This is a genomic window from Pseudoalteromonas sp. SR41-7 (genome assembly GCF_014163935.1).
GTDB classification, from domain to species: domain Bacteria; phylum Pseudomonadota; class Gammaproteobacteria; order Enterobacterales; family Alteromonadaceae; genus Pseudoalteromonas; species Pseudoalteromonas distincta.
Genome location: NZ_JACJEF010000002.1, coordinates 266,902 through 324,572 on the forward strand (window position 1 = coordinate 266,902; position 57,671 = coordinate 324,572).

55 protein-coding genes, 5 tRNA genes and 1 riboswitch (1 of these 61 running past the window's edge) are annotated in these 57,671 nt (G+C 39.7%); of the genes, 44 read left to right on the forward strand and 16 right to left on the reverse strand.

Going from position 1 to position 57,671, the window contains the following annotated elements:
* Positions 1–142: 142 nt before the first annotated feature.
* From H5092_RS03915 to H5092_RS03925, 3 genes are all read left to right on the forward strand, one after another.
* Positions 143–856: a 1-acylglycerol-3-phosphate O-acyltransferase gene (locus H5092_RS03915; RefSeq protein WP_149603218.1), complete on the forward strand. Its 714-nt coding sequence runs from the start codon at positions 143–145 to the stop codon at positions 854–856.
* Positions 856–1,191 carry a ribonuclease E inhibitor RraB gene (rraB, locus tag H5092_RS03920; RefSeq protein WP_002961968.1) on the forward strand — a complete coding sequence of 112 codons (336 nt, stop codon included), beginning with the start codon at positions 856–858 and terminating at the stop codon, positions 1,189–1,191. Before H5092_RS03915 ends, rraB begins: the two co-directional genes overlap by 1 nt.
* A 610-nt stretch (positions 1,192–1,801) precedes the next feature.
* Complete coding sequence (locus tag H5092_RS03925) at positions 1,802–2,974, forward strand: polysaccharide lyase family 7 protein (RefSeq protein WP_024605063.1); 1,173 nt, start codon at positions 1,802–1,804, stop codon at positions 2,972–2,974.
* Between the two features lie 57 nt (positions 2,975–3,031).
* On the opposite strand, the gene H5092_RS03930 is transcribed toward H5092_RS03925, so the two are convergent.
* Positions 3,032–4,003 (reverse strand): zinc transporter ZntB, encoded by a 972-nt coding sequence (locus tag H5092_RS03930; RefSeq protein ID WP_182732934.1) that lies wholly within the window; start codon positions 4,001–4,003, stop codon positions 3,032–3,034.
* A gap of 287 nt (positions 4,004–4,290) precedes the next feature.
* On the opposite strand from H5092_RS03930, the gene H5092_RS03935 reads away from it, so the two are divergent.
* From H5092_RS03935 to H5092_RS03945, 3 genes are read left to right on the forward strand one after another with little or no spacing between them, the layout of a single operon-like run.
* On the forward strand, positions 4,291–4,725 hold the full coding sequence (locus H5092_RS03935) for an ATP-dependent zinc protease (RefSeq protein WP_002961974.1): 435 nt from the start codon (positions 4,291–4,293) through the stop codon (positions 4,723–4,725).
* A 2-nt stretch (positions 4,726–4,727) separates the two neighbouring features.
* A complete protein-coding gene (gene rimK / locus H5092_RS03940; RefSeq protein ID WP_002961977.1) occupies positions 4,728–5,633 on the forward strand; it encodes a 30S ribosomal protein S6--L-glutamate ligase in 906 nt (301 codons plus the stop codon).
* Positions 5,620–6,678 (forward strand): succinylglutamate desuccinylase/aspartoacylase family protein, encoded by a 1,059-nt coding sequence (locus H5092_RS03945; protein WP_002961978.1) that lies wholly within the window; start codon positions 5,620–5,622, stop codon positions 6,676–6,678. Before rimK ends, H5092_RS03945 begins: the two co-directional genes overlap by 14 nt.
* Positions 6,679–6,782: 104 nt before the next feature.
* Here H5092_RS03945 and H5092_RS03950 read toward each other — a convergent pair whose 3' ends face one another.
* From H5092_RS03950 to recQ, 4 genes are all read right to left on the reverse strand, one after another.
* The gene (locus H5092_RS03950) at positions 6,783–7,355 is read right to left on the reverse strand and encodes a mechanosensitive ion channel domain-containing protein (protein ID WP_138489650.1); all 573 of its coding nucleotides are present in this window, start codon (positions 7,353–7,355) and stop codon (positions 6,783–6,785) included.
* A 64-nt stretch (positions 7,356–7,419) separates the two neighbouring features.
* Complete coding sequence (locus H5092_RS03955; RefSeq protein WP_182671485.1) at positions 7,420–9,129, reverse strand: BamA/TamA family outer membrane protein; 1,710 nt, start codon at positions 9,127–9,129, stop codon at positions 7,420–7,422.
* Between the two features lie 169 nt (positions 9,130–9,298).
* Entirely contained in the window at positions 9,299–9,583 is a 285-nt protein-coding gene (locus H5092_RS03960; RefSeq protein ID WP_002961372.1) for a DUF3630 family protein, read from the reverse strand.
* Positions 9,584–9,590: 7 nt separating this feature from the next.
* Positions 9,591–11,414, reverse strand: coding sequence for a DNA helicase RecQ (gene recQ, locus H5092_RS03965; protein ID WP_024605058.1), 1,824 nt, complete (start codon positions 11,412–11,414; stop codon positions 9,591–9,593).
* A gap of 133 nt (positions 11,415–11,547) precedes the next feature.
* On the opposite strand from recQ, the gene H5092_RS03970 reads away from it, so the two are divergent.
* Together H5092_RS03970 and rarD are read left to right on the forward strand one after the other, a co-directional pair.
* Entirely contained in the window at positions 11,548–12,003 is a 456-nt protein-coding gene (locus H5092_RS03970; RefSeq protein ID WP_024596241.1) for a thioesterase family protein, read from the forward strand.
* Between the two features lie 51 nt (positions 12,004–12,054).
* Positions 12,055–12,972: an EamA family transporter RarD gene (gene rarD, locus H5092_RS03975; protein WP_039488332.1), complete on the forward strand. Its 918-nt coding sequence runs from the start codon at positions 12,055–12,057 to the stop codon at positions 12,970–12,972.
* A 16-nt stretch (positions 12,973–12,988) separates the two neighbouring features.
* Here rarD and H5092_RS03980 read toward each other — a convergent pair whose 3' ends face one another.
* Both H5092_RS03980 and H5092_RS03985 read right to left on the reverse strand, forming a co-directional pair.
* Positions 12,989–14,224: a response regulator gene (locus tag H5092_RS03980; RefSeq protein WP_024605056.1), complete on the reverse strand. Its 1,236-nt coding sequence runs from the start codon at positions 14,222–14,224 to the stop codon at positions 12,989–12,991.
* Between the two features lie 86 nt (positions 14,225–14,310).
* Positions 14,311–14,685 carry a DUF413 domain-containing protein gene (locus H5092_RS03985; protein ID WP_182732935.1) on the reverse strand — a complete coding sequence of 125 codons (375 nt, stop codon included), beginning with the start codon at positions 14,683–14,685 and terminating at the stop codon, positions 14,311–14,313.
* Between the two features lie 91 nt (positions 14,686–14,776).
* Here H5092_RS03985 and H5092_RS03990 point away from each other — a divergent pair, with 91 nt between their 5' ends.
* The 8 genes from H5092_RS03990 to ung all read left to right on the forward strand — a co-directional run bounded on the left by H5092_RS03990 (position 14,777) and on the right by ung (position 22,608).
* Complete coding sequence (locus H5092_RS03990; RefSeq protein WP_024596245.1) at positions 14,777–15,649, forward strand: LysR family transcriptional regulator; 873 nt, start codon at positions 14,777–14,779, stop codon at positions 15,647–15,649.
* 166 nt (positions 15,650–15,815) lie between these two features.
* Positions 15,816–16,748 carry a porin gene (locus H5092_RS03995; protein WP_182694193.1) on the forward strand — a complete coding sequence of 311 codons (933 nt, stop codon included), beginning with the start codon at positions 15,816–15,818 and terminating at the stop codon, positions 16,746–16,748.
* A 61-nt stretch (positions 16,749–16,809) separates the two neighbouring features.
* Positions 16,810–16,944, forward strand: a riboswitch (cobalamin riboswitch).
* 245 nt (positions 16,945–17,189) lie between these two features.
* Positions 17,190–18,002: an ABC transporter ATP-binding protein gene (locus H5092_RS04000; protein ID WP_182732936.1), complete on the forward strand. Its 813-nt coding sequence runs from the start codon at positions 17,190–17,192 to the stop codon at positions 18,000–18,002.
* A gap of 1 nt (position 18,003) precedes the next feature.
* Complete coding sequence (locus tag H5092_RS04005; RefSeq protein WP_165724264.1) at positions 18,004–19,008, forward strand: iron ABC transporter permease; 1,005 nt, start codon at positions 18,004–18,006, stop codon at positions 19,006–19,008.
* Positions 19,009–19,012: 4 nt separating this feature from the next.
* Positions 19,013–20,497, forward strand: coding sequence for a cobyric acid synthase (locus tag H5092_RS04010; protein WP_182732937.1), 1,485 nt, complete (start codon positions 19,013–19,015; stop codon positions 20,495–20,497).
* On the forward strand, positions 20,490–21,089 hold the full coding sequence (gene cobO / locus H5092_RS04015) for a cob(I)yrinic acid a,c-diamide adenosyltransferase (RefSeq protein ID WP_007376484.1): 600 nt from the start codon (positions 20,490–20,492) through the stop codon (positions 21,087–21,089). The genes H5092_RS04010 and cobO overlap by 8 nt, the downstream gene beginning before the upstream one ends.
* Positions 21,089–21,949: a cobalamin-binding protein gene (locus H5092_RS04020; protein ID WP_182732938.1), complete on the forward strand. Its 861-nt coding sequence runs from the start codon at positions 21,089–21,091 to the stop codon at positions 21,947–21,949. Before cobO ends, H5092_RS04020 begins: the two co-directional genes overlap by 1 nt.
* Positions 21,946–22,608 (forward strand): uracil-DNA glycosylase, encoded by a 663-nt coding sequence (ung, locus tag H5092_RS04025; protein WP_024604200.1) that lies wholly within the window; start codon positions 21,946–21,948, stop codon positions 22,606–22,608. The genes H5092_RS04020 and ung overlap by 4 nt, the downstream gene beginning before the upstream one ends.
* A gap of 87 nt (positions 22,609–22,695) precedes the next feature.
* Here ung and H5092_RS04030 read toward each other — a convergent pair whose 3' ends face one another.
* Positions 22,696–22,884 carry a DUF3545 family protein gene (locus tag H5092_RS04030; protein WP_002961395.1) on the reverse strand — a complete coding sequence of 63 codons (189 nt, stop codon included), beginning with the start codon at positions 22,882–22,884 and terminating at the stop codon, positions 22,696–22,698.
* Between the two features lie 213 nt (positions 22,885–23,097).
* A complete protein-coding gene (gene tal / locus H5092_RS04035; RefSeq protein ID WP_002961397.1) occupies positions 23,098–24,048 on the reverse strand; it encodes a transaldolase in 951 nt (316 codons plus the stop codon).
* 225 nt (positions 24,049–24,273) lie between these two features.
* On the opposite strand from tal, the gene yaaA reads away from it, so the two are divergent.
* Both yaaA and H5092_RS04045 read left to right on the forward strand, forming a co-directional pair.
* Positions 24,274–25,053 (forward strand): peroxide stress protein YaaA, encoded by a 780-nt coding sequence (gene yaaA / locus H5092_RS04040; RefSeq protein ID WP_002961399.1) that lies wholly within the window; start codon positions 24,274–24,276, stop codon positions 25,051–25,053.
* Positions 25,054–25,173: 120 nt separating this feature from the next.
* Positions 25,174–26,130: a mechanosensitive ion channel family protein gene (locus H5092_RS04045; RefSeq protein ID WP_024596180.1), complete on the forward strand. Its 957-nt coding sequence runs from the start codon at positions 25,174–25,176 to the stop codon at positions 26,128–26,130.
* A gap of 575 nt (positions 26,131–26,705) precedes the next feature.
* On the opposite strand, the gene H5092_RS04050 is transcribed toward H5092_RS04045, so the two are convergent.
* Complete coding sequence (locus H5092_RS04050; RefSeq protein WP_002961403.1) at positions 26,706–27,026, reverse strand: BON domain-containing protein; 321 nt, start codon at positions 27,024–27,026, stop codon at positions 26,706–26,708.
* Between the two features lie 273 nt (positions 27,027–27,299).
* Complete coding sequence (gene srmB / locus H5092_RS04055; RefSeq protein ID WP_002961405.1) at positions 27,300–28,526, reverse strand: ATP-dependent RNA helicase SrmB; 1,227 nt, start codon at positions 28,524–28,526, stop codon at positions 27,300–27,302.
* 75 nt (positions 28,527–28,601) lie between these two features.
* On the opposite strand from srmB, the gene H5092_RS04060 reads away from it, so the two are divergent.
* The 4 genes from H5092_RS04060 (at position 28,602) to H5092_RS04075 (ending at position 32,286) form a co-directional block, all read left to right on the forward strand.
* The gene (locus tag H5092_RS04060) at positions 28,602–29,300 is read left to right on the forward strand and encodes a tRNA1(Val) (adenine(37)-N6)-methyltransferase (RefSeq protein WP_165724259.1); all 699 of its coding nucleotides are present in this window, start codon (positions 28,602–28,604) and stop codon (positions 29,298–29,300) included.
* A 60-nt stretch (positions 29,301–29,360) separates the two neighbouring features.
* Complete coding sequence (locus H5092_RS04065) at positions 29,361–31,070, forward strand: DUF4153 domain-containing protein (RefSeq protein WP_007583759.1); 1,710 nt, start codon at positions 29,361–29,363, stop codon at positions 31,068–31,070.
* Positions 31,071–31,234: 164 nt separating this feature from the next.
* Positions 31,235–31,681, forward strand: coding sequence for a DUF2147 domain-containing protein (locus H5092_RS04070; protein ID WP_182732939.1), 447 nt, complete (start codon positions 31,235–31,237; stop codon positions 31,679–31,681).
* A gap of 137 nt (positions 31,682–31,818) precedes the next feature.
* Positions 31,819–32,286, forward strand: a complete 468-nt coding sequence (locus tag H5092_RS04075) for a YHS domain-containing (seleno)protein (RefSeq protein ID WP_086993855.1) — start codon at positions 31,819–31,821, stop codon at positions 32,284–32,286.
* A 384-nt stretch (positions 32,287–32,670) separates the two neighbouring features.
* Here H5092_RS04075 and fldB read toward each other — a convergent pair whose 3' ends face one another.
* Positions 32,671–33,192, reverse strand: a complete 522-nt coding sequence (fldB, locus tag H5092_RS04080; RefSeq protein ID WP_024605911.1) for a flavodoxin FldB — start codon at positions 33,190–33,192, stop codon at positions 32,671–32,673.
* A 94-nt stretch (positions 33,193–33,286) separates the two neighbouring features.
* Here fldB and xerD point away from each other — a divergent pair, with 94 nt between their 5' ends.
* From xerD to H5092_RS04155, 15 genes are all read left to right on the forward strand, one after another.
* A complete protein-coding gene (gene xerD, locus H5092_RS04085) occupies positions 33,287–34,213 on the forward strand; it encodes a site-specific tyrosine recombinase XerD (protein ID WP_002961416.1) in 927 nt (308 codons plus the stop codon).
* Between the two features lie 63 nt (positions 34,214–34,276).
* A complete protein-coding gene (gene dsbC / locus H5092_RS04090; protein ID WP_002961417.1) occupies positions 34,277–35,005 on the forward strand; it encodes a bifunctional protein-disulfide isomerase/oxidoreductase DsbC in 729 nt (242 codons plus the stop codon).
* Positions 35,006–35,083: 78 nt separating this feature from the next.
* Positions 35,084–36,805 (forward strand): single-stranded-DNA-specific exonuclease RecJ, encoded by a 1,722-nt coding sequence (gene recJ / locus H5092_RS04095; RefSeq protein ID WP_182732940.1) that lies wholly within the window; start codon positions 35,084–35,086, stop codon positions 36,803–36,805.
* A gap of 144 nt (positions 36,806–36,949) precedes the next feature.
* Positions 36,950–38,048, forward strand: a protein-coding gene (gene prfB / locus H5092_RS04100; RefSeq protein WP_100218355.1) for a peptide chain release factor 2 whose coding sequence is annotated in 2 segments (ribosomal slippage) — positions 36,950–37,024 and positions 37,026–38,048 — 1,098 coding nt in all. Because the reading frame shifts where the segments join, the coding sequence is not laid out codon by codon here.
* A gap of 26 nt (positions 38,049–38,074) precedes the next feature.
* On the forward strand, positions 38,075–39,610 hold the full coding sequence (gene lysS / locus H5092_RS04105; RefSeq protein ID WP_002961420.1) for a lysine--tRNA ligase: 1,536 nt from the start codon (positions 38,075–38,077) through the stop codon (positions 39,608–39,610).
* A 322-nt stretch (positions 39,611–39,932) separates the two neighbouring features.
* On the forward strand, positions 39,933–40,115 hold the full coding sequence (locus H5092_RS04110; RefSeq protein WP_010553261.1) for a hypothetical protein: 183 nt from the start codon (positions 39,933–39,935) through the stop codon (positions 40,113–40,115).
* Positions 40,116–40,243: 128 nt separating this feature from the next.
* Positions 40,244–40,336, forward strand: a tRNA-Ser gene (locus H5092_RS04115).
* A gap of 38 nt (positions 40,337–40,374) precedes the next feature.
* Positions 40,375–40,451 (forward strand) — tRNA-Arg (locus H5092_RS04120).
* 73 nt (positions 40,452–40,524) lie between these two features.
* Positions 40,525–40,601, forward strand: a tRNA-Arg gene (locus H5092_RS04125).
* Positions 40,602–40,652: 51 nt separating this feature from the next.
* Positions 40,653–40,729 (forward strand) — tRNA-Arg (locus tag H5092_RS04130).
* A gap of 115 nt (positions 40,730–40,844) precedes the next feature.
* Positions 40,845–40,921 (forward strand) — tRNA-Arg (locus tag H5092_RS04135).
* A gap of 1,652 nt (positions 40,922–42,573) precedes the next feature.
* On the forward strand, positions 42,574–43,749 hold the full coding sequence (locus H5092_RS04140) for an exo-beta-N-acetylmuramidase NamZ domain-containing protein (RefSeq protein WP_182732941.1): 1,176 nt from the start codon (positions 42,574–42,576) through the stop codon (positions 43,747–43,749).
* 9 nt (positions 43,750–43,758) lie between these two features.
* Positions 43,759–45,417 carry a penicillin binding protein PBP4B gene (gene pbp4b, locus H5092_RS04145; RefSeq protein WP_182732942.1) on the forward strand — a complete coding sequence of 553 codons (1,659 nt, stop codon included), beginning with the start codon at positions 43,759–43,761 and terminating at the stop codon, positions 45,415–45,417.
* 191 nt (positions 45,418–45,608) lie between these two features.
* Positions 45,609–46,985 carry a Na+/H+ antiporter NhaC family protein gene (locus H5092_RS04150; RefSeq protein ID WP_149606911.1) on the forward strand — a complete coding sequence of 459 codons (1,377 nt, stop codon included), beginning with the start codon at positions 45,609–45,611 and terminating at the stop codon, positions 46,983–46,985.
* Positions 46,986–47,384: 399 nt separating this feature from the next.
* Positions 47,385–49,127 carry a potassium/proton antiporter gene (locus tag H5092_RS04155; RefSeq protein ID WP_182732943.1) on the forward strand — a complete coding sequence of 581 codons (1,743 nt, stop codon included), beginning with the start codon at positions 47,385–47,387 and terminating at the stop codon, positions 49,125–49,127.
* Positions 49,128–49,409: 282 nt separating this feature from the next.
* On the opposite strand, the gene H5092_RS04160 is transcribed toward H5092_RS04155, so the two are convergent.
* From H5092_RS04160 to H5092_RS04170, 3 genes are read right to left on the reverse strand one after another with little or no spacing between them, the layout of a single operon-like run.
* On the reverse strand, positions 49,410–50,042 hold the full coding sequence (locus H5092_RS04160; RefSeq protein ID WP_182732944.1) for a hypothetical protein: 633 nt from the start codon (positions 50,040–50,042) through the stop codon (positions 49,410–49,412).
* Positions 50,029–50,607: a sigma-70 family RNA polymerase sigma factor gene (locus H5092_RS04165; RefSeq protein ID WP_259398363.1), complete on the reverse strand. Its 579-nt coding sequence runs from the start codon at positions 50,605–50,607 to the stop codon at positions 50,029–50,031. The genes H5092_RS04160 and H5092_RS04165 overlap by 14 nt, the downstream gene beginning before the upstream one ends.
* 14 nt (positions 50,608–50,621) lie before the next feature.
* Positions 50,622–51,257 (reverse strand): energy transducer TonB, encoded by a 636-nt coding sequence (locus tag H5092_RS04170; protein WP_182732945.1) that lies wholly within the window; start codon positions 51,255–51,257, stop codon positions 50,622–50,624.
* Positions 51,258–51,413: 156 nt separating this feature from the next.
* On the opposite strand from H5092_RS04170, the gene H5092_RS04175 reads away from it, so the two are divergent.
* The 3 genes from H5092_RS04175 (at position 51,414) to H5092_RS04185 (ending at position 53,013) form a co-directional block, all read left to right on the forward strand.
* Complete coding sequence (locus H5092_RS04175) at positions 51,414–51,920, forward strand: DUF3087 domain-containing protein (RefSeq protein WP_024606258.1); 507 nt, start codon at positions 51,414–51,416, stop codon at positions 51,918–51,920.
* A gap of 34 nt (positions 51,921–51,954) precedes the next feature.
* On the forward strand, positions 51,955–52,404 hold the full coding sequence (locus tag H5092_RS04180; RefSeq protein ID WP_002961928.1) for a low molecular weight protein-tyrosine-phosphatase: 450 nt from the start codon (positions 51,955–51,957) through the stop codon (positions 52,402–52,404).
* Positions 52,405–52,503: 99 nt separating this feature from the next.
* On the forward strand, positions 52,504–53,013 hold the full coding sequence (locus tag H5092_RS04185) for a hypothetical protein (protein WP_002961929.1): 510 nt from the start codon (positions 52,504–52,506) through the stop codon (positions 53,011–53,013).
* A 67-nt stretch (positions 53,014–53,080) separates the two neighbouring features.
* Here H5092_RS04185 and H5092_RS04190 read toward each other — a convergent pair whose 3' ends face one another.
* Positions 53,081–54,211 carry an energy transducer TonB gene (locus H5092_RS04190; protein ID WP_182732946.1) on the reverse strand — a complete coding sequence of 377 codons (1,131 nt, stop codon included), beginning with the start codon at positions 54,209–54,211 and terminating at the stop codon, positions 53,081–53,083.
* A 249-nt stretch (positions 54,212–54,460) separates the two neighbouring features.
* On the opposite strand from H5092_RS04190, the gene ribA reads away from it, so the two are divergent.
* The 4 genes from ribA to alaS form a co-directional block, all read left to right on the forward strand.
* Positions 54,461–55,084 (forward strand): GTP cyclohydrolase II, encoded by a 624-nt coding sequence (gene ribA, locus H5092_RS04195; protein ID WP_002961931.1) that lies wholly within the window; start codon positions 54,461–54,463, stop codon positions 55,082–55,084.
* An 81-nt stretch (positions 55,085–55,165) separates the two neighbouring features.
* The gene (locus H5092_RS04200; protein WP_024595741.1) at positions 55,166–55,954 is read left to right on the forward strand and encodes a BPSS1780 family membrane protein; all 789 of its coding nucleotides are present in this window, start codon (positions 55,166–55,168) and stop codon (positions 55,952–55,954) included.
* Positions 55,954–56,406 carry a regulatory protein RecX gene (locus tag H5092_RS04205; RefSeq protein WP_002961933.1) on the forward strand — a complete coding sequence of 151 codons (453 nt, stop codon included), beginning with the start codon at positions 55,954–55,956 and terminating at the stop codon, positions 56,404–56,406. Before H5092_RS04200 ends, H5092_RS04205 begins: the two co-directional genes overlap by 1 nt.
* Positions 56,407–56,425: 19 nt before the next feature.
* Positions 56,426–57,671, forward strand: partial view of an alanine--tRNA ligase gene (alaS, locus tag H5092_RS04210; RefSeq protein ID WP_182732947.1) — the start only. The gene runs 1,355 nt beyond the window's last position; 1,246 of the gene's 2,601 nt are visible here — the first part of the coding sequence; its start codon is at positions 56,426–56,428; its stop codon lies off the right edge, out of view.

Sequence of the window (57,671 nt, forward strand, 5' to 3'; positions counted from 1 at the left end):
ATAAAAACGGTCTGCATTTGCAGGCCGTTTTTGTTTTAAAGTAAAGAGCTTGCATATTTCAGCGTACACTTGTGCGCTATTGACTCGTCTGTGTCACAAAATAACGCTATAATAATCATAATTGATCTTTGGAGAAACTCATTTGCTAGCTGTTATACGCGTTTTTATTATGCTGATGTTTATATTATTCAGTTGTATTTTTGGTTTATTACTTTCGATTGTAAGACCATTTCATCCCAATAATGTACATATTATAGCGGGCTGGTTTGGCTCAATGGCTAAAATGATTGGCGTTAAATTAGTTTTAACACGTCATAAAGATGCAATTGATGCAGGCCCTGCAGTTTATGTTGCTAATCATCAAAATAGCTACGACTTATTTACAGTGCCTGCAATGGTGCCTAAAAACTGCGTAAGTTTGGGGAAAAAGAGCTTAAAGTGGATCCCATTTTTCGGTCAGCTTTATTGGTTGTCGGGTAATATATTAATAGACAGATCGAATCGCTCCAAAGCAGCGGGAACTATCTCCAAAGCAGCCGAAAAAATTAAAAATAATGGCTTATCTGTATGGATGTTTCCAGAAGGCACACGAAGCTATGGAAGAGGGTTGCTACCGTTCAAAACAGGTGCTTTTCACACCGCAATGAGCGCAGATGTACCCATAATTCCGGTATGTATGAATACAACACATAAAACCATTAAGCTAAATCGTTGGGATAATGGTACAATTTACATCGAAATGTTAGCGCCTATACCGCTTGATAAAGAAATTAGCGCGCGTGAGCATGCTAAAAGCGTGCATAGCATTATGGCTGCTAAAATAACTGAATTAGATGCTCAAGTGAGAGAAAAATAATGGAAAACTGGCGTGAAATAAGTGAAGACATCGTAAGTTCACTACTAGAAGATGGATCAGATCCTGAAATACTTTATGAAGTAGAACACCATTTTGTGTGTGAAGACTTCCCTAAACTAGAGCAAGCTGCATTGGCTGCTTTTAAATTAGGCTACGATGTTGAAGAGCCAGCAGAGCTTGAGCTTGAAGATGGCAGTAAAATTTGGAGCTTTGACATTGTAGTTGAAGCTGAGCTAGACGTAGACGTTATTATGGAAGACGTTGATAAGCTAGCGCAACTAGCCGTTGAGTGCGATGTTGAATACGACGGTTGGGGCACTTACTTTCAAGAGTAATTAATTACCCAGCATTAGAAAAATAGTAAAGGCGAGCATTTAACAATGCTCGCCTTTTTTTAGTTTTACTCCCTGTTTAAGCTTTAAATACACTCATTAGCCTCTATATAAATCAAAAATGTACATTACCAATTTAAATCTGGTTATTACCAATTTGAAATTAGTCTTTAATTTATCTCTATTTTTATTTTTTATTCATACTAAATTAATATTGTCCATAATTATTGGTAAGCAGTGTTATTTATTTTTTAGTACTTATGTCTGAAATTAAAATTTATTTTTAAAAATTAATTCGTTACTTAATAAAATCTAATGTATTGATTAAATTGAAAATTAAATTTGTTTTTAAGTGGTAATAAAGATGTAAGTAATACTTATTTGCTGTACCACACTGTGTTGACATATTGGTAACAATAAATATAACCTTTACCCCGCCTTCGGGCATGCTTTTTGGTAATGTTAATTGGTAAGTTTTATTTGCCATTTAAATTACCATTACTATTCATACACAATTAAAAACCTGTATAGCGGTAAGATCTAAGTGTTAGTGAATTTCACTAACCTAAGTAGTTAGGTTGTTTTTATGTTCAGGTTTAAAGGAATAAAGATAATGATTAACCACAAGAAATTGTTTATTTGCACTGCAATTACTGCAACCTCAGCGTTATCTCACGCTGCAACTATTAATAACCCTGGCTTTGAAAGCGGTTTTAGTAGTTGGAACGAAACTGAGCCAGCGGCTATTTCATCTGATGCATATAGCGGATCTAAATCGTTAAAAATTCAGGGTAGTCCTGCACGTGTTTATCAATTAGTAAATATTCAGCCAAACACTGAATATACGTTAAGTGCTTATGTACTTGGTAAAGGGCAGATTGGGGTTAACGACTTAAACGGTTTATTTAAAAACAAAACCTTTGATGTATCGTCTTGGACTAAGGTAACTAAAACGTTTACTTCAGCGAATACCAATTCACTGCAAGTATTTGCTAAGCATTACAATAGCTCAAGTGATGTACGCTTTGATAATTTTACATTAGTTGAGGGCAGTAATAATGGCGGTGGCACTGATGATGGTGCAGGATCTGGAGACGGTACAACGATTCCAAGCAGCATTACAAGTGGTAGTGTTTTTGATTTAGAAGGGGATAGTCCTAACCCGTTAGTTAACGATAGTACGTTAGTGTTTGTACCTTTGGAGGCACAGCATATTACGCCTAACGGGAATGGCTGGCGTCATGAGTACAAGGTAAAAGAAAGCTTGCGTGTTGCCATGACACAGTCTTACGAAGTATTTGAAGCAACTGTAAAAGTTGAAATGTCTGATGGCGGTAAAACAATTATTTCACAGCACCACGCCAGCGATACTGGGACTATTTCTAAAGTGTATGTTTCAGATACTGATGAATCAGGTTTTAACGACAGCGTAGCGGGTAATGGCATTTTTGATGTCTATGTTCGTTTGCGTAATACCAGTGGCAATGAAGAAAAATTTGCGCTAGGTACTATTACAAGCGGTGAGTCATTTAACTTGCGAGTGGTAAATAATTACGGCGATGTAGATGTAAGTGCACTAGGTAATTCGTTTGGTATTCCTGTAGAAGATGATTCTGAATCTTACTTTAAGTTTGGTAACTACTTACAGTCTCAAGATCCAAATACTCTAGATAAATGCGGTGAAGCAGGTAACTCTAATTCATTCAAAAATTGCTTTGAAGATTTAGGCATTACCCAATCAAAAGTAACAATGACTAATGTTACTTATACCCGTCAAACAAACTAAGTAGCCACTTAATTATGGCCACTCAATTGAGTGGCCATATTAAATATGCGTTTTAATTTACAGCCATTTTTTATTTTTAAAATACACACCAATACCGCCAGTGAGCACAATTAAAAATATGACAAAAGCACTAAACGCATAAGGGCTCTCTGTACCAGGAATGCCTCCTACGTTTACACCTAAAAGCCCCGTTAAAAAGCCCAGTGGTAAAAAAAGTGCTGCCACTACAGACATAACATACATTCGCTGGTTTAACTGCTCAGAAACTTGGTTAGTGATTGTTTGCTGAATAATTTGCGCACGCTCAATTGAACTATCTAGCTCTTCAAGATAACGAATTAATAAGTTGGTGGTTTCATTAAGTTTTGCTTTATCGTCATCTAATAACCATAGGTAGTGGTTATTTACCATTGAGCTAAGGGCTTCTTTTTGCGGTTTTAAATAACGTTTTAAGGCAATAGTTTGGCGTCGCAATTGTGATAAGCCTTGGTTGTCAAACCTTTTACTTGGTTCATCTATTTCTTCTTCAAACTCGTCGAGTGTTTCATCTAGTGAGTCAATAACGCTTTGCATACGTGAGGTTAATTTTTGTGTAATAGAGCACACTAATTCAGAAATGTTGCATGGGCCTTTATTTTCATTTAAACAGGCGAGCGTATCTTGCACCGATAATAAACGGCGCTTACGGGTAGTAATAAGAATGTCTTCGCTAATAAATAAACGAATTGAAACCATGTCTTCAGGGCTTTGTGCTGGATTTAAATTTACACCACGTAAAAATAACATGTGCCCGTTAGTTGTAGCCGTAATACGTGGGCGTGTTTCGTCAGCAATTAAAGACTCTAGTTCGTAATCGTTTAAATGAGGCTGTGCCTTGAGCCATTCAACTGCCTCACTTTGGCTATAATCCATGTGCACCCAAAGTTTACCTTGGCTTGGTTGCCAGCTATTTAGCTCATTAGTGCTTCCAATAGGACGAGCGCCGCCTTGTCCATCAAGTACAAGTGCATGTAGTAAACCATTAATCATAATTAGTTCTCATAATAGTGTATTTTTAATACTGTTAACTATAGTGTATCTACTTAGTTGCTTACAGGCTTACCTTTACTTTTAATAAGTTAAGCTTAAATAGCAAAATATATGCAGAGCCTCTGTGTTGAGCAAAGTGGCATTAAAGTACGGCTTAGCAAGGCGTGCATTGTGTGACCAGTTGCTTAAAAAGATCAATTTAATTTACTAATCGACTAGATAAATTTATTTCGTTGGTGTTTTTTGGTCTGTAGCGTATAAGTCACTTTTTTATTAAGGGCACATTTATGACAGCAAAGATCACAGTTGGTTGGCGTGAGTGGTTAAGTTTACCTGAGCTTGGTATTAACGAGATAAAAGCAAAAATTGATACTGGCGCTCGCACTTCATGTATTCATGCAATTAACATTGAAGAATACGAAGTTGACTCAGAAAAATGGGTTAAATTTACGGCCCAACCACTGCAAGATGATGAGCAAACGCAAGTCACTTGCAATGCAAAAGTTAAGAAAATGAAGTACGTAACCAGCTCAAGTGGGCAAAAAGAGCTACGCTACTTTATAGAAACTACATTACATGCAGGCGAGCATAGCTGGCCTATCGAGCTTACTTTAACAAGCCGTGCAACAATGAAGTTTAGAATGTTATTAGGGCGTACAGCCATGGAAAATCGTATAGTCGTTGACCCGGCTTTATCTCAACTATTAGGTCGTAAGGTTTAACTATGAAAATCGGTATTTTATCTCGTAACAGAAAGCTATATTCAACACGTCGCTTAATTGAGGCAGCAGAAGCACGCGGCCACGAAGTTAAAGTGATTGATGCATTGCGTTGTTATATGAATATCAACTCTGAGCAACCAGAAATTCACTATCGCGGTGAAAACTTAAAAGAATTTGACGCAATTGTCCCGCGTATTGGTGCATCGGTTACATTTTATGGCTGTTCGGTACTTCGTCAGTTTGAAATGATGGGTGTTTATCCTGTAAACGAATCAGTCGCTATTTCTCGTTCGCGCGATAAATTACGTTCACTTCAGTTACTTTCGCGCAAAGGCGTTGGTATGCCAGTAACAGGTTTTGCCAGCAAACCCGATGACGTAAAAGACTTACTAGAAATGGTAGGCGGTGCACCTGTTGTAATTAAATTACTTGAAGGCACACAAGGCATTGGTGTCGTACTTGCTGAAACACGCAAAGCAGCTGAAAGTGTTATTGAAGCGTTTATGGGCTTAAAAGCCAATATTATGGTTCAAGAATATATTAAAGAAGCGGGTGGTGCAGACATACGTTGTTTTGTACTAGGCGACAAAGTAATCGCAGCAATGAAGCGCCAAGCACAAGAAGGTGAGTTCCGCTCTAACCTTCACCGTGGTGGTAGCGCTACATTAGTTCGCATTACTCCAGAGGAACGTAAAACGGCAGTAGCAGCGGCTAAATCAATGGGCTTAAATGTAGCGGGAGTTGATTTACTTCGCTCATCTCGTGGGCCACTTGTGATGGAAGTTAACTCATCACCAGGTTTAGAGGGCATTGAAATAGCAACAGGTAAAGATATTGCAGGTATGGTAATTGATTTCATCGAAAAAAATGCCTCAAGTAAAGGAACAGCAACACGTGGCAAAGGTTAAAATTAACCGTCCTTTTTCCTTATTAGGAGAAAATGTAGGCGTAGGCGAGCGTAAAACGCTTGCCTTAGAAGCAGCTAAGCTTTACACCCATTCACCACTTAATATTCCTATTGAAGTGGTTAATGGTGTAATGGAAGGCCCTGTGCTTATGGTGTGTGCGGCTATTCATGGTGATGAGCTAAATGGTGTAGAAGTTGTGCGTCAGTTACTTGCTAAAATAGATCCAAGCCAATTGCGCGGAACAATAATCGCTGTGCCTATTGTGAATGTGTTTGGCTTTATTCACAAATCGCGTTATTTACCAGATAGACGCGATATGAATCGCAGCTTCCCAGGTTCTGAACGTGGTTCATTAGCTGGGCGTATGGCTTATATGTTTTTTAATCAAGTGGCAGTACATTGTACTCACATTATTGATTTGCATACTGGCGCTATTCATCGTACTAATTTGCCGCAAATTCGCGCTAATTTAGAAGATGAAGCAACCGCTGAAATGGCTAAAGCATTTGGTACGCCGGCGGTTATAAATGCATCCCTTCGTAATGGTTCATTACGCAGTGAAGCCGCAAATTTAGGTATACCTGTTATTACTTATGAAGCAGGCGAAGCGCTACGCTTTGATCCTATCGCTATTGCGGCAGGTGTGCAGGGCGTTGATTATGTTATGCGCCATTTAAAAATGATCCGTGGCAAGCGCCCTAAAAAGTTACCAGATCCTATTATTGCAGGTTCGACTAGTTGGATACGTGCAGAGGTTGATGGCATTGTGCGTGCACAAGTATCACTAGGGGAGCATGTAACTAAAGGGCAAGTGCTTGCATATATAAGTAGCCCTCTAGGGGATTCTGAGCTTGAGCTTTTAGCGCCTAAAGGCGGTATTGTTATTGGTCAGCAAACGATGCCATTGGTAAATGAAGGTGATGCGGTATTCCACCTTGCTTACTTTGCAAACGACAATAGTTTAGTAGAGCAGCAACTAGAGAACTTTATTGATGAGATAAATGATTTAGATGACGAGCTTAAAACAGCTGAACTAAATAACTAATAGCTAAACTAAATTCTGTTTAGCTAAGCATTAAAAAGCCGCAGTAGGTAATTACTTACTGCGGCTTTTTTGTGGACATTGCTTTATCAACGATGCTTTTTAAACTATGTTTTTTTAGGACCAATAATACGCTTTATAACAGGGGTTTTAGTTGGCTTTGGTTCTTTATTTAAAACCATGACAGGACGGGTCACAAATAAATTGTTAGGGTAAATTACACGGTGCCCATCAATATGTTCAAGTACTACATTCATTAAGCCCATTTCAACAATGCGCCCTTCAACATGATTCGCACCATCAATAATTCGTACCCAATAACCAACGCGGCAATCGTTTTGAATAAACATCAGTAAAAATGCGGTGAGATTACTCAATAATGACCAAGCGGCAAAAAGCGCTACCCCTAACATGGCAAATAAAGAAGAGCCTAAAACCAATAAACCACGCAGCTCTATCCCCCAAAATACTAAAACCAAACACAGTACTACAAAGGCGAGTATAATTTTTAGTAAAAGCTCTGCACGGTATTTTCGGTGTAAATCTACTTTGCCTTTAATCGCTTTTTCGAGTAGTTTTTTGGTTATTTTTAATAGAAGAGGGAAAACCAAAATAGCGATTATAGTTACAACTAACTTATATTGTGATGCAAACAATTCTAAAACTTCTATTATTTCCACATTAGGTCCTGAACTTTCATAACAATTTAATGCAATTGGTATTAGTTTAACGTGTTTGTATTATTTAAAAAGTGTTTTTAACGCTTACTAGCCACTGGACTGAGTCTACATCGTCGTAGCTATCAACAGGGGCGGCAATATCAATGTGGATCATGGTTCCTGAGTTTGCGCGACTCGGTGCCAAACGCAGACCAACGCCTACATTTTTCAATACATGTGCATTTTCACCGTTATCTTCATCGTTAAACCATGCTCTGCCTACATCTACAAAAGCTGCGCCACCCACTTTAAATAGTTGCAGTAAATCGTACTCCCAGTAATAGCGCTTTTCTAAATTAACTAAAAAGCTGCGGTCGCCATGTTGATAATCCATCGGGTAACCACGCAGGCCTGTTTCGCCACCTAAAGTAAGCTGTTGATCAGCAGTCAGGTTTTTGGCGTATTGCACGCGGGCTTTAACATACCAAGATTGGTCTTCACTGGTATTTAAATAATATTGTACTTGGCTGGTGGCCATAAAGTTTTCGAGTTTTTTCTGTTCTTTATTCCAATAGCCATCAATATCAGCACTAAAACGCCATAAAGTATTATCGTTAGTAAAGTGGGCTTTTTTAAAGTTAAAAGAATACACCGCGCGGCTGTCGTCATTACTTAAGGACTCATCTGAATAGCCAATTAAGCTTTTAATATTCCAACCTAAATTTAAATCCTCAGTGCGAGATATACTGTCGAAGTTGCGTACTTTTATGTAGTTATCTTCAAACCAATGGCCGCTTATAAAGGGATAACTTAAGCTTCTGTCATCGGCAAGTGGTGCAAATGTAGTGTCTATAGCTTCAAAGGTATGTTGCTCATCGGTATAGCCTAACGTTAGTCGCTGGGTCCAATTATTATTAAGCGCTTTAGAGTGTCCTATAAATACACGGTTTAAATCAGTAGTTTGATCAAATTCGCTAAACTCTTCGCCGCGTTTATATAGTGACTCTTCGCGCTGCTCAGAATAGCTTAAAATACCGTAACTAAAGGGGGTGTCAATTGCGTAAAATGGATAGGTTAGCTCAAGCAAATGGCGCTTGCCGTCGCTGTTATCGGCGTATTCTAAACGGCCTCGGTAGCGAGTAGATAAAATATTCGGATCGTCGTAAACAAATAAGTAACCGCTGCGATCGCTGTCAGTGGTGCGCGAAAAAGAAAGGCGCTTACCCCACCCAAGCAGGTTAGATTCTCTAAAACCTATACTCGATTTGTTTTCTCCACCGCTTCGACTAAAGTTCACTTCAGGTAAAAGTGTCCATAAATCACGGGTAACCACTTCTACATTAACGTCGCCGTCGCAGTTTTCGGTAGCACTAATTTGTGCATCATATAAGTAGCTTTCTTTGCGAAGTAAACGCTCAGATTCTGCGAGCTTTTTAGCGTCGTACTTGTCACCTGGGGAGAATAATAAAAGGTTATTAATGACATCGGGCTCTGTTTGAATGTGAGCGCGATTAGCAAAACGGAATAAAGCATTATTTTCCTCTTCAAGCTCAGTATTAAATACATTAAGTTGCTTGAGCTTTATTGAGGCTATTTTAGCGTTACTATTACTGTGCGTGAGGGTTGTTTTGTCTTGAACTTCTCGGCGTAGGTTTTTATTTGTGCTTAAATCTGTCTGTTCTACAAGGCAGTTATCAGTTTTCATTGAAGATTGTTGTGCGAACGTTTTAGGCACATAAAAGCTTAAAACCGTTAAACTAATACAACATTGTGCTATCCATTTCTTGCTCACCATTAAACCTCTTACTGCTACGTAGCAAATGACTATCGTAATATCAGCTTACATCATTGTTATTATAATGTAAGTAAAAGGTATGGATTTTGAAATTAATTAATTGTTACCCATATTCACTTTTGTTAATAGCCAGCTGGTTTGCAGCGACCTATGCGCTAGGCATTAAAAGCTAGCTTAAATAAAATGCTAAAGCGGCGAGTAAGTGTTCAGCTTCATGACCTTCGGCATTAATCCAGATGCTTTGGCTGTAATGCTCATAGTTTAAATTAAAGGTTTGATGATTATAGGTAAAGCGAACTTGATGGCGATCGGCGCCAGCAGAGTACTCATTGAGTGTTACTTCGTCTGAGTGTAAAAATAATGTACTCCACAGCTCAAAGTCTTCATCGTTTGGTAGCTCAATGGGATTAATCAAAATACATTTGTGTGTATGGTCATATTCTATTTGGGTCATGATGCTCTTAATTAGTAGCTAGGTAGTGTCGAATTGCCGTTAAAAATTCGCCGCCGTACTTATTTAACTTAGTAAAACCAACACCTGAGACCTTTAAAAATTCACTGTCGTTTGTTGGCATAAGCTGCGCCATTTCGGCTAACGTTTTATCATTAAATACCACATAAGGTGGCACATCGTCGGCATCAGCAAGTTCTTTACGAAGTGCGCGCAGGCGAGCAAAGAGTTTTTTGTCGTAATTAAATTGCGCTAACTTATCTTGATAAACGTGTTTGGCTTGTAGGCGTGGCTCGGCTAATTGCAGTGCGTATTCACCTTTTAAAATTACACGCGCGGCTTCTGTTAATCTAAGTGACGCACCTTGTGTTATATCTTGGCTAAGTAAGCCTTGATGAATAAGTTGACGTAAAATACTGAGCCAAAACTCACTGCTTTTATCTTTACCTATGCCGTAAGTACTTAACTCATGATGATTATTATCGCGGATGCGGCTCGTGTTTGCACCGCGAAGTAATTCAACAATATAACCAAGTCCAAAACGTTGTCCCGCTCTGTATACACACGAAAGTGCTTGCTGAGCGACTAACGTACCATCAAAGCTTTTTGGCGGATTTAAGCAAATATCGCAGTTGCCACAAGGTTCGCGTTGATATTCACTAAAATAGTTAAGTAATATTTGACGACGACATGTTTGCGCTTCGGCAAAGCTTGCCATTGCGTTAAAGCGTTGTTCTTCTACGCGGCGGCGTTGTTCGTCGTCTATGTCTTCAAAAAAGCGCCTTACGCGACCTATATCAGCTGGGTCAAAATACATTATAGCTTCTGCGGCAAGTCCATCTCGCCCAGCTCGACCAGTTTCTTGATAGTACGACTCTATACTTTTTGGAATATCGTAATGCAGTACAAAACGCACATTAGGCTTGTTTATGCCCATACCAAAAGCAACGGTTGCGACCACTATCTGTATATCGTCACGGGCAAACCCGGTTTGTACAAATTGTCGTTGCTCGTTACTCATACCAGCATGATAAGCGGCAGCGTTTAGTCCTGCATCTGCAAGCTTTTCAGCAATGTCGTCTACGCGTTTACGGCTGGTGCAATAAATGATACCGCTTTGGCTTTTTTGCTCCTTTAGGTAGCGAAGCAATTGCACCATAGGTTTAAATTTTTCTTCTATGGTGTAACGAATATTGGGGCGATCAAAGCTGCCAGTATGAATATAAGGCTGTTGTAGTTTTAATTGCTCAACTATATCAAACCGTGTGGCTTTATCGGCGGTGGCGGTTAATGCCATCATTGGGACATGTGCAAAACGTTGCTTTAATTCGTTTAAGCGAAAGTAATGAGGTCTAAAGTCATGACCCCAATGCGACACACAGTGCGCTTCGTCAATAGCAAATAAACTCACATTTAAATGCGATAAACGCTCTAAAAATTCGTGTTGTAATACTTTTTCAGGCGCCACATATAAGAGCTTAATTTGCCCCTGATGAAGCTGTTGATACACCAATTGCTGTTCTTCTCGTGCTAAGCTGTTATTAACGTAAGCGGCTTTTACCCCAAGAGCTTGCAGTTGCGTTACCTGATCTTGCATTAGCGATATAAGCGGAGATATAACAATGGTTACGCCTTCGAGTACTAAAGCAGGGATTTGGTAGCACACCGATTTTCCGCCGCCAGTAGGAAGCAATACAAGCGAGTCTTGACCGTTAATAGCGGCATCAATAACTGCTTTTTGACCGTCGCGAAATTCACTGTAGCCAAACACTTGTTTGAGGACAGTTTCGGGTTTACGCACAAGGGTGCTAGAAGGTGGAGTTGATGTATTCATTGGCGGGTATTTTAGTGGTTTTTTAGTGAGATGTCTTTAGCTGAGTTACTTGATAAATTATTTAAGTGGAGTCTCGTAGTTTTACACTATGTATGTTTTACTCATCTTACCTGTTTTGACATAGAGAATAATAATGAATAAAGAAATGTTAATTGAACAAGTGGGCGCGTTATTTGTAAATGGCATGCCGTTTAACCAGTTTTTACAAATATCGGTTGAGTCGTTAAGCCCTGAACAGGCTAAAATTACGTTCCCGTGGCAGGATGTACTAATTGGTAACCCTGCGCAAAAAATACTCCATGGTGGTGTTATTTCAGCCGTACTTGATAATGTAGGCGGTATGCTCGCTGCAGCAAGTGTAATTGATAAACTCACCGATTTAGATATTACAAGCGTGCAAACAAAATTAGCCACGCTTGGGACTATCGACTTACGTACTGATTATTTGCGCCCTGGTAAAGGAGAGAGCTTTACTGCCAGCGCAACACTTATTCGTTCAGGTAATAAAGTATGTGTATGCAGAATGGAATTACATAACGAACAGTCTGTTCAAATTGCTTTTGGAACCGGCACGTATTTAGTTGGATAAAACGCGTATGGCAAGTAAACTAGCGGCCTTTTAAATCACTAAGTGTGTATTATGTCGATTGATACTGAGCAGCGTAAAGGTGCTATTTTTGCTTGTCTTGCTTTTTTAATGTGGGGCCTTGCGCCAATATACTTTAAGTTGATTCAGCATGTTTCTGCTTTTGAAATTTTAATGCATCGGGTTATTTGGTCGGTTGTGTTTTTAGTATTGGTAGTAAGTGTTTTACGGTATTGGGGTAAAATTAAACGCATTATCGTTCAACCTAAGCTTTTGCTTATGCTTGTTATAACCTCTGCACTGCTTGGGTTTAATTGGGGTTTATTTATATGGGCTATAAATAATAACCACATGCTTGATGCAAGCTTGGGCTATTACATAAATCCTCTTTTAAATGTATTACTGGGTATGCTTTTTTTAGGCGAACGCCTGCGTAAGTTCCAAGGCGTAGCAGTAGCCCTTGCCTTTAGCGGTGTAGTGCTGCAGCTAATTAGTTTTGGCTCGTTTCCGGTAGTTGCCTTTTCACTGGCTATATCATTTGCACTTTATGGTTTATTACGTAAAAAGTTACCAGTTGAAGCCTTGCCTGGCATTTTACTCGAAGCACTTATATTACTGCCTGTCGCACTTATTTATTGGTGGTTAATGGTGCCTACAGCAACATCAAGCCTGCCAGCTAATGATTGGCATACTAATGTACTACTGATTAGTGCAGGTATTGTAACTACATTACCACTGCTGTGTTTTACCGGTGCAGCTAAGCGTTTGCAATATACTACACTTGGCTTTTTTCAATACATTGGGCCAAGCTTAATGTTTATACTAGCTGTGGTGTTTTATGGTGAAGTGTTTGATGCAGAGCGGGTAGTAACATTTGCATGTATTTGGAGTGCACTGGCTATTTTTAGTTGGGACTCTTACCATCAATCACGCAAACGTAAAAAAGCGGCTATTACAGCCGCAGAAGTATAATTAACTAATAAAATGGTTAACTAACTACTTTATTACGACCAGATTCTTTAGCGTCGTAAAGCTTTAAGTCGGCCTGTTTTAAAAGTTCATCAATTTGATAAACAGGCCCGTTTGCAAAGCCAATAGAAATGGTGAATTTTATTTTAGCTTTACTAAACTCTTGGCTATTCATTTCTATAAAATACCTAAAGCCTTCAAGGCGTTTAAGGGCTTCTTGTTTATCTGCATCTATAAAATAAACTGCAAACTCTTCACCACCTAAGCGCGCTACTAAGTGCTTTTTAAAGTATTTACTGAAGCAAATAGAGAGCCCTTTTAATACTTCGTCGCCAACATCGTGTCCGTATGTATCGTTAATTGATTTAAAGTGATCAATATCAAGCATAGCTAAAGCACCGTCACCTTTAGTATGTTTTATTTGCTTTAATGATTTTTCAGCTTCTTCAAAAAAGTAACGACGATTTGGTAAATTAGTTAAATAATCCGTGTTGGCTTGTCGCCTTATGGTGGCTATAAGGTCTAACATATCGACGTTTTGACTAAGCCTGCAGTAAAACTCTTCGCTATTAAAAGGTTTGTGCAAATAATCGTTTGCGCCATTTTTTAAAAATAAACTAGAAAGCCCTACAGAGTCAGAACCCGAAATACCAATAATAGCTTTTTCATCATTGCTGTATAAGCGGCGAATCTCGCTACATAGTTCATCGCCATTCATATTGGGCATTTCATTATCAGTAATAATAACTGAAATATCAGGTGAAGCTTCAAGCAGGTTTAACGCTTCTTGTCCGTCTTGTGCTTCAATAATTTGATACTTATGGCGCACTAATAAACTACAAATGTATCGTCGGGTCGATTTAGAGTCGTCAACAACGAGTACTTTTACATTTTCGTTGCGAGGCAGGCGCTGTAACTGTTTTTCGAGGTACTGATAAGCTTGTTTATTTTCTTTAATGATGTAATCGATGATTGGGTATTTTTCTACAGTGTCGCGAGTTTTTTTATCAATATTGCCCGTCATTACAATAGTTGGAATGTCTGCATTAATAGTACAAGGTATTGCCTCACCTAATGGGGCATCAGGTAATATGAAGTCAACTACAGCGCAAAAATAGCTATTTTTACTTATAAGCTCTTTTGTTTGCGCTAATGACTCAGCTATATCAACTTCATAACCAGCCTTAAGCGCGATGTGCTTTTGCACTCGCGCCATGGCAGGTGTATCTTCAACTATTAGTATTTTTCGCGTCACGGAACAACCCTATATATATTTTGCAAAAATATTTGCTTATACAAGTTGTAACTGCTAAAACGCAAAAAAGCAAATAACTTAAATACTTACAGATTATCCGCTTCTGAATAATACTCTTGGCTAATCGGCGCCGGGCTCGACATTTTTGAACGGCCAAATAAAGTATGAAACTTAGTTTTGCAGGTCGTTAGTTTTAAGTATTTTACCCAAGCTCGTTCGATTGGGTTGGTAGGTTCTTGTGAGCCAGTTACGACTGCTACAAACTTTTCTTGGTGTTCGTTTTGCGGCTCAATTGTTTTACTGTATAAGCCTTTTAAAACAACTCCGTGTTGTTCAAGTATGCTGGCTTCTAATAAGGTGAAGTTTCCGCTGCGGCTAAAGCCTCGTGGAAAGTTTTGATCATCATAAAATTGACGTTGGCTAACAAATGCTTGGCGTAGTAATGAAATGTTATTGCTCATAGCTTTATCCTCATACCTTAGTAATTAGCTGGAGTATGATGCAAGTTTGGCAATTTATTAAACAAATTATTTTTATCGTGAGGATAAAAAATTGGATATCGATTTATTAAAAACATTTGTTGAGGTAGTGCGTACGCGTCACTTTGGTAAAGCGGCCGAAAACCTTTATATTACGCAGTCTGCAGTGAGCTTTAGAATTCGCCAATTAGAGCAAGGACTTGGTGTTAATTTGTTTATTCGCCAGCGTAATAACATTCAACTTACAGCACCTGGCGAGCGCTTATTACCCCATGCACAAATGATTATTACGGGCATGCAACGCGCCAAAGTGGATGTTGCGCTTGCCGATAATATGCATAAGCAAATTAGCTTAGCAGGAACGCCTAATATTTGGGATGCTTTTTTACAGTTTGGTATAACAAATATTGTATCGGCGATGCCGGGCGTGTCATTAGTCGCAGAAGTTAAAGCACAACAAGAAAGCACTCGGCTGTTATTAGAACGCACGCTTGATTTGGCAATATTGTTTGATCCACCAAAAGTAGACGAGCTAGTGGTAGAGCGAATCTGTGAGTTGCCAATCATTCCCGTAAGCGGATACGACACTGCAACGAACGAAAACTTTTTTGATAATCAGTATGTATATGTTGATTGGGGAACTACTTTCTCACTTTGGCATGCGCGTCAGTTTACCGGTAAAACACCGCCTTATTTTAGAACCAGCACAGGACGTATTGCACTTGATTTAATACTGCAATGTGGCGGCAGTGCATTTATACCTCAAGTATTGGTAGAAGGGCATTTAGAAAAAGGTGAACTGTTTCATGTTAAAGATGTAGAAAATACCTCGCGAGACGTGTTTATAGCGTATCACAGAGACAACGAGCAAAAAGAGTTAATAGAAACCTTAGTTAATTTACTATCGCAAATGACCCCAAGCTTGTCATTAAAGAAAAGTAAGTAAGTTCGGCCGTTTATTAGGCTTTCATGTTATTTTGATTTCAAATTTAATGCATTTTTATTAATAAAAAAAGACATTAATATTTCCATTGTAATATTACTGTCATTTAGCGGTGACAAAATGCAGCAGTTTTAAAAATTAGTCTTTTGTGATTATCCAAGGAAATAACATGAAATTTGTAAAATCGAGCTTATGCTTAGCACTATTAAGTGGTTTATCTTTTAATGCACTTGCCGATGTAGACATTTACGGTAAAGCGAATGTAACAGTGCAATCATCTGATGACGGCGAAGGATCTTTTACTGAGATAAAAAGTAATGCATCTCGTCTTGGTGTTAAAGGTTCTGAAAAAATAAATGATAGTTTAGAAGCGGTATATAAGTTTGAGTTTCAAGTTGATGTGTCTGATGCTGATTCAAAAGGCGATAACGACGACAATATTTCTGCGCGTAACCAATACGTTGGTTTAAAAGGTGCGTTTGGCCAAGTGGTTATTGGTCGTAACGATACTGCGCTTAAACAATCTCAAGGTAAGTTAGACTTGTTTAACGACCTTGAAGGTGATATTAAAAATGTATTTAAAGGTGAAAACCGTTTAGGGAATACTGTTAGTTATTCATCAAACTCATACGAAGGTTTTAAAGTACTTGCTACTTTTGTAGCTGAAGATGATGTAGACGCTGATAACGGTTACTCAATGGCGGTTACTTACGGTGACGTGGCACTTAAAAAGAGCGCAGTATATGCCTCTATCGCAGCCGATAGTGAAGTAAATGGCTACGATGTATTACGCGCGTCAATCCAAGGTAAAGTTGAAAACTTTAAGTTAGGTGCAATGTACCAAACACAAGAAAAAGTTGACGGCAGCGCAGAAGCGGATGGTTATCTATTAAATGCAGCTTACAGCATGGGTAACAACACATTTAAATTGCAATACCAAGACATGGACTTTGACGACAGCGACGATAAGTCAGCAATATCAGTTGGTCTTGATCACAAATTAAATAAAAACATTAAAGTATTTGGCTTTTACTCAAGCTTCGACATGGACAACAACGTTGACCAAGACTACGTAGGCTTAGGTATGGAATACAAGTTTTAACTATTCGCTAAATTAGTTAAAACACTCCCTTTTTAACCGCGCTCTTTTGAGTGCGGTTTTTTTTGCTTTAAATTATTTACTTAGCCGCCCATAATAGAGCTTCATTTGGAATGAGGTGCGAGTCCTCGACTGTTCCCGCAACTGTAATTAGCGCAAAGCTTTAAGTCAGATACAAATGGTATAATACCAATTTTATTAAAAACATGATCTTTCTAGCGAATTAAATAACTTACTAACTTCGTTAAAAATTATTCATATAGAACAAGTATATGTCATAATTTCCGCTTTGTTATTAAGCTATTTCTTCGTCGCTATAATAAATCACTAATTTAGTGCAATTGGTATAAATTCTTTTAACGAGCGGGTTTACTCATTTTTTCTTGTAGTGCATTAGTATTTTTATCGCATTTTAGTGAGTTTAATCCCGTCTAGGACTGACTATTGCACACTCAAACACCATTAAATATACCATTACTAAACGTTAAAAACGTATCGTGGGGTATTGGCAATAAAACGATCCTCAAAAAAATAAACCTTAAAATAACCACAGGTAAATTTGTTGGCTTAATTGGACCTAATGGCGCAGGTAAATCGAGCTTATTGCGTTGTTTATATCGTTTTAATAAACCCAGTAATGGCGTTGTAGAGTTTAACAACACCGATATTTGGCAGCTAAAAAGCGATGAGTACGCAAAAAAAGTAGCGGTTGTTTTACAAGAAACCCCGTCGCAATTTAACTTAAGCGTATTTGATGTTATTGCACTTGGGCTAACGCCTCATAAATCGCTATTTAGCTCAGTAACTAACATTGATAAACACAAAATTACCCAAGCTATCAACACTGTAGGGTTGGCAGATCATAGCGATCAAAGCTTTGAGTCACTTTCGGGTGGAGAAAAGCAACGTGCCTTGATAGCCCGCGCCATAGTTCAGCAACCTCAGTTGTTAATAATGGACGAACCAACTAGCCATTTAGATGTTAAATACCAAATACAGGTAATGGAGCTTGCTAAATCGTTGGGTGTAACGGTGTTTGCATCGTTTCACGATTTAAACTTAGCTTCTGCAATGTGCGATGAACTAGTGGTTATTAAAAATGGTGAAATTACACATACAGGTACGCCAAGTGAGGTATTAACCGAAAACATGCTAGGCGACGTTTTTGGTGTCTGCGCTCAAGTAAATAACCACCCGCAAATATCGGAGTCGGGAAATAGCATCCCTCATATCACTTACTTTTATGGTTACGAATAATATGAGCGCAGTTAATACTCGCCAATCACTTGCGCTATTTATCAGTGCTGCAGCTGCTTTATTTAGCTTATTTGCAGCACTTAGTTTTGGCGCAGCAGAGACCTCACTTCAAGATGTATTTAATAGCTTTTTACTCTCAAATGATGCGTCTTTTAATTCGCGTATTATTTTTGAACTAAGAATGCCACGCACATTACTCGCCTTTTTAGCCGGCTCTGGCTTAGCAATTGCGGGGCTTATTTTACAAACGGTAACGCGTAACCCTTTAGCCGATCCTTACTTATTTGGTATATCGTCGGGTGCCTCATTTGGCGTGGTGTTACTTATGGCATTAGCAGGTATTAGCGCAGGTTTTATGTTATCGGCAGCAGCATTGCTGGGTAGCTTACTCGCCATGAGTTTATTAATACTTATTGCAGGTAGGCAGCAAAGTGCACAGGTAGAATCAATGTTATTAGCTGGTGTTGCTCTGTCGTTTTTATTTAGTGCATTTACCAGCTTGCTGCTTTATTGGAGCGACCCTCAGGCGGTAGCCGCTATTTTATTTTGGACACTGGGCAGCTTTTCGCGTGCGCAGTGGGCTACGCTTTGGTTGCCTTTATTGGTAATTACATTGTGTACGTTTGTAATGCTGAGCTTTAGAAGGCAGCTAAATGCTATGTTACTGGGCGATGAAAGCGCAATTACATTAGGTGTGAGGGTTCAGCGCTTTAGAATACTTATGCTGGTTTTAAGCTCATTAATTACCGCTGTGCTGGTGGCTATGTGTGGTGGTATTGGGTTTGTAGGATTAATGGTGCCGCATATTGTGCGCTTTTTTATATCCCAAGGCACCATCGCTGGCTTACTGGTAACCAGCTTGGTGGGCGGTACATTTATGGTGTGGGTTGATGTACTTTCGCGCTCATTGCTGAAAAACCAAGAACTGCCCGTAGGTGTTATTACTGCAGCTATTGGTAGCGTGTTCTTTTTGAGTTTATTGTTTTTTAGAAAGCGAAGGGTGTAATTCCATGAAAACCTTAATGGTGCAAGGCACTACATCAGATGCTGGTAAAAGCACTTTAGTTGCTGCCCTTTGCAGGGTGTTTGCTAAGCGTGGGGTAAAGGTTGCGCCTTTTAAACCACAAAATATGGCACTCAATAGCGCAGTAACAAAAGATGGCGGCGAAATTGGTCGTGCGCAAGCTTTGCAAGCAATAGCAGCTAAAGTAGAGTCCGAAATAGACTTTAATCCTATTTTACTTAAACCTAATAGCGATACTGGTGCACAAGTGATTATTCACGGAAGAGCCATTAGTAATATGGAAGCGGGCAAATATCACGACTATAAAAAAGCGGCGATGGATGCAGTAATTACCTCACATAACCGCTTAGCTAAACGCTTTGATTTACTCCTCGTTGAAGGGGCAGGTAGCCCTGCTGAAATAAACCTGCGTGAAAACGATATTGCCAATATGGGTTACGCCGAAGAGGTAGATTGCCCAGTAATTATAATTGCTGATATTGATAAAGGTGGTGTGTTTGCACAATTGGTAGGTACGCTTGCGTTGTTAAGCGAGTCAGAACAGGCGCGCGTAAAAGGCTTTGTTATAAACCGCTTTAGAGGCGATATAGGTTTGCTGCAAGGCGGGCTTGATTGGCTTGAAGAATACACAAACAAACCCGTACTTGGCGTATTACCTTATTTACACGACCTTGCGCTTGATGCTGAAGACGCCGTCGCAATTGATAATAACGTAACTAACGCCACAATTAATATTGCAGTGCTGCTTGTACCCCACATTAGTAACCACACCGATTTTGATGCACTGCGTTTGCACCCAAACATTAATATAAATTATGTGCGCCATACGCAAACGATCCCAGACGTTGATCTGATAATTCTCCCAGGCAGTAAAAATGTACTGGGTGATTTAAGTTTTTTGAAAAATGAAGGCTGGGACACTCAAATTAAGCGCCACTTACGCTATGGTGGTAAAGTACTTGGTATTTGTGGCGGCATGCAAATGCTGGGCAATACGCTCAACGATCCCGAGGGTATTGAGTCATCATTAAAGCAAGTAAATGGGCTTGCTCTGTGCGATTTTGAAACCACGCTAACAACACAAAAAGTATTAACTAAAATAACCGCTACACTGCTTTTAAATAACCAATCAACACCCTGTAGTGGTTACGAAATACATGTAGGGATTAGCCAAGGTGCAGCGCTTAATAAGCCATTTTTAACCTTTGATGAAAGCCACCCACATGGCTTTACGTTTGATGGCTTTATTAGCGATGATAACGCCATTGCGGGCACTTATTTACATGGCTTATTTGATGAAGCCGATGCTACATCGCAAATTTTAAAATGGGTAAAACCAAGCGCCTCAATTAACCCAATTAGTATTGCCGCTCACCGCGAGCAGCAGTTAGAACGATTAGCAACCATGTGCGAAACGCATTTAAACATACAGCAAATTATCTCGATTTATGAAGGGCACAATAATGACTGAACAAAACAACGATAAGCATAAGCAGCGCCAACAAAAAGTAAAAGAACAAGTGGATGCACGTGTTGCCGCCGCACAAGATGTAAAAGGTATTTTTCAGGTAATTACCGGTAATGGTAAAGGTAAATCAACCTCAGGCTTTGGCGTTGTAGCACGCTGCGTTGGACATGGTAAAAAAGCAGCCGTTTGCCAATATATTAAAGGTACGTGGGAATGTGGCGAGCGTAATTTATTACAAGGTGCAGGTGTTGAGTTTGTTGTAATGAACACCGGTTTTACTTGGGATACGCAAAATAAAGAAGCCGATACTGCAGCCGCGCAGGCAACATGGCAAGAGTCAAAACGTATGCTTGCTGATAGCAGTATTGATTTAGTATTACTTGATGAGCTTACGTATATGGTGACTTACGGCTACGTTGATTTAGATGAAGTAGTAACAGCCCTTAATAACCGCCCACCCATGCAGTCAGTTATTATTACAGGGCGTGCAGCACATCGTACTTTAACCGACCTTGCCGACACAGTAAGTGAAGTGCGTAATGTAAAACATGCATTCGACTCAGGCATAAAAGCGCTCGAAGGGTTTGATTACTAATGTTTAAAGCGTTTTTTATTGGGGTGCTGCTTTTTTGTGTATCGGGCAGTGCACTTGCAGAGCTGGCTAATGATTCTAAAAAACTGCGAATAATCGCGCTTGCACCGCACATTGTCGAAAACCTATTTGCCATAGGGGCGGGCGATAATATTGTGGGCACAGTTGATTACGCCGACTACCCAAGTGAAGCCCAAAGTATTGAGCGCATAGGGGGTTATTACGGTATCTCGCTTGAGAAAGTATTAGCGCTTAAACCTGATTTAGTAATTGCGTGGAAAAGCGGAAACCAAAGCGAAGATTTAGCCCAAATAGAGCGTTTAGGTATAAAAGTGTATTTGAGTAACCCCGTCACAATCGCGGGTGTAGCCCACGAGTTACTTACTTTTGGTGAATTTACAGGGAATATTGAGCAAAGCCAACAAGCGGCAAGCGCATTTACACAAAAACTAAACGCGATTGTTAAAAGCCAGCAAGATAAAAAAGATATTACCGGATTTTATCAGTTATGGGCTGAGCCCATGATGACAGTAAGTAAAAACACATGGATAAATCAGCTGATTGAAACATGCCATGTAAGTAATGTATTTGCCGATAGCGTTACAGATTATCCGCAAATTAGTATCGAAAATGTTATTGTTACTAAGCCGCAAGTTATTATTATCCCTGATGAAAAATCAAAAACACCACAGCCGGTTGTTAATTGGCAAAAGTGGCCAGAAGTACCAGCAGTTAAAAATGATCAATTTATTAGCGTAAATGCCGATTTATTACATCGTTTTACTCCGCGCATGCTAGATGGACTCGCGGATATGTGTGTTAAAATAGACGCATCACGTAAACAGATTAAGAGTACACAATGAGCAATTGGGCTACATTTTTAGAAAGTGAATTACAGCAACCTTACATGCAGCAAACGTTAGAGTATGTGGCTAATCGCCGCAATGAAGGTGTTGCTGTTTACCCGCCTGAAGCTCAAGTATTTAGTGCTTTTGATGCCACCGCACTTAATGACATCCGCGTTGTAATTTTAGGACAAGACCCATACCACGGGGAAGGGCAAGCGCATGGCTTGTGTTTTTCGGTATTGCCTGATGTAAAAAAGCTGCCACCGTCGCTTAAAAATATGTACAAAGAGTTAGCTGTCGATATCAGCGGGTTTATTATTCCTGAGCATGGTTACCTGCAAAGCTGGGCAGATCAGGGCGTGTTTTTACTCAATACAGTATTGACCGTGGAGCAAGGGCAAGCGCATTCACATAAGCATTTAGGATGGGAGCAATTTACCGATAATGTAATTGCCCATATTAATAAGCACTGCGAAGGTGTGGTATTTATTTTATGGGGGGCACATGCACAAAAAAAAGGTAAAGGCATAGATAGCGCTCGCCATCATGTTTTAAAAGGGCCGCACCCATCGCCGCTTTCGGCGCATAGAGGCTTTTTTGGTTGTAAGCATTTCTCACAAACGAATGAGTTATTGCAAGCCCAAAAAGATAAGCTAATTAACTGGCAAATCTAATTTATTCTAAAGAACTCAAATTGTTTAAACCATTAAAAAAGGCTTCCAGATTCTGGAAGCCTTTTTGTTTAGTTGGGGCGTATTGAATTAAAAATCGAGCTCATCAATTGCAATACTGTCTGTAAAGTAGTCTAGTTCTTGTAGTTCTTTACGTAGGCGCTGTTTGTCTTTTATTGCTTCTATTTCACGCCATTTTCTTTTTTTATTTTTTTGAGAGGTTTTTCTTGTTGTATCTGGTCCTTCTAATATCTCTAATATATCGTTTAGGCTATCCATGAACTTCTCCTATTGATTTTATTGACCTCAAGAATACCTATACCACAGGCCTAGTTAAAATAGAATAAAAAAGTGACAGTTATGTTACATAAGTGTGATTAATTGATGAAGGTTTATACGAAGATTATATGAAGGTTAAATAGAGAAGTAGCCAATTTTAGGCATAAAAAAACGCCGCTATTGCGACGTTTTCTAAAACACGATTATAGCAAATTACATTGCTTTAAAACGCGCTTCTAGTTGTTCTTGTGCATCAGCAAAAGAGCGAATACCTTCAGCCAGTTTTTCAGTAGCCATAGCATCTTGGTTATGTAACCAACGGAACTGCGCTTCTGTAAGTGGTTCTGGTTTTGGCTCTTTAGGAATATCTGTTTCTAGCAAGTATTCCTGTGCGCCTTCAAGGTTACCTAAATCTTCTAAAAGATTAGGGCTAATAGTTAGCTTGTCACAACCTGTAAGTGCAATAATTTCGCCTGTATTACGGAAACTTGCACCCATCACAACTGTTTTGTAGTCATGGCGTTTGTAAAATTCAAAAATGCTGCGTACAGACTGAACACCTGGATCTTGTAGCGGATCGGTTGGTTTTTCCATACCGTTAGCAACATGCCAATCTAAAATACGACCAACAAATGGCGAAATTAGAAATACGTTTGCATCGGCACATGCGCGAGCTTGGGCATCGCTAAATAATAAAGTAAGGTTACATTTAGTACCTTCTTTTTCTAGCTGCTCAGCGGCTTTAATGCCTTCCCACGTAGACGCTACTTTGATTAAAATTTTATCTTTGCTTACACCTTCTTTTTCGTAAAGGCTAAGTAGGGTATGTGCTTTATCAATAGTCGCTTGCGTATTAAACGAAAGGCGTGCATCTACTTCAGTAGAAATATAACCAGGAACAATCTCACTAATTTCTTTACCAAGTAACACGGCAAAGTAATCACATGCTAGTTCAAGTTGTTTAGCTGGCTCTTGCTCGGTTTCTTTTGCATAGCTCCAAGCTTTATCTAGGTAAGGCTTATATGCTTCAATCTCGCTCGCTTTTAATAAAAGCGACGGGTTTGTAGTTGCATCTTCTGGTTGATGCTTTTTAATAGCTTCAATATCACCAGTGTCGGCTACGATAGATGAATGTTGTTTTAGCCTTTGTAGAGCTGAAGTCATTTGCTTTCCTCATTCCAAGCAAGTTAAAAGAAAAATCTAATCACTCTTAATATATACAATCCATACTGCAACAGTGTGACAATGCTTGATAGGTCTTATGTCCTTATCAATAGAAAAACGGCAATGCATGGGTTATTAAGAGAGGATTTATTTAAACAAAACGTGCTTTTCGTTTCATTTAATGTTGAAATTGACACTAAATAAATTACAAGTCAATAGCTAACTATGATCACTGTTATTTCACCTGCAAAAAATCTTGATTACGAAACGCCACCCGCAACAGACAAGTTCACTCAGCCTGAATTACTAGAGCACAGCGAAGAGCTCATGAAAGTATGCCGTGAACTAACACCAGCGCAAATTGGCAGTTTAATGAAAATTAGCGATAAGCTATCTGGGCTTAACGCAGCACGCTTTAGTGAGTGGGCACAGCCGTTTACACAAAGTAATGCTAAACAAGCAGTGCTTGCCTTTAATGGCGATGTATACGGCGGTTTAGATGCAAGCACGCTTAAAGCTAGCGAGCTTGATTACGCACAAAACCATTTACGTATCCTTTCTGGCTTATACGGCTTATTAAAACCACTTGATTTAATGCAAGCTTACCGTCTTGAAATGGGCACCAAGCTTGAAAACTCGCGTGGCAAAAACTTATACGAGTTTTGGGGCAGCGTAATAGCGAACAAACTAAACGACGTATTAAAAGCACAAGACGCGCAATACTTAGTTAACCTTGCTTCAAACGAATACTTTAAAGCGGTAGATAAAAAAGCATTAAATGCACAAATTATTACCCCACACTTTAAAGACTGTAAAAACGGTCAATACAAGGTAATTAGCTTTTACGCTAAAAAAGCACGCGGCATGATGGCGCGCTACATTATCGAAAATAAAGTAACGCAATTAAGCCAACTTAAAGAGTTTACTGTGGCGGGTTATTACTTTAGCCCTGAGGCAACAGTTAAAGAGCTTGAGCCGGTATTTATGCGTGACGAACAAAATTAGGTCATAAGCTTAAATAAACAATTGAAAAGCCATGCATTGCATGGCTTTTTTGATACTGGCGTTATATTTGCAACTATATCTAATATTAATGAGATTATTAATTAAATAGGTGCAAACAAAATGATCAGTATTCCGTCAGTTGGCGAAGCCGAAAAACTAATAGAGGAAAAGCTCGGAGGGTGGTTTGATGTTGTTATCAGCCATATCCCTAATTTTATAGTGGCAATTGTAATTGCCATAGTATTTTCAATATTGGCGCGCTTTGCTGGCAAGCTGATGAAAAACGTGTTGCGCCGCTCTCTCGATTCAACGCAAATTGCTGACTTAATGGCGTCAATATTTAAAGTTATTGTGTTGTGCATAGGTTTATTTATAGCGCTCGATTTTGTTGGCTTAAAAGGCACTGTTACTTCGCTACTTGCTGGTGCGGGTATTGTGGGTTTAGCCATTGGTTTTGCGTTTCAAGACATGACCGAAAACCTAATTGCAGGTATAGCAATGGGTGTACGTAAGCCATTTAAAACAGGTGATGTAATAGAAACCGATGATGTGTTTGGTTCGGTGCATTCTATAAACCTACGTAACACGCTAATAGAGAGCTTTTACGGGCAACTAATACTTGTACCAAACAAAGTCTTATTTAGAAATGTACTAAAAAATTACACCACGCTAGGTATAAGACGTATAGAAGTACCCGTAGGTATTTCGTATGGCGACGACATAGAAAAAGCAAAAGACGTTATAGTCGATAAAATTAACGAATTTGACTTTGTAATACGTAAAGACGAAACCGCTGTATACGCTGAAGGTTTTGGCGACAGCAGCATTAACTTACTGGTGTGGTTTTGGATTAAATACCCAGGCGAGCCTGACTTTATGACGGTACGCCACAAAGGTGTTGTTGCCGTTAAGCAAGCATTAGACGAAGCTGATATTAGTATTCCTTTCCCAATTCGTACTTTAGATTTTGGTATTAAAGGCGGTGAGAAACTCGATGCCATGATAAGCGATAAAATAAGCCAGCAGTCATCCAATAAAGACAGTAGCGACGGTGCTGACTCTAGCCAAAGTGAGTAATTTAGTTAAAACTCATTAGGCAAAAGCATTGGGAAATAGTTACTTACCAACAGCGCAATTTTACAGAGTAAAATTGCGCTTTTTTATAAATGGATTATTAGCTAAAAGTTTAAATACCTAGTTTTGTGTTTATTGAATATCAATTCAGATTAGTTGCGTTTGGCCATGGGAGTATTAACAAGTAAGATTAGTGTTTACCCAACGATTTTTTTACTGCCTTGCCGCACACTCTGAAAAAACGCTCTCATCTATTTCAATAACTAAATAAATCATCCTTTTTAAGCCCGTTAGGTCGGCTAAAGAATCTGTGTAAGCTTTTTCAGTATCAATTGGGTTAACTTAAGGGTTAAAAGAGCAAAGACAAACACGCTAGCGTCAATTCTAAATCTATCTTCTTAAGTATAAGTGTGAGCTATCGTTTTAGGGGGAGGAATAATCGTATTGCTTAGGCTTTATTTTATCTTCTTCACAGCTGCAAAATTTGCCTTAAAACAGAATATAAAAAAGCGCAGCTTGTGTTGGAGTAACAAGCCGCGCTTATGAATTAGTTATACAAATAGGTTTTGTGGTGCGTATTAAATAACGCTAATTTTGTTACGAATGATTTTAACCCCATCTATATTTTCTAGAAATTTTTGAGCTAGTGCGCGCTGAAAACCAGTTTGTGCTTCACCGTATAAATCTACTTCACCATTTTTTACCTGCACACGAATATCACTTAACGCTAGGTTAGGGTTAGTTCGTAGGGTGTTGGTGATAGTTTGTTGTAGGTTAGGTTGAGTGGCTACACTGCTTACTACGGCCATATTGGTTGCTGCACTTACCTTTGTAGCGCAAGCTAATAAAAATAAACAACAAAATGATACTAAAGCGATAGTTAACTTGAAGCGGTTCATAACTTAATCCTTACATTACGGTGAATAGTGCAGCCACAAAATGGAAATTCCATCGGCTAGGTTATCTTTGTAGTTACAATTTCGGTGCCAATATTAACGCTATGAAATATAAGGTAATTTTATTAAGTGGGAATTAAGGTGGGCAAAAATTACATTTAAATGAGTATGAGTTACATGCTTGGGTTACATATGTAACAGGTACAAACACCAGAGCCTGTAAGGCTTGCATTAAAAAAGCCGACAAAAGTCGGCTTAGAATAAAAATATGTTAGGTTACTTTTTCTTTTTAACCTTGGCCTTTTTCTTGGCTTTCATTTTTACTGGATCTTTACGCTTTTTAGCCGGTGGCTTAGCTTCTTTATGCTGTGGCTCAACACCTTTAATTACACGGCGTTTTAGTTTTTGTTCAACGTAGCGCTCTACTTTATACAAAATACCAATGTCGTGTGCTTCAACTAACGATATTGCAATCCCTTTTTTACCAGCACGGCCAGTACGACCAATACGGTGTACGTATACGTCGGCAGTGCGCGGCATATCAAAGTTAATAACGTGGCTGATGTCAGATACGTCAATACCACGTGCAGCTACGTCGGTAGCAATTAAGATACGTGTTTTACCACTGTGGAAGTTTTCCATGGCTTTCATACGTTTGTCTTGTGGCATTTCGCCGCGTAACCAAGCTGCTTTAACGCCATTATTGGTTAGCTCGCCAATCAGTGTTTCTAAACGCTCACGGGTTTTAACAAATACAATTGCTTTAGTCACGTCTGGACCATTTAAGGTATTTACTAAAAGCTCTAGTTTATGATGATAGTCATCGGCTAAATGTACCCACTGGTGAATTTTAGCTTTTTCTTTACGTGACGATTCAGCTTCAAGCAGTGCAGGGTCGTTTAATGTTTTTTCAGCAAACCTTTCTACGCTGTCACCTTCGAGTGTTGCTGAGAATAAAAAACATTGGCGACGATTTTTAGCTTCGTCACAAATACGGCTCATTTCTTTTTTGAAACCCATGTCTAACATGCGATCTGCTTCATCGATAATAAGCATTTCTACGTGTTCAGCATGAAAGTTTTCGGTTTCTAGGTATTCCATTAATCGACCTGGTGTGGCGATTAAAATATCGTTATTTTTTTCGAAAATTTCTTTATGCGTGCCGTAGTTAATACCGCCTGTTACTACACCAATTTTTAGGTGTGTGCGTTTAGCTAACAGTTCACATTGTTCATGAATTTGATAAGCCAACTCACGAGTCGGGGTCATAACGAGGACGCGCGCAAAACCAGGATCACGACGTGGGAAATCCAGTAAGTACTGAATAGCCGGAATTAAAAATGCCGCTGTTTTACCTGTACCAGTAGGCGCAGATGCTAAAATATCGCGCCCCTGTAGTGCTTCAGGAATAGCTTGTTGTTGAATGCTGGTTGGCGTCTCGTAGCCCATTTTATTAATGGCATCGAGTAGCTTGTTATCAAGATCAAATTCAGAAAATTGCATAGAGTGTCTAAAATAAGGGACAATTACCCTGATTATACGCGCTATGCTGCGCTTGGTGAATGAAAAGGTGAAAAAATGTCTGGTTTTGTATTTAAACAATTTAAAGTTGAACACGACCACTGTGCAATGAAAGTTTCTACCGATGGCATTTTGCTTGGCGCATGGGCTAATTTAAGCGGTGCAAAGTCATTACTTGATATAGGCACTGGCACCGGCTTACTAGCATTAATGTGTAAGCAGCGCAGTAATGAGCTTGATATAACTGCGGTAGAAATTGACGAAAGCGCCTATACCCAAGCATTACAAAATGTAGCTAATAGTCCGTGGCCAACAATAAGTATTAAGCACCAAACTATTCAAAGCTTTAGTAGTGAAGTTAAATTTGATGTTGTTATCTCTAATCCACCGTATTTTAATCACAGTTTAAAAGGCTATAATGCTGCGCGTAATACCGCGCGCCATACCGACGGCTTAAGTTTTGAAGAGTTAATAAATGCGTTTAAACGTTTAAGCCATAGCCGCTCTCGCTTTAGCTTAATACTCCCAAGCGTTGAAGGTGCATTATTTATTGAGCTTGCTACTCAAAATGGGCTTTATTTAAATACTCATTGCCAAGTAAAAGCCACGCCCAATAAAGATATTAGCCGCAGTTTAATGGCATTTAGCTACGTAAAAAGCGATATAGAAACATCAATTCTGTGTATTAGAAACTTAGATAATACCTACACTGCTGATTATATAGCCCTATGCAAAGCATTTTATTTGAAAATGTGAAGCAATTGTAAAATAGGAACGAATAACGCAAACTGACTAAAACCATTGTTGAGAACAGATATGGATAGTCAGTTACCAAAATCTTTTATAATTATACTTGCCGTATTACAGGCTATTGCTCTTACCCTTTTGTATAGCAGTATAGAAAATAATGTGTGGCCAGCAACAAGCCCTACATGGTTAGTCTCACTTATTACATTTTCTATGAGCTTTCCTTTATTAATGCTAATGACCGTTAATAAAAATAATATAAAAACGTCGTTGCTTTTAATCCTTCCTTTTTCCTTGTTGTTATCTTTATTGGGGGCGTATGTTGGCTTTCAGCAAGAGCCTCAAGAGTACGTAAGTAATAACACTTTAATGTCAGTTTTTATTTTTACTAGTTTAATAGCTGGCTTTAAAGGCCTTATGTACATACAACAATTTGGTAGCTCAGAAAATGTTAGTTACAGTCGTTTATTTAAGCTCTCTTGGCGTAATTTTATAATATTTGGAGAATGCTGGCTGTTTGTACTTATTTTTTGGGGAATTCTAAATTTAGGTGCGGCTTTATTTGATATTTTAGATATAGAATTTTTCTCTGAGCTACTAAGAAATGAATGGTTTTGGATCCCAACCTTAACGCTCGCATTTGCCTTTGCGAGTGTCATATTTAGAAAGCTTTTGAACATTGAAGATAATATCGCTTTTTTACTACAAACTTTAATTAAGTTTTTATTGCCTGTTTTATCAGTTATTTCTCTCGGTTTTTTAGCAACACTTCCTTTTACCGGACTCAATAAATTATGGGAGACCGGAAGTGGCAGTTTATTAGTAATGTGGCTGCAGGTGCTCACGTTGTTTTTTGTTAACACTGTTTATAAAGATGACTCATCAGTTCGCCCTTATCACATGCTCTTGCACCGACTCGTTTTTATAAGCGTTGCGTTACTTCCAGTTTATAGTGTTATTTCTGCTTATGGAATTTACTTACGGGTAGAGCAGCATGGGCTAACAGTAGATCGTTGTTGGGGCATTTTAATTTGGTTTTTATTGGCGTGTTTTTCGTTTAGTTATCTTGTTGGAATTATAACAAAGCGAGACAATTGGCTAGAGCCGCTTAGCAAAATAAATATTGTGATGGGGTGGGTGGTGCTCGTTAGTATGCTTGCTGTTAACTCCCCTTTATTAAATTTTCAAAGCTTATCTACAAACAGCCAAATAGCGCGTTTAGATGCAGATAAAGTAACAATAGAAAAGTTTGACTATTACTATTTTGAGCACAGCTTAGGTCGCCAAGGTTATTTAGCTATGCAGTTATTAAAACAGAAAATTGAAACGAGTCACCCAGAGCAATACGCTATCATCGATAGGATGTATGTAAATAATGAGTTTGCTTTAACGCTTGAACACACAGTCGATGATTTTATTGAGCGCAGTGTATTTTGGCCATCACAAGCGCTAATACCTCAAGGTTTAATAGAGGCAGTATTTTCTGAACAACATTTTTACGATCGTAACTCTTTAAAAGAACATACTTACTATTTCATTGGCATGGATTTAAACAAAGATGATGAACTCGATTTTATAGTGATTGACGAAAGTAATGAAAATATATCCGCATATTTCTGGTTATTCGACATGGGTAAGTGGCGCTCAAGGTATATGAATGTCGAAAATCCTGAAGAGATTAGATACCTTAAAAGCATGATTGATAATAACGAATTATCTTTAGTTGAGCCTGAATATTCAAATCTAAAAATAGGGGATGTTGTTTTTAAAGTGAGGTAATACGTAACTTTTTTTTATGCTACTGCCCCTTAAACCTAAACTAATGATTATTAGTTTAGGTTTTTTCTTTTAGTTTTTTATTTTATGTACAGTGCTTTAATAGTGTGTTTATAAATCACCTGATATGATTTAGCCATTGGCCACTTAATTTAAAAGGCAACACAATGAAAAAGTTAAATAAATTAGCATTACTTAGCACGTTAGCAGCCACCATTTTTGCAAGCCAAGGTGTGTTTGCTGCTATTACGCCTGTAGGGCTTTGGAAAACGATTGACGAGGATACAAACCAAGCTAAGTCGTATGTACGTATTACCCAAACCAACGGTACTTTAAGCGGTAAAGTTGAAACAATTCTTAACCCTGCAAAACAAAATGATATATGCAGTAAGTGTGATGATGAGCTAAAAGATCAGCCTATTTTAGGAATGACTATAATCACTGATGTAAAAGCACAAGATGATGGCATCTGGGGAGACGGTGAAATACTCGACCCAACAAATGGTAAAACCTACACCTTACAATTAACCCCGCAAGATGAAGGTAAAAAGCTCGAAGTACGCGGCTACATTGGCTTTTTTTACCGAAACCAATATTGGCTAAAAGTAGAGTAAGTTTTACTACTTATTTAATCACTGGGCGTTAAATAATTAAGTATTAACTGAAATCATTTTTGCGCTTTGCCTTTCTTACTCACTAAGCCTGCCATATTTAATTGGCATAAAACTTTGAGTAAATAAAAGGGTAAAATATGATTAAGTACATAGTTGCTTTAATAATGCTTAGCACACTGTTAATAAGCGGTGCGGCAAACGCAAAGGATGATGCTGTAAACACGGGTTGGTTTAATAACACGGCTATTAAAGGGTACGACAGTGTTGCTTATTTTACCCAAAATAAAGCCATTAAAGGCAATGACAAATATACGTTTAGTTATTTAGGTGCCGACTGGCATTTTTCGAGTGAAGAAAACAAAACGGCATTTGCAGAAAACCCAAAGCGTTATGCTCCGCAATACGGTGGCTGGTGCGCTTATGCAATGGCTGATGAGGGGAATGCCGTAGGGATTGACCCAGAAGCATTTTATATTCACGAAGGTAAGCTTTACTTAAATTACAGCCAAAGCGTACAACAAAAATGGTTAAGTAATTTATTGCCGTACATTGTAATGGCTGATGGATATTACCCACAAACGACCAATGTTATGACGTTTCAATAAATTACTCATATTATTAGGGTCTGTTGAACTTTGCGGATTAAAATTTGTTCAAACTAGGGGCTATTTAATCGCGGCGCGAGATTTGTAACCTAGTGGGCTAAGTAAAAACCGAGCAAAGCTTCCGCGTCCTGCTCACGCCCCTTACCTACATCCATGTAGGCAACAAAGAGTTGATCGCCCCTAGAAAGAACCCAGAGGGCAGTGCATGTTTGGCATTTATGCTGCGTTATCGCCCATTTATGGGGAATAACCACACTGCATAGGCTCTGTCTTGCCTAAATACCAAACAGACTGCTGCAAATTTAACCTTAAAAGATCAACAGACCCTAGTTAAAAAGCCCGCAACTAAACTAGTTGCGGGCTTTTTACTTATTAGCTAATTAATTAAAGCGTTTCGCTATATTCAGTCATTACCTGTTCAACCCATGTTGCAATACGCTCATCGCTTAGCTCGTATTGACTGTCTTCGTCGAGCGCGAGTCCTACAAACTGTTTACCATCAGGCGTTAATGCTTTTGAAGCTTCAAACTCGTAACTACTGTCGTTTGGCCAAAAACCAAGTTGAGTAAATGTTTGCGTATTTATTTCGTCGTGTAGCATGCCTAGCGCATCTTGAAACCATTGCCCGTAACCTTGTTGATCGCCCATGCCAAATAAAGCAATGGTTTTACCATTTAGGTTTACGTCGGCTATGTCGTCCCACTTTGACTCCCAGTCTTCTTGTATTTCACCAAAATCCCATGTTGAAATACCAAAGATGATAAAGTCGTACTGCTCTGCATTTTTTAGTGGCTCGTCTTTAATATTGTGCAGGGTAACTATATCGGCACCAATAATGTCGCGAATCTTTTCTGCTGCCATTTCGGTGTAGCACGTAGTAGAACCAAAAAATAAACCAATTTGCATCGTATTTATCACTGTGTAATTGCCTGATATGATAGGCTCAAGTTTACCGTAAGGTATTTTTAATTGATACCTTAGCAAAGCATGAGAGCATAATGTGACAACGCTATCTGACGATTCTTTTGAAAATAACAGCAGTATGAGCAGTAATAGCGACTACCTAGAAACCTTTTTAGATAGCCTGTACTTAGAACAAGGCGTAAGCGAAAATACATTAAGCGCTTATCGCAGTGATTTAGATAAGTTTTGCCTATTTTTAAAGGGCGAAAATTTAATGACGGTAACGGGGCTAGACATAGAAAGCTACTTAGCCCATCGAGTTGATTTAGGTTTAAAACCACGCAGTACAGCACGTAGCATTAGTGCGCTAAAGCGTTTTTATCAGTATTTTGTGCGCGAAAAAATAATTAGTGATTCGCCGATGCTAAACATTGCTCAACCAAAAGCCGGACAGTCGTTACCTAAAACACTCTCAGAAGCTGAAGTTGAGGCATTGTTAAATGCGCCCAACACAGAAGAAGCGATGGGACTGCGCGACAAAGCCATGCTAGAGCTACTTTATGCAACGGGGTTGCGTGTAAGTGAGCTTGTTGGGCTTCGTATGGAGCAAATTAATTTGCGCCAAGCGGTGGTGTTTGTAAAAGGCAAGGGTAACAAAGAGCGCTTAGTGCCATTGGGTGAAGAAGCCATGTATTGGCTGGAGCAATTTTTAAAGGGTGGGCGTGCACAAATGATAAAACACGCCACCGATTTTGTGTTCCCATCTAAGCGCGGAGTAGGCATGACGCGACAAACCTTTTGGCATAGAATTAAACACTATGCTATTTTGGCATCAGTTGAGTCTCCATTATCGCCCCATACCATGCGCCATGCTTTTGCTACGCACTTATTAAATCATGGGGCAGATTTACGTGTGGTACAAATGATGTTGGGCCATAGCGATTTATCAACGACGCAAATTTATACCCATGTTGCCAATGAACGGTTAAAGTCGGTACACGCAGAGCATCATCCGCGAGCGTAAGTTTGAAAGTAAATATTATTAAGCCGGTCAATATATTAAGTGTTTTTAGGATAGAGAGAAGTTATGAAAAAATTAATGTTAGCAGGTGCCATGTTGTGCACAAGTATTAGTGCATTTGCAAATGGCGTTGCTGTAACACCAGATGCTAATGATCCTATTATTACTAAATTTGCCGAGCTTGGTGTAACTGTAAAGCAAATTAACCCAAGCCCAGTCGCGGGCTTAAAAGAGTTGATCACTAATAAGGGCGTACTTTACGCAAGTCCAGATGGTCAATTTTTAATGCAAGGTACGTTAATCGATTTAAATAATCGTAACAACTTAACAGAGCAAGCATTAAACGGCGTGCGTGTTGAGGGCATTAAAGAATACGAAGATTCGATGATTGTGTACAAAGCACCAAACGAAAAACACAGTATTACCGTATTTACCGACATTAGCTGTGGTTACTGTCGTAAATTACATCGCGAGTTAGACGATTTACTTGATGCGGGTATTACCGTTAAGTACCTTGCGTTTCCACGTGGTGGCTTACAAGGTTCAGGCTATGCCGATTTAATGAACGTATGGTGTGCACGCGATCAGCAAGAAGCACTAACAGAAGCTAAGTCGGGTACAAGCACTAAAGTAGTTGCAGGCTGTAGCGCACCGGTTGCAGAGCATTACCAGCTTGGTCAAAGCTTTGGTATTAGCGGCACACCTGCCATTATTTTAGAAGATGGTACGATGATCCCAGGTTACCAGCCAGCAGCAGCACTAAAAGCAGCATTAGATGCTAACAAAGCGTCGTAATACGTTTTATAGCTAATAAAAAGGCCTTAATGGCCTTTTTTTGTCTTTTTAATACGACCCAATAAGTTAAAACTCTGCATGAAAAAACTAATCATTGCGCGTGAAAACGTTGACGACTCGCATCTACCGAGTAATTTACACCCTGTAATTAAACAAATTTATGCTAACCGCAATGTATTTAATGCCGACGAGCTAAATAACAGCGTAGCTACGCTTCACGATTTTAAATTGTTTAAAGATATCGACAAAGCCAGCGATTTATTAATTGAAGCATTAAAAGCGCAAAGCCAAATATTAATAGTCGGCGATTTTGATGCTGATGGCGCAACAAGTACTGCAACATTAATGCAAGGCCTTGAGATGTTTGGCTTTAAGCATTTAGATTACTTAATTCCTGACCGGTTTAGCTTAGGTTATGGTTTAAGCCCCGCACTTGCAGAGCAAATAGTACAAATAAAGCCTGATTTAGTGATCACCGTAGATAACGGCATATCGTGTATTGCTGGTATTGATATTTTAAAAGCGGTTGGTATTAAAGTGCTGGTAACAGATCATCACTTACAAGGTGAGCAGCTGCCAAATGCCGATGCAATAGTAAATCCAAATAGGCACGAATGTAACTTCCCGTCTAAATCTATAGCAGGCGTTGGCGTTGCTTTTTACTTACTAATAGCACTGAGAAGCATAATGCGAGACCTTGGTTATTTTGAGCAGCAACCGCCGCCTAATTTAGCTAACTTGCTCGACATTGTAGCGCTTGGTACGGTTGCTGACGTGGTCGCACTTGATGCAAATAACCGCACCTTAGTACATCAAGGTTTAGCACGTATTCGCAGTGGTAAAACACGCCCTGGCATCACCGCGCTTATTGAAGTGGCTAACCGCAATGCTGCGCGCTTAAGCGCAAGCGACTTTGGCTTTTCACTTGCGCCGCGTTTAAATGCAGCAGGGCGATTAGACGACATGAGTTTGGGTATAGCATGCTTACTTAGCACCGATATAAATCAAGCACGTAGTATTGCCAGCGAGCTCGATAGCTTAAACTTTGCAAGGCGCGAAATAGAACAAGGCATGCAAGCCGAGGCGCAAGCCGTGCTTGATAGACTCGCATTTAGCGACGATAACGTCCCTGATGCAATCTGCTTGTTTCAAGACGATTGGCATCAAGGTGTTATTGGCATTTTGGCTGGTCGCTTAAAAGAAAAATACCACCGACCAACCGTTATATTTGCTGGTGGCGAAAACGGTGAAATAAAAGGTTCGTGCCGCTCTATAGAAGGGTTGCACATGCGCGACTTACTCGAAGGGCTAAATACAGCCGACCCACACTTAATTAATAAGTTTGGTGGCCATGCAATGGCCGCTGGTTTAAGTATTAATGAGCAACACTTTAATGACTTTAAAAAAGCGTTTGATGCTGCTGTGAGTGCGCAACTGAGTGAAGAAAGTAAACGCTGCATTGTATTTACCGACGGTGAGCTGCCAAACGACTGCTTTACGATGGAGTTTGCTCAGCTATTAAAGCAATCGGGTCCGTGGGGGCAGCAATTTCCTGAGCCGGTATTTGAGCACACATTTGAAGTAATACAGCAGCGCATAGTCGGCGAAAAGCACTTAAAACTTGTATTAAAGCATCAATCAGGGCGATTAGTTGACGCCATTGCCTTTGGTATTGATGTAAAAGAATGGCCCGACACAGAAGCGAAGTTTGTAAAAGTAGCCTATCAACTCGATATAAATGAGTTTAGAGGTAAATTTACGCTGCAATTAATAGTTAGAGAGCTTGAAAAAGTGCACTAAAAAATATGCACAAATCATGCATAAAAGGCTAATAAAGCGCGCGGTTTTTTGTTAAAATCGGGCGTTTTTATCATTTGACGATAATTTTTTGCGAAAATCCCATGTAAAGGGGCGCAATTACCTAGCCATTTTGGAGTGATGTACATGTTTGAAGTGAATCCTGTGATTAACCAAATCAAGGAAATTCGCGAACGTACTGAATTGCTTCGGGGGTACCTTTGACTACGCTCTTAAACAAGAACGCCTAGAAGAAGTTAACGCCGAACTTGAAGATTCAGCCGTATGGAATGAGCCTGAACGCGCACAAGCGCTTGGCCGTGAAAAATCAGCATTAGAGGCTGTTGTTGAAACAATCGACAACCTTGTAGCCGGTACTGACGACGTTGAAGGTCTACTTGAACTTGCTGTAGAAGCCGAAGATCAAGATACCTTTGATGAAGCACAAAGCGAACTTAGCGATCTAAACGAGCAGTTAGAAGGTTTAGAGTTTCGTCGTATGTTTTCAGGTCCTCATGACTCAAACGATGCGTACCTTGATTTACAATCGGGTTCTGGCGGCACTGAAGCACAAGACTGGTGTAATATTCTACTTCGTATGTATTTACGTTGGGGCGAGGCTAAAGGCTTTAAAGTTGAGCTAGTTGAAGCAACCGACGGTGATGTTGCCGGTATTAAAGGCGCAACAGTTCGCTTTGTTGGCGAATACGCTTACGGTTGGTTACGTACAGAAACAGGCGTTCACCGTTTAGTGCGTAAAAGCCCGTTTGACTCAAGTGGTCGTCGTCATACCTCATTTGCTTCTGCGTTTGTATACCCAGAGATTGACGATAATATTGAAATTGATATTAATCCGTCAGACCTACGTATAGACGTTTACCGTGCATCAGGCGCGGGTGGTCAGCACGTTAATACCACCGAATCGGCGGTTCGTATTACTCACGTACCAACAAATACCGTAGTGCAGTGTCAAAACGAGCGTTCACAGCATAAAAATAAAGCCCAAGCGATGAAGCAGTTAAAAGCTAAATTATTTGAGCTTGAGCTACAGCAGCAAAATGCTGAGAAACAAACGCAAGAAGACGCTAAATCTGATATAGGTTGGGGTAGCCAAATACGTTCATACGTACTTGATGACGCACGTATTAAAGATTTACGCACAGGCGTTGAAAACCGCAATACCCAATCGGTACTTGACGGTAACTTAGATAAATTTATTGAAGCCAGCCTTAAATCTGGCCTATAACCACCAAGCTAATAAAGAGCTAAAAAATGACTGATAAAATCCAAGACGAAAACAAGTTAATCGCTGAGCGTCGTGGCAAGTTAGACGCGATACGCGAAAATTGCCCAGCCAACGGTCATCCAAACCAATTCCGTCGTGAGCATTACACGGCTGATTTGCAAGCCCAGTTTGGTGATAAGAGCAAAGAAGAATTAGTTGAACTACAAGAAGTTGTGTCTATTGCTGGACGTATTTTAGCAAAGCGTGGACCTTTTTTTGTAATTCAAGACATGAAAGGTCGTGTACAAGCGTATGCATCTAAAGATGTTCAAAAAGACCTTAAAGAAAAATATGGTCAGCTAGACACTGGCGATATTATAGGTGTTAAAGGCGCGTTGAATAAATCGGGTAAAGGCGATTTATACGTAGAAATGACTGAGTATCAATTACTAACTAAGTCACTTCGCCCGTTACCTGAAAAATTCCATGGCTTATCAGATCAAGAAACAAAGTACCGCCAACGTTATGTTGACTTAATTACTAACGAAGCAACGCGCGAAACATTCCGCATTCGCTCACAAGTAGTTGAAGGCATTCGTCGCTTTTTAGCAGACCGTGACTTTATGGAAGTAGAAACACCTATGCTACAGGTTATACCTGGTGGTGCATCTGCGCGTCCGTTTGTAACTCACCATAACGCGCTTGATATCGACATGTACCTACGTATAGCGCCAGAGCTTTACTTAAAGCGCTTAGTGGTAGGTGGTTTTGATCGTGTATTTGAAATTAACCGTAACTTCCGTAACGAAGGGTTATCTACACGTCACAACCCAGAATTTACAATGATTGAATTTTACCAAGCATACGCTGATTACATCGACCTGATGAACATCACCGAAGATATGCTACGTACTGTTGCAGAAAACGTACTAGGTAGTGCAATTGTAGTTAATACAACTAAGGACGAAAACGGCGAAGTTATCGATTCAGTTGAATACGACTTTGGTCAACCGTTTACACGTTTAAGTATGGCGGATGCTATCTTAAAATATAACCCTGAGTTTGATGCTGCAGTATTTAACGACCCAGAAAACCATTTTGAAGAGTTAAAAGCGTACGCTAAACAAGTGCACGTTAAAATTCCTGAAAACTGTGTTTGGGGTCCAGGTAAGTTTCTTTGTGAAATATTTGAAGAAACAGCAGAGCACATGCTTATTCAACCTACGTTTATTACTGGTTACCCGTGGGAAGTATCACCACTTGCACGCCGTAACGACGAAAACCCATTTGTTACCGACCGTTTTGAGTTTTTTGTTGGCGGCCGTGAACTTGCAAATGGTTTCTCTGAGCTTAACGATGCACAGGATCAAGCTGAGCGCTTTACTCGTCAAGTTGAAGAGAAAGACGCAGGCGATGATGAAGCAATGCACTACGACGAAGACTACATACGCGCACTAGAGTACGGCTTACCGCCAACGGCTGGTGAAGGTATTGGTATTGACCGTTTAGTAATGTTGTTTACTGATTCATCAACAATTAAAGACGTTATTTTGTTCCCGCATATGCGTCCACAAGCTGACTAAGCTTTAGTAGAACAAAGTAAGTTAATAAACGCCGCTTAATAGCGGCGTTTTTTTTACTTATAATTAGTGTTTTAATTAATAAGTACTACACTAAAAATTAAAGGTAGTTATTAGTGCTGATTAATGTGCAATTCAGCTTCACTAACTTATTGTTATTGGAAGTTTTTAATATTAAAACTAACAGTGCTATAACTTTTTAGTATGATTGTTTTTTAAACATATGTTGTGTTTGTACAAAGGTTTTAGCTAGAATACGCACGAAATTTACACTGCTGGTATTTAGCAGTTAAATATAGATTCTTAAAGGACTTAGAATAATAGTATGAAAGACAAACGAGTAGATGATTTATCAGAAGAATGCACATCAGAGCAAGAACGAAACGCTTACTACCGTGCTTGTATCGCTGAATTTCAACAATTAGGTTACCAAGAACAGTATTTGGCTCAGTTAACTGATGACTTAGTTCCCGTGCTAGGTGTTAATCCTTCAAATAAAAATACGTAACCCGCTTAAATTTCAAACTAATTACACTTTTAAACCAAGCATATGTGCAATCTATAACCATATAGTCGTTTTTGGTAGAAAAGTGTTTGACATATTTTCTGAAATCTTTATTATACGCCCCACAAGACGGAGAGGTGTCCGAGTGGCCGAAGGAGCTCCCCTGCTAAGGGAGTATAGAGTTTGTAGCTCTATCGAGGGTTCGAATCCCTCCCTCTCCACCATTTCTTTTAATGGCGTGTTTTGTAAAATTTTAAAGTATGGGTGCATAGCTCAGCTGGATAGAGTACTCGGCTACGAACCGAGCGGTCGGAGGTTCGAATCCTCCTGCGCCCACCATACTTTAATAACTCGCTTAGAGTCTAAATAAGCAAAAGCTCTACTTAGAGTTAAAATAAGTAAACTATAAAGTGGGTGCATAGCTCAGCTGGATAGAGTACTCGGCTACGAACCGAGCGGTCGGAGGTTCGAATCCTCCTGCGCCCACCACTTTATAGACTCTCACTTAGAGTAAAAACAAGTAATAGTAAAAATGAAAGCGGGTGCATAGCTCAGCTGGATAGAGTACTCGGCTACGAACCGAGCGGTCGGAGGTTCGAATCCTCCTGCGCCCACCACTTTCATGTTTTCATACACTTTTAAGTGTAAGAAAAATAAACCGATGGAAATCGGTTTTTTTATGCCTGAATTAATACGCTCTGCTTAGAGTTTAAATAAGCAATCTATGAAAGTGGGTGCATAGCTCAGCTGGATAGAGTACTCGGCTACGAACCGAGCGGTCGGAGGTTCGAATCCTCCTGCGCCCACCACTTTCATAAACAAGCCGACATTAAGTCGGTTTTTTTGTGCCTAAAATAAAGTGAAGTGAAGTGTAGGTTTAGGTGAATTGAGAACCAAGCAGTCGGAGGTTCACTCTTACAAGATACGTCCTGCGCCCACCACTTTCATAAACAAGCCGATATTAAGTCGGTTTTTTTGTGCCTGAAATAAAGTGAAATGTAAGCTACCACTCCTGTAGCCGCAGAGCTTGCTCGCGTGAGAAGCGCCAGCTTCTAATTACTTACCACCGATATAACTGATACTTTATTTACGAGCTTCGTTCGTCGCGTCAGCAAGCTGTAAGCCTACAAGTAAAACCAGTGCTAATCGTTATAAATCCAAACTCCGAGCTTATTCATCTGTGGTAGACGCTGAGCTTGCTCGCGTGAGAAGCGACAGCTTCTATCCCCCCCTCAAAAATATAATTTATAAGATTTTATTCGTTGGCAACGCCAGAAGTAAGTAATTTATTCACAAAGAGGTTAAGAGGCGCTGCGCTTTTAGAGGTAGTAATAAAGCTAAGCTAAACTAATAAACCCGAGTTTATGTCTTCTCATTTACTTCTCTTTCGCTTCTCTTTGTATAATAGATCTTTAAGTGGTTCATTGACCAAGAAATTAAATAACTAGAAGCGTTTAGCTCTAAGAAGGTTAAATACGGTCTTTAAGCTTAAAATGAGAGGTGGTATTTTCAAGTAAAGCTATCCCTAATCTTTAAATCTAAACTTCGAGTTTATTTATCCGTTGTAGACGTTGAGTTTGCTCGCGTGAGAAGCGATAGCTTCTAATCCCCCCTCAAAAATATAATTTATAAGATTTTATTTGTTGGCAACGCCAGAAATAAGTAATTTATTCACAAAGAGGTTAAGAGGCGCTGCGCTTTTAGAGGTAGTAATAAAGCAAAACTAATAAACCCGGGTTTATGTCTTCTCATTTACTTCTCTTTCGCTTCTCTTTGTATAATAGATCTTTAAGTGGTTCATTGACCAAGAAACTAAATAACTAGAAGCGTTTAGCTCTAAGAAGGTTAAATACGGTCTTTAAGCTTAAAATGAGAGGTGGTATTTTCAAGTAAAGCTATCCCTAATCGTTAAATCTAAACTCCGAGCTTATTCATCCGTTGTAGACGCTGAGCTTGCTCGCGTGAGAAGCGACAGCTTCTATTCCCCCCTCAAAAATATAATTTATAAGATTTTATTCGTTGGCAACGCCAGAAATAAGTAATTTATTCACAAAGAGGTTAAGAGGCGCTGCGCTTTTAGAGGTAGTAATAAAGCTAAGCTAAACTAATAAACCCGAGTTTATGTCTTCTCATTTACTTCTCTTTCGCTTCTCTTTGTATAATAGATCTTTAAGTGGTTCATTGACCAAGAAACTAAATAACTAGAAGCGTTTAGCTCTAAGAAGGTTAAATACGATCTTTAAGCTTAAAATGAGAGGTGGTATTTTCAAGCAAAACCATCTCTAATCTTTAAATCTAAACTCCGAGTTTATTTATCCGTTGTAGACGCTGAGCCTGCTCGCGTGAGAAGCGACAGCTTCTAATCACTATATCTACTCAAGCCCACTTAACCCTTTTCTAAAGCTGCTCTTTATTATTACCTATGTTATTTTAAACGCCTTGTTTAAAAGGATATTGCAGTATGTTTAAAACCCTATTTATTACGTTGTTTTTTATTTTTAGCGCCATTTTTATTGCAAGTGTGCAAGCCAACGAAGCTAATAACTCACTTGTAGTAGGTGCGCAGCAATATGCTAAATATTTACCGCAGTTAAAAAATAAACGTGTAGGGCTAGTAGTCAATCAAACATCAAGCGTAGGGGAAACTCACTTAGTAGATACTCTACTGACTAAAAACATAAACATAACTAAAATTTTTGCACCTGAGCATGGCTTTCGTGGCGATCACGATGCGGGCGCCCATGTGAAAAATGCTGTTGATGGTAAAACTGGTATTCCGCTTATTTCTATTTACGGTAAAAATAAAAAACCAAGCCAAGCTGCTTTAGCCGATGTTGATGTCATTATTTTTGACATTCAAGATGTGGGAGTGCGTTTTTATACCTACATAAGCTCTATGCACTACATGATGGAAGCCGCTGCAGAGCAGGGGATAGAATTTTTGGTGCTCGACAGGCCCAGCCCAAATATCGCCTACGTTGATGGGCCAATATTAGAGCCAGAATTTAAATCGTTTGTAGGCATGCACCCAATTCCTGTTTTACACGGCATGACCGTTGGCGAGCTTGCCAAAATGATCAAGGGCGAGGGCTGGATCAATAAAGCGCCCGATTTAAAGTTAACTGTGATCCCTGTTGATCATTACACTCGCAAAAGTACTTATAGCTTGCCTGTAAAACCCAGCCCTAATTTACCTAACGATCAGGCGATTGCACTTTACCCATCACTTTGCTTTTTTGAAGCAACGCCTATTAGCATTGGTAGAGGCACCGACTTTGCATTTCAAGTAATTGGCTATTCGCCAGTAGCATTAGGTGATTTTAATTTTACACCGCGCGCAATTAAAGGCGCTGCTTTAAACCCTAAATTTAAAAACCAAACCGTGCAAGGGCTCGATTTAAGACAAGCAAATATTTCAGGTTTAAATTTAACTTACTTAATAAATGCGTACACGGAGCTTAGTAAAAATAACATCTCGTTTTTTGAGCGCGCTGACTTTATGGATAAGCTAGCGGGTACTAATAAATTGCGCTTAGCTATTGAAGCAGGGCAATCAGAAGCGCAAATAAAACAAAGCTGGCAGGCGGGGCTTGCGCAATTTAAAGCGCAAAGAGCGCCTTACTTGTTATATAAATAAGGGCTAAGCATGTTTATTGCTGTAAAATATCAAAGGTGTGCTTATATCAAACAAGCATTTATAGCGGCATTGAGCTTTATTATTGTGGGTTGTAGTACACCACCTGAGCCTATTAGCTCGGTGCTACCACTTACAAAAAGCCAACTTGTAGAGCTGCCTAATGCACAAGTGGTTGTAACGTTTCCTGAGGTAAATCCAAGTAGCCGGTTTTATGTAAATAACCGAGGAACGTTTAAAGCTTACAAAGGGCGCGGGCAATTATTAATACAAAACCATAACGCACAAAGCGCCGATATTTACATTAATAATAACAAGCTCGACGTTAACCAACTAAGCGCCAACACCTTATACAATTACAGTTTGGCAAAAAATACTCACAACGGTGTTAATACCTTTAAAGTTGAAAATATTCTCCCTGCTGGCGCAAGTTTAACGCTGCGTTTTGCATTTCCTACTTTAAGCGATGAACCAAAAAAGCATATAGATTTTACTGAAGTAGACACATTAATTGAACGCGATGTTAAAGCAGGTTTTCCTGGGGCTGTGCTGGCCGTTGTTAAAAATGGCGAGCTAATAAAATTAACCGCCTATGGCGATGCAAAGCAATACCAGCAAAGTGATTTAATGCTACTACGCCCAGAGCCCATGCAAACTAATACTTTGTTTGATCTTGCCTCAAACACCAAAATATTTGCCACAAACTTTGCACTTATGAAATTAGTAAGTGAAGGGCTGTTAAATATTAATAAACCCGTGCAAAGCTACCTAAGCGAATATAAAGGCGAAGGGCGAGCAAAGCGCACAGTAAAAGACTTACTCACACACAGCGCTGGATACCCGCCAGTATTTGACTTTCATCGTAAAGATGGCAGCTACGGCGACGCGTTTTATTCGCAAAACAGTAAAACCACCAAACAGCTATTACTTACCAGCGTGCCTTTTAGTAGTAAATCATCTGGGCAGCATGTTTACTCAGATATTGATTACATGATTTTAGGCGTACTCATTGAGCGCATAACTGGGCAGCCCCTTGACGAATACCTAGAGCAGCAAGTGTACGCGCCATTAAAATTAACTAACACGTTATTTAATCCACTTAAAAAAGGCTTTAAGCCGCAGCAATTTGCAGCCACTGAGCTTAGCGGCAACACACGAGACGGGCGCATTAAGTTTGATAATGTTCGTACCACTGTTTTACAAGGCCAAGTGCATGATGAGCGCGCTTACTACTCACTTGATGGCGTAGCAGGGCATGCAGGGTTGTTTAGTAACGCTCACGACTTAGCCGTGCTTTGCCAGCTATTACTAAATAATGGCGGCTACGGCGATCAACAATTATTTAGTGCCAGTGCCTTAGCACAATTTTTAACGCCGCAAAGCAGCGATGAGACCTACGGGCTTGGCTTTAGGCTAGCTGGTAACAACCAAGCAAGGCGCTGGCACTTTGGCCCTTATGCAAGCGCGCAGGCTTATGGCCACACCGGTTGGACAGGCACAGTAACCGTAATAGACCCCGCTTACGACTTGGCTATTGTTTTACTTACCAATGCTCGCCATAGTGCAATTAAAGGCTCGCTAAAACGTTACGAATTTACAGGTAAACAATTTGAAACCGCGCAGTATGGATCGGTGGTGTCGCTTATTTATGAAGCGCTACTAAATCAATAAGCTATCGTATAGGTTAAAACGTACTAACAGCATTACTCTAAGTGATTTATTTACAGGTGACTTGAGTAAGCCAATCCATTAAGCTAAGCGGTTTACAAATCTAAGCCAGTTTATGCTGCTAGGCTTAACAAATAAGCGATAAAACGCGTACAAAGCGAGAGTGGCTCGCTAATAATTAAGGTTAACTTTTTATGCATTGGTATTCTATTTTACCGCCGCTAATTGCGATTGCTATCGTGTTTTGGCGAAAAGAAGTGATTATGGCGCTACTTGTTGCTGTTGCTTCTTCTGAGTTTTTACTTGCTTTTCAGGGCGAAGGTAATAGCTTGTTTGACACTTTTTTAAATACCATAGAACGTATTATTTCGGTTGCCAGCTCGCCAGGTAATACACGCATATTAATATTTAGTATTTTAATTGGTGCACTGCTTGCCTACATTCGCGAATCTGGCGGCGTTGCAGCAACTGTTAATATGTTAATGAACAAAGGTATTGCAAAAAGTAAGCGCCAAGTGGGCTTTTTAACCATGTTTACCGGCATTGCGGTGTTTATAGAATCTAACTTGAGCGTACTTACCTCAGGGATTTTATCGCGTGGCTTATTCGACAAATTTAAAATGAGCCGAGCGCGTCTAGCGTACATTATTGATAGCACCAGTGCGCCAGTGTGTATTTTAATACTGCTTAATGGCTGGGGTGCGTTTGTACTTGGTTTGTTAGGTAACTACGAGCTAGGTGAGTCGGCTGTATCGGTGTTATGGGGCAGCGTAGGGTATAACTTTTACGCCATAATTACCCTTGCCATTGTTTTTTATACCATCGCGTTTGATAAAGTGCATGGCCCAATGAAAGAAGCCGAAGAAAAACTAGAGCTTCAAACAACTGACTTAAAAGAAGAAGTAAAAGGCTCTAAAGCGCGTTACATGTTAATCCCGCTTATTACGCTTATTACCAGCATGGTTGGCTTTATGTATTACACCGGAAATGGTGTATTAGCAGAGGGCAGCGGCTCTAAATCAGTATTATATGCAACGGTTTTAGCCATTGTTGTCGCTTACTTTTTAATGATTGGCTCACGTAAATTTACGCATCATCAATTAGTTGATACCGGTTTTAAAGGTATGGGCGAATTAATGCCATTAGTCGCCATTGTACTGCTTTCGCTTACACTCGGCGCAAGCTTAAAAGAGTTGGGCACTGGCGTATTTGTAGCATCACTTGTTGGCGACTACTTACCTATTTACTTAATCGTACCTGTGCTGTTTTTAACTGGCGCGGTAATGTCGTTTACTACAGGTACATCGTGGGGTACTTTTGCTATATTAATCCCAATTGGTGTGCCACTTATTCAAGCGCTAGGTTTACCGCCGTCGCTTGTTGTTGGTGCTATTTTGGGTGGTGGTATATTTGGCGATCATTGCTCGCCTATATCCGACACCAGCGCTGTATCGGCTATTGCATCGGGGTGTGACTTACTCACCCACGTTAAAACGCAGCTACCGTATGCCTTATTTGGTGGTGGCCTTACGTTTTTAGCGTACTTAGTAACAAGCATTATTGTTTTGTAAAATTTGATTATTTAAATACTCAAAAGCCTGCTTATTGCAGGCTTTTTTGTTTTTAAATTAAGACCGAGCCGAGTAATACCAAGCTTAACGACGCTCTAGATATTAAATAAACTATTTAAATATAGACTTAAGTACCCGTATTTATATTTTTTAGGTTATTGTATAGCATGAGCTTTAAGCTTTTTAATAGCTATAAATTCTTACTTTTTAATACCAATTCGCTTAATTAAGTGATCTATTTTGAGGCTGAAAAACGTGTTGATAGCTAGGCAAAAAATTTGCTATTTAGTTGTTCTAAATGAGAATTTTTTAACGCCGGTAGCGACATGTTTAGCCCCGTAAAATGATTAAGTATTATTGCGGATTGGTATAACTCATATAAGGCTGTAAACCCACACTATGTTTGTAATTGATAATATCATTCTCGTTAGTGCCATTTTAATTTTACTTGGAGTGATCTCGAGCAAGTTATCTGCACGCGTTGGCTTACCAGTGCTGGTGCTATTTTTACTTGTAGGCATGCTCGCAGGTGAAGACGGTATTGCAGGTATATCATTCGACAACGCAGAGGCCGCGCATGCTCTGGGTACTCTCGCGCTTGCTATTATTCTATTTGATGGTGGCTTACAAACGCCCACCAGTTCAATTAAACAAGTGTGGAAACCCGCGTCTGCTTTAGCAACCATCGGGGTGTTATTTACTGCTGTAATTACAGGCCTTGTGGCCACTTATATTTTAGACCTGCCCATATTACAAGGTGTTTTACTGGGCGCCATTGTTGGCTCTACAGATGCCGCAGCAGTGTTTGCACTTTTACGAAGTGCGGGTATTCACTTAAATAAAAAGCTGAAATCGACCCTTGAAATAGAAAGCGCCTCGAACGATCCAATGGCCATTTTCTTAACGGTTGGTTTGCTCGAAATGCTCGTTAATGACATGCCAGTAGGGCTGGGTTTACTACAGTTATTTGCTCAACAAATGGGTGTTGGCGCTATTTGTGGTCTTTTAATTGGTAAAATATCGGTTTGGTTTATTAATCGCATTAAACTAAATGCATCGGGTTTGTATTTAGTGATGGTAACCGCATTTGGACTGCTTTCATTTGGCCTTTCTGCAACGCTCGGCGGCAGTGGATTTTTAGCTGTATTTATAACGGGTGTTATTTTAGGGAACAGTAAATTTGTATATAAACGCGGTATTTTTCTGTTTCATGACGGCTTAGCATGGCTTGGGCAAATAACCATGTTTGTTGTATTAGGCCTCCTTATTAATCCGTCGTCATTGGTTGATGTATGGTTAGAAGGACTGCTTATTGCATTGGCACTCATTTTTGTTGCTCGCCCATTAGCTGTAGCGCCTATTTTAAAACTGTTTGGCTTTAATAATCGCGAAACCTTATTTGTATCTTGGGTTGGCCTTAGAGGCTCAGTGCCCATTATTTTAGCTATATTCCCATTATTATTTGGCCTTTCAGGGGCTGAGCTTATTTTTAATGTCGTTTTTTTCGTGGTATTAATTTCAGCCACGTTACAGGGCTCAACAATGCCTTGGATGGCTAAAAAACTAAATTTAGTAGAGCCGCCGCCCGACCTAGCCGCTGCAACACTCGAAATTACAGCGCTAAACGATATTGATATTGAAATTGTAGAATACACTTTAAGTGACGTTTCTCGGGTTTCTGGGCGTAGCTTGTCACATGCTGCACTTCCTGAGAGTGTGGTTGTTGCTATGATCACACGAGGCCCGTCAATCATACCGCCACGAGGCTCAACTAAGTTAAAACCAAACGATCATTTATTTGTTGTTTTAAAACCAGATAACAGACCTTTTGTTGATTTAGTTTTTACAGCAACCGATAAAACAAACCATCAAGATAGCCACTTAGCCCACAACGAACTTAAAGTGAAAGGGGTAACGTTGGTAGGCGATATATTTTACTCTTACCACATGCAAATAGACGCCCCAGAAGAGATAAGCTTGGAAGAAGTAATTAATCAAAAGCTTTCAGGTGAAGTCAGTAAAGGCGCTATAGTTGTTATTGGTAATGTGCAAATACGCGTTATAACAATGGTACATACACGCATAGTTACCATTGGCTTAAAGTACTTAAACAATCCAGAAAAGCGACTTTTAAAGCAGTAATCATTAACAGAGATTTATTAAGCTGTACTAGCTCAGACTTGATCTGACAGTTACCCATTTTTCTAATGGTGACTGTTAGTTTAGATTTGAGCTAATACAATTTATATCAAAGATGAATACAACAAAATTACTAAAGAGCAATATCGTGATTTTATAGAGCTTTCCTCACCATTAGATTACATGGGCGATAGTTAACTATCTTTGTGCAGCGCGTAGCGCCTCTGTGTTCTCGGTGGTAATATTTATCTAAATTACCACCCACCTTAACTGAGCCAAACTAACCTAAGCCCCACATTGCCTAACCCCAGCTCCCGCATGTTTAAGCGCAATAATTTGCCCTCTGCCGTTATGCGCCATAGCCAGCATATCACCTTTGTTTATATTACTTTCTACCGCGTGTTTACCTTTTAAATCTCTCAATAATGACTGCTTAATTTGTACTAGTACCTCGTCATTACAGCTGGCTATGTACCAGTCGTTATCTACCTTTACGAGCGTGCCGTATTCTATGTGGCGTTGTTGGTGGCGGCGTAAATCGTTAGCTAATTGGCTATCGAGTGCGTGTTTTTGCTCTGTAAAGGTGCTTGCGTAGCTACCTGCTTGATTTATTTCGTGTGTTTTAATAATTGAATAGTCGTGAATGTCTATAGTGTTAAATACGCTATTAAGCACGGTTTTAGGCTCAGTATTTATTACGTTGTTATTATCAAACACAATAAAGGCGAACACACCGAGTGCGCAGGCAAGGCTGGTTAGCTGTAGCGTAAAACTAAACCTTGTGGGCTTTTTAGGCTTTGTGTGCGTGGCTGTATTAAGTAGCGCTTTTTGTTGATCGCTTGTAAGTGTTATGCGCTCTTTTCGCTCTTTGTAGTGTTGTGTGAGCTTTTGATCAAACGGCTCATCAGGCTTGTTCATTGTTTGCTCCTAATAAACGTTTAAGGTGTAGCTTGGCGTAGCGCAGCCTTGTTTTAATGGTCTCAAGGCTGCTTTGCGTTATAAGTTCTATGTCGGCAAGCGAAAAGCCTTCTTGTTGCAAGGTTACGGCTTCGCGCTGTACAAAGCTAAGTTGTTTTAGGGCGGCGTCGAACGCGTCGTAACTTATGTTTGAGCTGCCTATAGTTAAGCCACTTTCGCTTTTATCATTTTGTGCTGCTAAATGCGTGTTTTCGTCAAGCTCTACAAAGTGCTGTTGCCTGCGGTATTCGTCAATGAGTGTGTTGCGGGCAAGTTTAAATAACCACGCTTTGGGTGTGGTTTGTGCTTGGTAAAGGTGGCGTTTTTCGATTACTTTTAGCCATGTTTGTTGGCTTACGTCGTATGCTAAATGCGTATTAGATTGCGTAACAAGGTAGTGGTATAAGTCGTTACTGTAGAGGGCTATAAGCTGCTCTAAGTAACGATTGTCGCCACTTTTTGCGTAACTTGCCATGCAGTCCTTGCTTGGCGTTTCAAATAACCATGACTTAATACTTAGTAGCATAGGCGTTTAGTCCGTTAAATAGAGTTATCTAATTTAAAATCGAGCTGTACAGTTTGACCTGTTTGTAATTGTGCCACACCTTCAATTACTTTGGGGCGATATTTCCAGCGTTTAATGGCTCTTATTGCTTCGCGGTCAAAGGTACGTTTTGGCTCGGCGTTAATAACTACTGGGTCGATTACTTCACCGGTGGGCGAAATACTAAAGCTTAGTTGTACCCAACCTTCAATACCATCGCGCGCGGCTGTAGTTGGGTATTTAGGGTTTATGCGCACTATGGGGGTTGCATCCCCTGTAGGGCGATTAATGGTATTGTTAATGTCGCCACCAAAATCGTCAATTGTAACTGGCGTAAGGTCGCTAATTGCCAACACAGGATCGGCTGATGTATCAAGCGGTGGAGCTTTTTGCGGCACTTTAGGCATTGGCGGTGGCGGCTGTATTTTTTGTATATGCCTGACTTTTGAATCCTCAGGTGCCTGAAAAATCTCTACTATAATATCGCCCCCTGGTTTAACCGGTGCGCGTTGCTCGCCACTTATTAAATATTGCATAAACGCAAAAGCTGCAAAGGTCATTGCGGCGCCGCCGATAACGGCAGTCGATGTTTTAATAAATACTGGGTTGTTAGGTACTTCAAGTGTGTGCATAAGCCGCTCCAAATTTTATTGACCACTACTATTAGGGTGTTTTCAAAGCTATAACGGGTGGCAAATCAAAAAGGGGTGAAATAATTTTATAAAAAATGTGGGGTTTAGTTACAATAGCCATTCGCATTCTTTTACTTATTAACTTTTTAGGCTGTTATGCAACTCATTGAAATAAATAAAGCGCGTTACCGTAAACATTTAAACCGTGTTATTGCAGGATGCGGTATTGGTTTGGCTGTAGGCAGCTTGGCTATATCGCAAACGCTGATTGCTTTATTTCCTGATGAAAGTGGTAGCCACTTTCATTGGAACTTAATAGGCGTTGCTATTACAAGCGTTGGGCTTGCGTGGTTACTTAATAAATACCGTACACATAGCTTTATGACTGAAGTTGTTTATGTGTGGGAGCTTAAAAAAGCACTTAATAAAATAACCCGTAAAATGGCTAAGTTAAAAGCCGCTGGCCGTGAAGGTAATGCCGATGCGTTATTAGCGATTCATTATAGCTACGCGGGCTCTCGGTTATTGTGGCAACTAGACGATAACCTAATCACCATGGACGATTTAGCCATTAAACAAGCTGAGCTCGAATCTGTTGCAGCGCAACATAACGTAACGCTTAACGTTGAAGATTACGATGAAAGCATTTTAAAACAGTTTTAAAGCTTAGGTTTTTAAATTAGTGAGAGGAGCCTTAATGAAAAAAGTACTCATAGTGTGTTTAGGTAATATTTGTCGCTCGCCAACCGCAGAGGCGGTATTAAAAGCCCGTGCTAAAAAACTAGGTGTTAACGTTAAAGTTGATTCGGCAGGGACTATTGGTTACCACGAAGGTAAAACGCCTGATAGTCGCTCAATGGCAGCAGGGGAGAAGCGCGGTTACAGCTTTAAAGGTATTTATTCACGTAAAGTGCGTACAAGCGACTTTACTGAGTTTGATTTAATTTTAGCGGCCGATACGCAAAATTTAGCTGATTTAAAAGCCCAGTGCCCTGAGCATCTACAGTACAAATTAGCGCTGTTTTTAGAATATGGCGAGCAAGCCCAAAGCGCTATTCCCGATCCCTATTACGGCGGCGATGATGGCTTTGAAAATGTGCTCAATTTAATAGAAGCGGCTAGCGATAAAATACTCGCTAAAATTTAATCCCGATTTTATTACTAAAGCTAAATTTAACGAGCTTTTAGTCGTATTGCATGGTGTCCCTAAAGTAAGTACATTTTATACTTACTCAAAGGGAACTTTATGAAAATAAAAATATTACTACTCACTTTATCTATCGCTTCTTGTTCTACTTTTGCTAATGATGTTAGTTTTTCGATTGGGGGTGGCTATCCTTACTTAGTTATTCCTGAGGTATCTTTATCGGCTAACGACGACACACAACGCTGGTATGCAAACTATAAACTAGGCCTTGATGATGGGTTTTCTGCCGGTTTTGAACAAGCAGTTAGCGATAATAAAAAACATGCTTTTGGCGTACTTGTGGGCGCTATTGGTGCAAGAGATACAGACCAAGAGTGCGAAAGTTCAACTAATGATGTAGCAACTGACTTTGCTAATACGCTAGGTTGTGTAATTGGCGGTATTTTTGATGAAGAAACAACAAACGGTATAGGGCTTACGTACAGCTACAACTTTAATGGATTGAACAGCGCTGGTTTTAGATTAGAGCTAGATGTGGGCTACGGTAAAGCAAGCGATAGCAATGAAAAAAGAGCCGATGGCGGAATTAGCGTAAGTTATGAATTTTAACTACGTAGAATTTGTATTAGTTGGTATTAAAAAAGACGCTTAAAGCGCCTTTTTTAATGAGCCGCTTTTAGTGGCGGTTAATTTTAAAGTCGAGTTGTACCTGAGAAATAGCGCTAACAGGTTTGCCATTTTCAAACTTTGGCGCGTAACGCCATTGCTCAAGCGCTGCTTTGGCTGATTTTTCAAATGCGCTGCCGCCTTCTGAGCTAAGTACTTTTGGGTTTTTTACAAAGCCAGCTGCGTCTACCTCAAACTCCATAACAACGCTACCATCGGTACTAAATCTGGCTTTGTTAACTGGGTATTTAGGATTAACACGATAGAGTGGTGTTTGCTCTTGCGATTCTTTCCATGGCACCATTTGAGCGATAGCTAGGCAATGTTTAGTTGCTTCTTCGCTTTTACCTTGCTTTTCGTACAGACCTACAAGCTTTGAATGAGCTGTTAGCTCTGCACTGTGATCAAAGTTTAAGTTACTATCGAATACAGTAACTATACGATTTAGCCTTTCAATCGCTTGATTGTATCTTTTACGACCCTCTGCGAATGAGGCCATTAAAAAATCGGCTTTTATGCGCTCTAGTGAGTTTTCAGGTAAGTTTTCTTGGTAGTATTCGTCGGCCTCTTCTAGGTAGTTTTTAGCCTCACGATATTTTTTAGAACTAAACTTTTTAGCCAGTAGCGTTGCAGCTTCAAGTTTCATGTCGGCTACAAACTTAGGGTTATTTTGTGTTTTAGCTATACCTATTACTTGTTCTAAAAAGTTAGCTGCTTTGTAAGCTGATGTTGTGTAGTTAGCTTTTCCGAGCAGTGCATCAACTGTTTCTATTGATTGTTTGCCGTGATTAGCCGCTAAAATAGTATGTGCTTCATCATAAAGTGCAAAACGTTGTTCGTATAGCTCATCGCCGTAGCCTTTAATAGCTTTAGCGTAGTTAATAGCTAAGTTAGCAGTATTGTCGTCGCTTTTACCGTAAACGGCTTTACCTGATGTGTAAGCAAGTTTGGCAGCTTGTTGTACGTTTTCGTCTGCTTTAACTGCTGCTAAATAGCTTTGGTATGCTTGGTTAAATACCGTTTGAGGATCGCTTGCTTGGCTGGCGAATGCTGTAGTGCTTAAAGTTGTTGCGCTTAAAGTTGTTGCGCTTAAAGCAGACAAACTTAAACCGATAAATAAAGCGAGTTGCTGACGTTTCATAATAATCCCTATCGTTGTTTAAAATACAAAATACCAAACGTGCCTGTAGGTGTCACTGATTAAGGTAAATCAACGTAAATAATATTGGCGGTTATTTGTATTAATTTATTGCTTAACAATCATTGAAAATAACGCCTGTCGTCGCCATATATTTGCCATAAACAGTCTTGTACTACGGTGTATTTATCCTATTTTGTGATACTATCACTTTATTGTCGTGTCGTAGTTATTTAAATATTTGGATTTGTCGTGGCGCAAGTAAGAGCAAGAGTCCAGCTTAAAGTTGGCAGAAATAGTGATATCCCTGCAGAAATAATCTCATTTACTGATTTAAAAGATGGTAAAGAACATATTGCTATGGTGTTTAATAACGCCGATACAGAGCAAGATGTACCGCTAATTCGTATGCATTCAGAATGCTTAACGGGTGATGTATTTTACTCATCGCGTTGTGATTGTGGTGAGCAGCTAAATGAATGTATTGAAATGATGCACGAGCAAGGCGGTATTTTATTGTATTTACGCCAAGAAGGCCGTGGCATTGGTTTATACAACAAAATAGACGCTTACGTATTGCAATCGCAAGGTATGAACACCTACGAGGCTAATAATCATTTAGGCTTTGCTGATGATTTACGTGACTTTTCGGATGCAGTATTAATGCTCAATGCGCTTAATTTAAGTCACGTTAAATTAATGACTAATAATCCTAAAAAGCTTAATGCATTAAAAGATGCCGGTATTAATGTTGACTCGGTTGTGGGCACGCATGCGCACATTAAAGCGGGTGTTGCGGGTAATAAATCGTACCTAGAAACAAAAATTAAGCATGGCGCGCATATGTTAGATATTAAGAAAATTAAAAAACCTTAATCATTTAATTACGTTTCGTCTATTAATCCCCCCTCACGCCAAGTTATACTTGGCGTGTTTCGTTTTAAATTAAGAGCAAGTATGTCTACACAATTACGAATTTTTAAAGCCGATGCAGGTCTAAAGTGGTTAAAAGCCGGGTGGCTTATTTTTAAAACCCAGCCAGCAACCTTTATTTTTATGCATTTATTTATTGGCATTGTAGGGCTGCTGTCTTTATTTTTACCGCTGCTGCAAGTAGTAGCAGCACTCGCTACGCCATTTTTAACAGCAGGGTTTTACCAAGCGGTGCTTAGTAAGCAACAGGGCGGAAAAATTATGCTAGCCGATATTCTCAAGCCATTTACGGCTAAAGGAAATCGTTTAGGGTTATTACGCTTAGCACTTTACCAAATGGGTGCGGGTATTTTAATGGCGTTACTTGCTAATGGCTTATTTGCCGATGCAGTGGCTGTTATGAGCCAACCAGGACTTGATCCAAACGTAGCACTTGAACAAATGCTTGAGAGTATTTCGGGCGCGAATGTAATTTTATTTTTTATGGCAATGCTAATTTATTTAACGGCATTTGCGTACGCTGTGCCACTTGTTTATTTTAGTAAAGAAACACGCATTTTAACGGCGCTTAAAAAATCGTTAATGGTGTTTTATCATAACATTTTGCCACTTGGCGTTTTTGGCCTTATTTGCGCATTATTTATGGCGCTTTCGATGTTCTTATCGTTCTTACCACTGTTGATTTTAATGCCGATTTGCTACATTAGCTTTTTTGTATCTTATCAAGCCATTTTTATGCCTGTTGTACCATTAAGTGACGACATTAATGTTAAGCCACTTAGCAGTGAAACAAGCGGACGTTTTGACGCTTAATGGATGATAAATTAAAGCAAAAACTAAAAAACTATGTACTTTGGTTACTAGGGCGCCAAGAATATTCGCGTCGTGAGTTAACGCTCAAATTACAGCAAAAAGAAGCGACAGAAGAGTTTATTGAAACGCTGCTTGATTGGTGCGAAAAGCACAATTTTATTAACGAGCAGCGATACTGTGAAGGCTTTGTAAGAAAACACATATTTAAATGCCACGGGCTTAAGCGAATACAAAGCGAAGCTATGGGCAAAGGGATTGATCGTTCGCTACTTGAAATGGTAGTTGAAGAGCTTGAAATAGATTGGTTTGAGCTTGCGCAGGATGCGTACAATAAAAAATATTCGAATACACCGCCAGATCTCGATTACAAAGATAAAGCTAAGCGCGTGCGCTACTTAATGTATCGGGGTTTTAGCTACGATGAAATTAATTTTGCAATGCAAGCACAGTAAATACAGGTGAGACTTTCAAATGCAGCACATGACTACCGCACAAATTAGGCAACAGTTTTTAGACTTTTTTGCCAGCAAGCAACATCAAATAGTACCTTCTAGCTCGCTTATACCGGGTAACGATGCCACGTTGTTATTTAATAATGCCGGCATGGTGCAATTTAAAGATGTATTTTTAGGCGCAGAAAGCCGCCCTTATACACGTGCGACAAGCTCGCAGCGTTGTGTACGTGCTGGCGGTAAGCATAACGATTTAGAAAACGTAGGCTACACTGCTCGCCACCATACATTTTTTGAAATGTTAGGTAACTTCAGCTTTGGCGATTACTTTAAGCAAGACGCGATTAAGTTTGCGTGGGAGTTTTTAACTGAGGTTGTTAAATTACCTCAAGAAAAACTGCTTGTTACTATTTATCACGATGATGAAGAAGCGTTTGAGTATTGGTCAAAAGATATTGGCTTAAGTGAAGATCGTATTATTCGTATTGCGACCTCAGATAACTTTTGGTCTATGGGCGATACCGGTCCATGTGGTCCGTGTTCTGAAATATTTTATGACCATGGTGAGCATATTTGGGGCGGACCTCCGGGCACTCCAGAGGAAGACGGCGACCGTTTCATCGAAATTTGGAACCTTGTATTTATGCAATACAACCGTCAAAGCGACGGTACAATGTTGCCTCTACCTAAGCAGTCTGTTGATACGGGAATGGGCCTTGAGCGTATTTCTGCAATTTTGCAGGGTGTGCATTCAAACTACGAAATCGATTTATTCCAAGGCTTAATTGCAGCAGCTGCAAGTGTAACTAACGCGCAAGATATGGACGATAAGTCACTACGCGTAGTGGCGGATCATATTCGTTCGTGTGCGTTTTTAATCTCTGACGGTGTTATGCCATCTAACGAAGGGCGTGGCTATGTACTACGTCGTATTATTCGTCGTGCTGTGCGCCACGGTAATAAGTTAGGTGCGCAAGGTTCGTTTTTCTATAAGTTAGTTGCTGCGCTAATTGAGCAAATGGGTCAAGCGTACCCAGAGCTTGCTAAGCAACAAGAAATTATCGAAAAGGTATTACGCATTGAAGAAGAACAGTTTGGTAAAACACTTGAACGTGGCTTAGCTATTTTAGAAGAAAGCTTAAGTGACCTTAAAGGCGATATTATACCGGGCGACTTAGTATTTAAACTTTACGACACGTATGGTTTTCCAGCTGATTTAACGGCCGATGTTGCGCGTGAGCGCCAGATGACGATTGATCATCAAG

Coding starts and splice junctions, on each gene's coding strand:
- rraB (WP_002961968.1), top strand. CDS start 856: ATGGAAAACTGGCGTGAAATAAGTGAAGACATCGTAAGTTCACTACTA.
- H5092_RS03925 (WP_024605063.1), top strand. CDS start 1,802: ATGATTAACCACAAGAAATTGTTTATTTGCACTGCAATTACTGCAACC.
- H5092_RS03930 (WP_182732934.1), bottom strand. CDS start 4,003: ATGATTAATGGTTTACTACATGCACTTGTACTTGATGGACAAGGCGGC.
- H5092_RS03935 (WP_002961974.1), top strand. CDS start 4,291: ATGACAGCAAAGATCACAGTTGGTTGGCGTGAGTGGTTAAGTTTACCT.
- rimK (WP_002961977.1), top strand. CDS start 4,728: ATGAAAATCGGTATTTTATCTCGTAACAGAAAGCTATATTCAACACGT.
- H5092_RS03955 (WP_182671485.1), bottom strand. CDS start 9,129: ATGGTGAGCAAGAAATGGATAGCACAATGTTGTATTAGTTTAACGGTT.
- H5092_RS03960 (WP_002961372.1), bottom strand. CDS start 9,583: ATGACCCAAATAGAATATGACCATACACACAAATGTATTTTGATTAAT.
- recQ (WP_024605058.1), bottom strand. CDS start 11,414: ATGAATACATCAACTCCACCTTCTAGCACCCTTGTGCGTAAACCCGAA.
- H5092_RS03970 (WP_024596241.1), top strand. CDS start 11,548: ATGAATAAAGAAATGTTAATTGAACAAGTGGGCGCGTTATTTGTAAAT.
- rarD (WP_039488332.1), top strand. CDS start 12,055: ATGTCGATTGATACTGAGCAGCGTAAAGGTGCTATTTTTGCTTGTCTT.
- H5092_RS03985 (WP_182732935.1), bottom strand. CDS start 14,685: ATGAGCAATAACATTTCATTACTACGCCAAGCATTTGTTAGCCAACGT.
- H5092_RS03995 (WP_182694193.1), top strand. CDS start 15,816: ATGAAATTTGTAAAATCGAGCTTATGCTTAGCACTATTAAGTGGTTTA.
- H5092_RS04005 (WP_165724264.1), top strand. CDS start 18,004: ATGAGCGCAGTTAATACTCGCCAATCACTTGCGCTATTTATCAGTGCT.
- H5092_RS04010 (WP_182732937.1), top strand. CDS start 19,013: ATGAAAACCTTAATGGTGCAAGGCACTACATCAGATGCTGGTAAAAGC.
- cobO (WP_007376484.1), top strand. CDS start 20,490: ATGACTGAACAAAACAACGATAAGCATAAGCAGCGCCAACAAAAAGTA.
- H5092_RS04020 (WP_182732938.1), top strand. CDS start 21,089: ATGTTTAAAGCGTTTTTTATTGGGGTGCTGCTTTTTTGTGTATCGGGC.
- ung (WP_024604200.1), top strand. CDS start 21,946: ATGAGCAATTGGGCTACATTTTTAGAAAGTGAATTACAGCAACCTTAC.
- H5092_RS04030 (WP_002961395.1), bottom strand. CDS start 22,884: ATGGATAGCCTAAACGATATATTAGAGATATTAGAAGGACCAGATACA.
- tal (WP_002961397.1), bottom strand. CDS start 24,048: ATGACTTCAGCTCTACAAAGGCTAAAACAACATTCATCTATCGTAGCC.
- yaaA (WP_002961399.1), top strand. CDS start 24,274: ATGATCACTGTTATTTCACCTGCAAAAAATCTTGATTACGAAACGCCA.
- H5092_RS04045 (WP_024596180.1), top strand. CDS start 25,174: ATGATCAGTATTCCGTCAGTTGGCGAAGCCGAAAAACTAATAGAGGAA.
- H5092_RS04050 (WP_002961403.1), bottom strand. CDS start 27,026: ATGAACCGCTTCAAGTTAACTATCGCTTTAGTATCATTTTGTTGTTTA.
- srmB (WP_002961405.1), bottom strand. CDS start 28,526: ATGCAATTTTCTGAATTTGATCTTGATAACAAGCTACTCGATGCCATT.
- H5092_RS04060 (WP_165724259.1), top strand. CDS start 28,602: ATGTCTGGTTTTGTATTTAAACAATTTAAAGTTGAACACGACCACTGT.
- H5092_RS04065 (WP_007583759.1), top strand. CDS start 29,361: ATGGATAGTCAGTTACCAAAATCTTTTATAATTATACTTGCCGTATTA.
- H5092_RS04070 (WP_182732939.1), top strand. CDS start 31,235: ATGAAAAAGTTAAATAAATTAGCATTACTTAGCACGTTAGCAGCCACC.
- H5092_RS04075 (WP_086993855.1), top strand. CDS start 31,819: ATGATTAAGTACATAGTTGCTTTAATAATGCTTAGCACACTGTTAATA.
- fldB (WP_024605911.1), bottom strand. CDS start 33,192: ATGCAAATTGGTTTATTTTTTGGTTCTACTACGTGCTACACCGAAATG.
- dsbC (WP_002961417.1), top strand. CDS start 34,277: ATGAAAAAATTAATGTTAGCAGGTGCCATGTTGTGCACAAGTATTAGT.
- recJ (WP_182732940.1), top strand. CDS start 35,084: ATGAAAAAACTAATCATTGCGCGTGAAAACGTTGACGACTCGCATCTA.
- lysS (WP_002961420.1), top strand. CDS start 38,075: ATGACTGATAAAATCCAAGACGAAAACAAGTTAATCGCTGAGCGTCGT.
- H5092_RS04110 (WP_010553261.1), top strand. CDS start 39,933: ATGAAAGACAAACGAGTAGATGATTTATCAGAAGAATGCACATCAGAG.
- H5092_RS04140 (WP_182732941.1), top strand. CDS start 42,574: ATGTTTAAAACCCTATTTATTACGTTGTTTTTTATTTTTAGCGCCATT.
- pbp4b (WP_182732942.1), top strand. CDS start 43,759: ATGTTTATTGCTGTAAAATATCAAAGGTGTGCTTATATCAAACAAGCA.
- H5092_RS04150 (WP_149606911.1), top strand. CDS start 45,609: ATGCATTGGTATTCTATTTTACCGCCGCTAATTGCGATTGCTATCGTG.
- H5092_RS04155 (WP_182732943.1), top strand. CDS start 47,385: ATGTTTGTAATTGATAATATCATTCTCGTTAGTGCCATTTTAATTTTA.
- H5092_RS04160 (WP_182732944.1), bottom strand. CDS start 50,042: ATGAACAAGCCTGATGAGCCGTTTGATCAAAAGCTCACACAACACTAC.
- H5092_RS04165 (WP_259398363.1), bottom strand. CDS start 50,607: ATGCTACTAAGTATTAAGTCATGGTTATTTGAAACGCCAAGCAAGGAC.
- H5092_RS04170 (WP_182732945.1), bottom strand. CDS start 51,257: ATGCACACACTTGAAGTACCTAACAACCCAGTATTTATTAAAACATCG.
- H5092_RS04175 (WP_024606258.1), top strand. CDS start 51,414: ATGCAACTCATTGAAATAAATAAAGCGCGTTACCGTAAACATTTAAAC.
- H5092_RS04180 (WP_002961928.1), top strand. CDS start 51,955: ATGAAAAAAGTACTCATAGTGTGTTTAGGTAATATTTGTCGCTCGCCA.
- H5092_RS04185 (WP_002961929.1), top strand. CDS start 52,504: ATGAAAATAAAAATATTACTACTCACTTTATCTATCGCTTCTTGTTCT.
- H5092_RS04190 (WP_182732946.1), bottom strand. CDS start 54,211: ATGAAACGTCAGCAACTCGCTTTATTTATCGGTTTAAGTTTGTCTGCT.
- H5092_RS04200 (WP_024595741.1), top strand. CDS start 55,166: ATGTCTACACAATTACGAATTTTTAAAGCCGATGCAGGTCTAAAGTGG.
- H5092_RS04205 (WP_002961933.1), top strand. CDS start 55,954: ATGGATGATAAATTAAAGCAAAAACTAAAAAACTATGTACTTTGGTTA.